56 protein-coding genes are annotated in these 55,273 nt (G+C 58.3%); 22 read left to right on the plus strand and 34 right to left on the minus strand.

Features of this window, described 5'->3' with window-relative positions:
- Positions 1–114 precede the first annotated feature (114 nt).
- From F0155_RS19710 to F0155_RS19735, 6 genes are all read right to left on the minus strand, one after another.
- Positions 115–1,305: a thiolase family protein gene (locus tag F0155_RS19710; protein ID WP_150526283.1), complete on the minus strand. Its 1,191-nt coding sequence runs from the start codon at positions 1,303–1,305 to the stop codon at positions 115–117.
- Entirely contained in the window at positions 1,302–2,723 is a 1,422-nt protein-coding gene (locus F0155_RS19715) for an AMP-binding protein (protein ID WP_150526284.1), read from the minus strand. The genes F0155_RS19710 and F0155_RS19715 overlap by 4 nt, the downstream gene beginning before the upstream one ends.
- 7 nt (positions 2,724–2,730) lie before the next feature.
- Complete coding sequence (locus F0155_RS19720) at positions 2,731–3,285, minus strand: biotin transporter BioY (RefSeq protein WP_150526285.1); 555 nt, start codon at positions 3,283–3,285, stop codon at positions 2,731–2,733.
- 53 nt (positions 3,286–3,338) lie between these two features.
- Positions 3,339–3,953, minus strand: coding sequence for an energy-coupling factor transporter transmembrane component T family protein (locus F0155_RS19725; RefSeq protein ID WP_150526286.1), 615 nt, complete (start codon positions 3,951–3,953; stop codon positions 3,339–3,341).
- Positions 3,950–4,729 carry an energy-coupling factor ABC transporter ATP-binding protein gene (locus F0155_RS19730; protein WP_150526287.1) on the minus strand — a complete coding sequence of 260 codons (780 nt, stop codon included), beginning with the start codon at positions 4,727–4,729 and terminating at the stop codon, positions 3,950–3,952. Before F0155_RS19730 ends, F0155_RS19725 begins: the two co-directional genes overlap by 4 nt.
- Before the next feature lie 109 nt (positions 4,730–4,838).
- A complete protein-coding gene (locus F0155_RS19735; protein WP_150526288.1) occupies positions 4,839–6,245 on the minus strand; it encodes an aminotransferase-like domain-containing protein in 1,407 nt (468 codons plus the stop codon).
- An 87-nt stretch (positions 6,246–6,332) separates the two neighbouring features.
- On the opposite strand from F0155_RS19735, the gene F0155_RS19740 reads away from it, so the two are divergent.
- Entirely contained in the window at positions 6,333–6,932 is a 600-nt protein-coding gene (locus F0155_RS19740; protein WP_150526289.1) for a LysE family translocator, read from the plus strand.
- Positions 6,933–6,953: 21 nt separating this feature from the next.
- Here F0155_RS19740 and F0155_RS19745 read toward each other — a convergent pair whose 3' ends face one another.
- Complete coding sequence (locus tag F0155_RS19745; protein WP_150526290.1) at positions 6,954–7,193, minus strand: YjiS-like domain-containing protein; 240 nt, start codon at positions 7,191–7,193, stop codon at positions 6,954–6,956.
- Between the two features lie 92 nt (positions 7,194–7,285).
- Between F0155_RS19745 and F0155_RS19750 the strand changes: the two genes are divergently transcribed.
- Complete coding sequence (locus F0155_RS19750) at positions 7,286–8,215, plus strand: LysR family transcriptional regulator (protein ID WP_150526291.1); 930 nt, start codon at positions 7,286–7,288, stop codon at positions 8,213–8,215.
- 2 nt (positions 8,216–8,217) lie between these two features.
- On the opposite strand, the gene F0155_RS19755 is transcribed toward F0155_RS19750, so the two are convergent.
- From F0155_RS19755 to F0155_RS19770, 4 genes are read right to left on the minus strand one after another with little or no spacing between them, the layout of a single operon-like run.
- Positions 8,218–8,793 carry a sulfite oxidase-like oxidoreductase gene (locus F0155_RS19755; RefSeq protein ID WP_150526292.1) on the minus strand — a complete coding sequence of 192 codons (576 nt, stop codon included), beginning with the start codon at positions 8,791–8,793 and terminating at the stop codon, positions 8,218–8,220.
- A gap of 22 nt (positions 8,794–8,815) precedes the next feature.
- Complete coding sequence (gene purU / locus F0155_RS19760) at positions 8,816–9,670, minus strand: formyltetrahydrofolate deformylase (RefSeq protein ID WP_150526293.1); 855 nt, start codon at positions 9,668–9,670, stop codon at positions 8,816–8,818.
- Positions 9,671–9,686: 16 nt separating this feature from the next.
- Entirely contained in the window at positions 9,687–10,490 is an 804-nt protein-coding gene (locus F0155_RS19765) for a beta-keto acid cleavage family enzyme (protein ID WP_208999382.1), read from the minus strand.
- A gap of 3 nt (positions 10,491–10,493) precedes the next feature.
- Positions 10,494–11,810 (minus strand): aspartate aminotransferase family protein, encoded by a 1,317-nt coding sequence (locus F0155_RS19770; RefSeq protein ID WP_150526294.1) that lies wholly within the window; start codon positions 11,808–11,810, stop codon positions 10,494–10,496.
- A gap of 248 nt (positions 11,811–12,058) precedes the next feature.
- Between F0155_RS19770 and F0155_RS19775 the strand changes: the two genes are divergently transcribed.
- Positions 12,059–12,475, plus strand: coding sequence for a YcbK family protein (locus F0155_RS19775; RefSeq protein ID WP_150526295.1), 417 nt, complete (start codon positions 12,059–12,061; stop codon positions 12,473–12,475).
- Between the two features lie 17 nt (positions 12,476–12,492).
- On the opposite strand, the gene F0155_RS19780 is transcribed toward F0155_RS19775, so the two are convergent.
- On the minus strand, positions 12,493–12,852 hold the full coding sequence (locus tag F0155_RS19780) for an ArsC family reductase (protein ID WP_150526296.1): 360 nt from the start codon (positions 12,850–12,852) through the stop codon (positions 12,493–12,495).
- A gap of 106 nt (positions 12,853–12,958) precedes the next feature.
- Between F0155_RS19780 and F0155_RS19785 the strand changes: the two genes are divergently transcribed.
- From F0155_RS19785 to F0155_RS19810, 6 genes are all read left to right on the plus strand, one after another.
- Positions 12,959–14,758 carry an adenylate/guanylate cyclase domain-containing protein gene (locus F0155_RS19785; RefSeq protein ID WP_208999384.1) on the plus strand — a complete coding sequence of 600 codons (1,800 nt, stop codon included), beginning with the start codon at positions 12,959–12,961 and terminating at the stop codon, positions 14,756–14,758.
- On the plus strand, positions 14,733–15,893 hold the full coding sequence (argE, locus tag F0155_RS19790; protein WP_150526297.1) for an acetylornithine deacetylase: 1,161 nt from the start codon (positions 14,733–14,735) through the stop codon (positions 15,891–15,893). Before F0155_RS19785 ends, argE begins: the two co-directional genes overlap by 26 nt.
- A 142-nt stretch (positions 15,894–16,035) precedes the next feature.
- The gene (locus F0155_RS19795) at positions 16,036–17,619 is read left to right on the plus strand and encodes an ABC transporter substrate-binding protein (RefSeq protein ID WP_150526298.1); all 1,584 of its coding nucleotides are present in this window, start codon (positions 16,036–16,038) and stop codon (positions 17,617–17,619) included.
- Positions 17,620–17,681: 62 nt separating this feature from the next.
- Positions 17,682–18,656: an ABC transporter permease gene (locus F0155_RS19800; protein WP_150526299.1), complete on the plus strand. Its 975-nt coding sequence runs from the start codon at positions 17,682–17,684 to the stop codon at positions 18,654–18,656.
- Between the two features lie 9 nt (positions 18,657–18,665).
- Entirely contained in the window at positions 18,666–19,649 is a 984-nt protein-coding gene (locus tag F0155_RS19805; RefSeq protein WP_150526300.1) for an ABC transporter permease, read from the plus strand.
- 4 nt (positions 19,650–19,653) lie between these two features.
- Complete coding sequence (locus F0155_RS19810; RefSeq protein ID WP_150526301.1) at positions 19,654–21,390, plus strand: ABC transporter ATP-binding protein; 1,737 nt, start codon at positions 19,654–19,656, stop codon at positions 21,388–21,390.
- 158 nt (positions 21,391–21,548) lie between these two features.
- On the opposite strand, the gene galE is transcribed toward F0155_RS19810, so the two are convergent.
- A complete protein-coding gene (galE, locus tag F0155_RS19815) occupies positions 21,549–22,571 on the minus strand; it encodes a UDP-glucose 4-epimerase GalE (protein WP_150526302.1) in 1,023 nt (340 codons plus the stop codon).
- Between the two features lie 228 nt (positions 22,572–22,799).
- Here galE and F0155_RS19820 point away from each other — a divergent pair, with 228 nt between their 5' ends.
- Together F0155_RS19820 and F0155_RS19825 are read left to right on the plus strand one after the other, a co-directional pair.
- Positions 22,800–24,599: an IlvD/Edd family dehydratase gene (locus F0155_RS19820; protein ID WP_150526303.1), complete on the plus strand. Its 1,800-nt coding sequence runs from the start codon at positions 22,800–22,802 to the stop codon at positions 24,597–24,599.
- A 108-nt stretch (positions 24,600–24,707) separates the two neighbouring features.
- Positions 24,708–24,989 (plus strand): SCP2 sterol-binding domain-containing protein, encoded by a 282-nt coding sequence (locus F0155_RS19825; protein WP_150526304.1) that lies wholly within the window; start codon positions 24,708–24,710, stop codon positions 24,987–24,989.
- A gap of 99 nt (positions 24,990–25,088) precedes the next feature.
- On the opposite strand, the gene F0155_RS19830 is transcribed toward F0155_RS19825, so the two are convergent.
- On the minus strand, positions 25,089–25,574 hold the full coding sequence (locus tag F0155_RS19830; RefSeq protein WP_150526305.1) for an ester cyclase: 486 nt from the start codon (positions 25,572–25,574) through the stop codon (positions 25,089–25,091).
- Positions 25,575–25,694: 120 nt separating this feature from the next.
- On the opposite strand from F0155_RS19830, the gene F0155_RS19835 reads away from it, so the two are divergent.
- Positions 25,695–26,612: a LysR family transcriptional regulator gene (locus F0155_RS19835; RefSeq protein WP_150526306.1), complete on the plus strand. Its 918-nt coding sequence runs from the start codon at positions 25,695–25,697 to the stop codon at positions 26,610–26,612.
- Between the two features lie 71 nt (positions 26,613–26,683).
- Here the strand turns inward: F0155_RS19835 and gfa are convergent, their stop codons facing one another.
- Positions 26,684–27,313 (minus strand): S-(hydroxymethyl)glutathione synthase, encoded by a 630-nt coding sequence (gfa, locus tag F0155_RS19840; protein WP_150526307.1) that lies wholly within the window; start codon positions 27,311–27,313, stop codon positions 26,684–26,686.
- A gap of 324 nt (positions 27,314–27,637) precedes the next feature.
- On the opposite strand from gfa, the gene F0155_RS19845 reads away from it, so the two are divergent.
- Together F0155_RS19845 and denD are read left to right on the plus strand one after the other, a co-directional pair.
- Positions 27,638–28,489, plus strand: coding sequence for an isocitrate lyase/PEP mutase family protein (locus tag F0155_RS19845; RefSeq protein WP_150526308.1), 852 nt, complete (start codon positions 27,638–27,640; stop codon positions 28,487–28,489).
- A gap of 93 nt (positions 28,490–28,582) precedes the next feature.
- Entirely contained in the window at positions 28,583–29,554 is a 972-nt protein-coding gene (denD, locus tag F0155_RS19850) for a D-erythronate dehydrogenase (protein WP_150526309.1), read from the plus strand.
- Between the two features lie 36 nt (positions 29,555–29,590).
- Here the strand turns inward: denD and F0155_RS19855 are convergent, their stop codons facing one another.
- Positions 29,591–30,766: a citrate/2-methylcitrate synthase gene (locus F0155_RS19855; protein WP_150526310.1), complete on the minus strand. Its 1,176-nt coding sequence runs from the start codon at positions 30,764–30,766 to the stop codon at positions 29,591–29,593.
- Between the two features lie 74 nt (positions 30,767–30,840).
- Here F0155_RS19855 and F0155_RS19860 point away from each other — a divergent pair, with 74 nt between their 5' ends.
- On the plus strand, positions 30,841–31,953 hold the full coding sequence (locus F0155_RS19860; RefSeq protein WP_150526311.1) for a citrate synthase/methylcitrate synthase: 1,113 nt from the start codon (positions 30,841–30,843) through the stop codon (positions 31,951–31,953).
- A 22-nt stretch (positions 31,954–31,975) separates the two neighbouring features.
- Here F0155_RS19860 and F0155_RS19865 read toward each other — a convergent pair whose 3' ends face one another.
- The 12 genes from F0155_RS19865 to F0155_RS19920 form a co-directional block, all read right to left on the minus strand.
- Positions 31,976–32,386 carry a GNAT family N-acetyltransferase gene (locus F0155_RS19865; RefSeq protein ID WP_244303553.1) on the minus strand — a complete coding sequence of 137 codons (411 nt, stop codon included), beginning with the start codon at positions 32,384–32,386 and terminating at the stop codon, positions 31,976–31,978.
- 168 nt (positions 32,387–32,554) lie between these two features.
- On the minus strand, positions 32,555–33,955 hold the full coding sequence (locus F0155_RS19870; RefSeq protein ID WP_150526312.1) for a TRAP transporter large permease: 1,401 nt from the start codon (positions 33,953–33,955) through the stop codon (positions 32,555–32,557).
- Positions 33,956–33,965: 10 nt separating this feature from the next.
- Positions 33,966–34,586 carry a TRAP transporter small permease gene (locus F0155_RS19875; protein ID WP_150526313.1) on the minus strand — a complete coding sequence of 207 codons (621 nt, stop codon included), beginning with the start codon at positions 34,584–34,586 and terminating at the stop codon, positions 33,966–33,968.
- A 229-nt stretch (positions 34,587–34,815) separates the two neighbouring features.
- A complete protein-coding gene (locus F0155_RS19880) occupies positions 34,816–35,823 on the minus strand; it encodes a DctP family TRAP transporter solute-binding subunit (protein WP_150526314.1) in 1,008 nt (335 codons plus the stop codon).
- Positions 35,824–36,062: 239 nt separating this feature from the next.
- The gene (gene sigJ, locus F0155_RS19885; protein WP_150526315.1) at positions 36,063–36,971 is read right to left on the minus strand and encodes an RNA polymerase sigma factor SigJ; all 909 of its coding nucleotides are present in this window, start codon (positions 36,969–36,971) and stop codon (positions 36,063–36,065) included.
- A gap of 9 nt (positions 36,972–36,980) precedes the next feature.
- Complete coding sequence (locus F0155_RS19890; RefSeq protein WP_150526316.1) at positions 36,981–37,409, minus strand: carboxymuconolactone decarboxylase family protein; 429 nt, start codon at positions 37,407–37,409, stop codon at positions 36,981–36,983.
- 95 nt (positions 37,410–37,504) lie between these two features.
- Complete coding sequence (locus F0155_RS19895; protein ID WP_150526317.1) at positions 37,505–38,830, minus strand: sigma-54-dependent transcriptional regulator; 1,326 nt, start codon at positions 38,828–38,830, stop codon at positions 37,505–37,507.
- A gap of 7 nt (positions 38,831–38,837) precedes the next feature.
- Positions 38,838–40,580 (minus strand): sensor histidine kinase, encoded by a 1,743-nt coding sequence (locus F0155_RS19900; RefSeq protein WP_150526318.1) that lies wholly within the window; start codon positions 40,578–40,580, stop codon positions 38,838–38,840.
- Between the two features lie 68 nt (positions 40,581–40,648).
- Complete coding sequence (locus F0155_RS19905) at positions 40,649–42,268, minus strand: GMC family oxidoreductase (protein ID WP_150526319.1); 1,620 nt, start codon at positions 42,266–42,268, stop codon at positions 40,649–40,651.
- Positions 42,269–42,358: 90 nt separating this feature from the next.
- Positions 42,359–42,820 (minus strand): DUF1203 domain-containing protein, encoded by a 462-nt coding sequence (locus tag F0155_RS19910; protein WP_150526320.1) that lies wholly within the window; start codon positions 42,818–42,820, stop codon positions 42,359–42,361.
- Positions 42,821–42,896: 76 nt separating this feature from the next.
- Positions 42,897–43,625, minus strand: coding sequence for a tellurite resistance TerB family protein (locus F0155_RS19915; RefSeq protein ID WP_150526321.1), 729 nt, complete (start codon positions 43,623–43,625; stop codon positions 42,897–42,899).
- Positions 43,626–43,727: 102 nt separating this feature from the next.
- Positions 43,728–44,201, minus strand: a complete 474-nt coding sequence (locus F0155_RS19920; RefSeq protein ID WP_150526322.1) for an Lrp/AsnC family transcriptional regulator — start codon at positions 44,199–44,201, stop codon at positions 43,728–43,730.
- Between the two features lie 122 nt (positions 44,202–44,323).
- Here F0155_RS19920 and hppD point away from each other — a divergent pair, with 122 nt between their 5' ends.
- A complete protein-coding gene (gene hppD / locus F0155_RS19925) occupies positions 44,324–45,436 on the plus strand; it encodes a 4-hydroxyphenylpyruvate dioxygenase (protein ID WP_150526323.1) in 1,113 nt (370 codons plus the stop codon).
- Between the two features lie 119 nt (positions 45,437–45,555).
- On the opposite strand, the gene F0155_RS19930 is transcribed toward hppD, so the two are convergent.
- The 4 genes from F0155_RS19930 to rsmI all read right to left on the minus strand — a co-directional run bounded on the left by F0155_RS19930 (position 45,556) and on the right by rsmI (position 49,025).
- Positions 45,556–46,473 (minus strand): YeeE/YedE thiosulfate transporter family protein, encoded by a 918-nt coding sequence (locus F0155_RS19930; RefSeq protein ID WP_161599848.1) that lies wholly within the window; start codon positions 46,471–46,473, stop codon positions 45,556–45,558.
- 180 nt (positions 46,474–46,653) lie between these two features.
- Entirely contained in the window at positions 46,654–47,604 is a 951-nt protein-coding gene (gene gshB / locus F0155_RS19935; protein ID WP_150526325.1) for a glutathione synthase, read from the minus strand.
- Between the two features lie 109 nt (positions 47,605–47,713).
- Positions 47,714–48,115, minus strand: a complete 402-nt coding sequence (locus F0155_RS19940) for a YraN family protein (RefSeq protein ID WP_150526326.1) — start codon at positions 48,113–48,115, stop codon at positions 47,714–47,716.
- A gap of 1 nt (position 48,116) precedes the next feature.
- Positions 48,117–49,025 (minus strand): 16S rRNA (cytidine(1402)-2'-O)-methyltransferase, encoded by a 909-nt coding sequence (gene rsmI, locus F0155_RS19945; RefSeq protein ID WP_150526327.1) that lies wholly within the window; start codon positions 49,023–49,025, stop codon positions 48,117–48,119.
- 209 nt (positions 49,026–49,234) lie between these two features.
- On the opposite strand from rsmI, the gene F0155_RS19950 reads away from it, so the two are divergent.
- Together F0155_RS19950 and coaBC are read left to right on the plus strand one after the other, a co-directional pair.
- Complete coding sequence (locus F0155_RS19950) at positions 49,235–50,437, plus strand: penicillin-binding protein activator (RefSeq protein WP_192913854.1); 1,203 nt, start codon at positions 49,235–49,237, stop codon at positions 50,435–50,437.
- A 37-nt stretch (positions 50,438–50,474) separates the two neighbouring features.
- On the plus strand, positions 50,475–51,710 hold the full coding sequence (gene coaBC, locus F0155_RS19955) for a bifunctional phosphopantothenoylcysteine decarboxylase/phosphopantothenate--cysteine ligase CoaBC (protein ID WP_150526329.1): 1,236 nt from the start codon (positions 50,475–50,477) through the stop codon (positions 51,708–51,710).
- A gap of 56 nt (positions 51,711–51,766) precedes the next feature.
- Here the strand turns inward: coaBC and F0155_RS19960 are convergent, their stop codons facing one another.
- Positions 51,767–52,345, minus strand: a complete 579-nt coding sequence (locus F0155_RS19960) for an OmpA family protein (protein ID WP_150526330.1) — start codon at positions 52,343–52,345, stop codon at positions 51,767–51,769.
- Between the two features lie 33 nt (positions 52,346–52,378).
- Positions 52,379–52,798, minus strand: a complete 420-nt coding sequence (locus F0155_RS19965; protein WP_150526331.1) for a hypothetical protein — start codon at positions 52,796–52,798, stop codon at positions 52,379–52,381.
- A gap of 170 nt (positions 52,799–52,968) precedes the next feature.
- On the opposite strand from F0155_RS19965, the gene dut reads away from it, so the two are divergent.
- The 4 genes from dut to cysK all read left to right on the plus strand — a co-directional run bounded on the left by dut (position 52,969) and on the right by cysK (position 55,189).
- Positions 52,969–53,418, plus strand: coding sequence for a dUTP diphosphatase (gene dut, locus F0155_RS19970; protein WP_150526332.1), 450 nt, complete (start codon positions 52,969–52,971; stop codon positions 53,416–53,418).
- Positions 53,411–53,791 carry an HAD family hydrolase gene (locus tag F0155_RS24060; protein WP_208999386.1) on the plus strand — a complete coding sequence of 127 codons (381 nt, stop codon included), beginning with the start codon at positions 53,411–53,413 and terminating at the stop codon, positions 53,789–53,791. Before dut ends, F0155_RS24060 begins: the two co-directional genes overlap by 8 nt.
- Positions 53,782–54,093, plus strand: coding sequence for an HAD-IA family hydrolase (locus F0155_RS24065; RefSeq protein ID WP_208999387.1), 312 nt, complete (start codon positions 53,782–53,784; stop codon positions 54,091–54,093). The genes F0155_RS24060 and F0155_RS24065 overlap by 10 nt, the downstream gene beginning before the upstream one ends.
- Before the next feature lie 136 nt (positions 54,094–54,229).
- Positions 54,230–55,189 (plus strand): cysteine synthase A, encoded by a 960-nt coding sequence (cysK, locus tag F0155_RS19980; protein ID WP_150526333.1) that lies wholly within the window; start codon positions 54,230–54,232, stop codon positions 55,187–55,189.
- Positions 55,190–55,273 lie beyond the last annotated feature (84 nt).

Here is a 55,273-nt window from a genome sequence, read left to right on the forward strand (position 1 = left end):
ATCAAACTTTCTCAAAAACAAACAAAAATACCCTGTGAACAACACGGGACAAAAGTAGGAAACACCCATGATAACAATGGGATAACAAGGGAAATGAGGACTTTTGACCCTCACCTAGGCAAGGTTGACAGGGGCGAAAACGGCCGCAGTCCCCAATCCCCCTGCGGCAGCAATCAGGGCCAACCCCCGTCGTTTCAAGCCAGCCCGATCAGTCCTCTTTGCGGTCGGCTCTCGGACGAGGTCGGCAAAGAGCCGAACCACGAGAATAGTGCCAGACGCCCCGATCGGATGACCACGAGATAGGGCGCCGCCTCTCGCGTTGACGATCTTCAAGTCGAGGTCGAGGTCATGCACCGTGGCAAGTGCCTGGCTTGCATAGGCTTCCATCACCTCAACGTTGGTAAGACCCAGTTTCATATCCGGATGGCTTTGAATAAGCCGTCTCGCTGCGCGAATGGGGGCAATTGCCGGGCTTCCGGTTTCGCCACCTACCGAGAGGGCTGCCTCAAGGGCGAGCACATGCGTATTCTTGTGCGCAATGGCAAAATCGCGCGAAGTGACCAGTACTGCTGCGGCCGCATCGGCTTCCACCGCGGTTGTTGCCGCATTCACGGCATAGGGCTTTTCCCCCGCAACGACCGGAGCCCGCAACGCCGTTCGCATGTTCAGTGTACGGGTGAACTCGTCGCGGAAGACAGTTCCCTCGTTCATGGGCACGATTTCCCGTCGGAGGATTTCGAGGTTTGCCTGATCAAGGGCCTTTTCATGGCTCGTCACCGCGAATGCGGCTTGCTGTTCCAGATCAAAGCCTCTTTCGGCTGCCAGCATCGCCGCGGCTTCTGCAAGATCCGGATCCGCATAGGGCGGAGGAGCAAAGGGCGGGCGGGTGTATGCAATCGGTTCCTGCCCCTTCACGTCCGGGCGATGCATCCGCACCGGAGACCGGCTGAAACTTTCCATTCCCCCGGCAAGGACACACTGCGCCGCGCCGCTCTCCACCAATCGCGCTGCGTGGATGATCGCATCCAGACCGGAACAGCATTGGGTGTCGATCGTCATTGCCGGAACCGAGACAGGCAGGCCTGCCCTCAGAGCCGCCAATCGGGCCGGATTGCCGCCGCCATAGAGCGCGTTGCCCATGACAACAGTATCGACCGCTTCTGAAGAGACGCCAGCATCTTCAAGAACCGAAGTGAACACGGGCGCTGCAAGTTCATCAGCCTGAAATCTGGAAAGAGCTCCCCCGCGAGGGGCAACCGCGGTCCTGCGGGCTGCGCATATGACTGCCTGTTGGCTGCTGGTCACTGTCGCTCTTCTCCCTTGCTCCCCTCAAGCAGACTTTGCCTGATCTTCACCAGATCGGTTTTGCCGCCTGCTGTCAAAGGCCAGGCCCGCCAGACATGAATGTCACGCGGGGAATAGGCGCGCCCAAGCCGGGCGACACAGGTCTGATAAAGCTGCTCCGGCGACGGATGCATGCCCGCTGCCGGATGAACCACCGCAACGAGTCGCTCTCCACGGGCCGCGTCGGGCAAGCCGAAGACGGCCGCATTTGCAACATCCGGCACCTCTTCCAGAACACGCTCAACTTCTTCGGGATAGATATTCAGACCACCCGAGATGATCATTCGATTTTCTCTTCCAGTCAGAAACAGAAAACCACGCTCATCCAGATAGCCGTGGTCGCCGACCGTCAACCAGCCGTCTCTCCTCCTTGTATCCGGGCCTTCACCACAGACATAGCCCTTGAAGTGAAGCGGGCTCTTCGCCCAGATGCGCCCCGTCTTTCCTGCAGGCAGCGGCGGCCCATCCGGGTCACCAATGCGCAACTGCACCCCTGCAACAGGCCGTCCGACCGAGCCGTCCGGCGGCGTCTCATGAGGATGCAGAACGGTCAGGAAACTCGTTTCGGAAGCTCCATAGAATTCGGCGAGGTTTGCCTGCGGGAAAATGGCGGACATCCTGCGGCGCTCTTCAGCAGGCCATTTGGCGCCGCTGGCCATGACGAGACGCAAACTGGAAACTGGTTGCCGTCTTTCCAGAACAGACGACACATAATGCAGCTGGGTCGGGGTTGCATAAAGCGCGGTTATGGCACCGGAGGCCAAGCTGCTTGCGACGACCTTGGGATCAAATCCATCCAGCACCGTTACACGAGCGCCGACATGAAGCGCATGCACCGCCCCGTATAAATGCAGTGAGTGCTGCAGGCTTCCCACGATCAGCACGTGATCACCCGCGCCAATGCCGAACTCCGCCTCGGTGACATCGAAGCTTTTCAGCCAAGACCCATGCGTGCGCTCAAAGCCCTTCGGCATCCCGGTAGAGCCGGAAGTAAAGCCGATATAGAAGGGTGTATCTTCTGTTGGCCGGGACGGAGTCCGCGCGGGACCACTCTTGACCGTCGTGTTCGATGACAGAATTCGAGCCGGGCAGGTTCGCTCCTCGATGGCCCATCTGCGCTCGGCGGGCCAACCGGGGTCATACACCATTGCCACATGACCGATTCGGGCAACGGCGAGGAAGTCGATCAGGAGGTTCGCGGGATCTCGGCTGCAAAGAGCAATCCGAGACCGCTCGCCCAAGTCCGATACGCATTCTTCCCGCTTCAGAACAGCCGCTTCAAGCTCGCCCCAAGAGATTGTTCGCCCTGAAAACGTCAACGCCGACCCAAAAGGTCGGCGTTGTGCGTGTTGGTTCAGTGTATCACCAACAAATGCCATGGTGGCTTCACGCTCGGGAAAGCAGGGCCTGAGGCAAGCCGCGGGCAACCGTTTGCGCGACGACTGCCGCAATGATGACTTTCACAAAGTCACCCGGCAGATAAACAGCAGTGCCCATCGCAGCCTTGTCGAAGGTCAGGTCCGTCATAGCCACGAGACCGGGGATGCCAAAGCCGTAGATCACGCCGATACCGCCAACGACGGCAGCAATGACAGCCGCTATCAGCACATTCAGCTGACGAGTTTTCTGCATGATCAGGCCTGCAACAAAGGCACCGACCGGCCAGCCGATCAGAAAGCCGACAGACGGTGACGCGAAAACGGCAAGGCCGCCACGACCACCGGCCAGAAGCGGGGCGCCCAACGCGACAAGGAAGAGGAACAGCAGAACAGCAAGGGCTCCACGAACCGGGCCGAGCATGATGCCGGCGAGCATGACGCCGAGAGACTGGGCGGTAATCGGTACGCCGCCGAGAAAAGGGATCGCGATTGGCGGCAAAAGGCCCAAGGCAGCAATCAAAGCTGCATAGAATGCGACCTGTACCAGGGAACGATCAGACATATTCATATTCCTTTTTTGACCACACCGGGCGGGCGCAAGCACCCGCAGGCTGGTCAATCGTTGTTTGACAAACCTTTGCTCCCCCCACGTGCAGTCAGGGCTTCGGCGACATTCTCGGACATCTTCAATGCCTGAAGTGCCAGCGGTGCGATCAACCGCCAGCTTGAATGCCGACCCGTGCGCGCCCTGAACGCATCTTGCAAGCATCCATATACGTTCAGAAGAACGGGTGCAAATCGAATGACGAGGGTGACGGCCAATGCCGGTTTGCGCGGCGATCCTCCAATCCATTTCAGCGGCAGGAAGATGGGATAAACCGCGTCGAGCATGTCATCCATACGGGTGGTGACGGACACAAGATTTGCCATCAGCACCATTGCCGTCAGCCGCAGGACAACGCTTACCCCAGTTTCGACGGTCCCGGAAATGGCGTGAAGACCCAAAATGAAGACCATCATAAAGCCGAACGGGCGCAGGAGCCGCAGCTGGACCAACCCTTTCGAGCCAAGGCTGGCGTAAAGGCCGATCACCAGACCCACACAGGTTGCCAGGATCAAAATATCATCGACCGGAAATAGAACTGCACCGCTGACAAGCAGTACCAACAGCTTGAACCGGGTCGGCAGGGAATGGAGCCAGCTTGGCCCCGGAATCTGGGCGGCAATCACAGCGCATGGGCTCCGGTCTCGGCCTTTGCAGCCCGCCGATCAAGGTCCGCGGCATAGGCAGGCAACACATCGCCCGGCACGCTGTCCATCCTGATCTTGCCATCCTCCAGCCAGAGAACCCTATCAAAATCGGCGAGCGTAGACAGGTCATGGGAGATCATGACCAGCCTCTGCTCAACGCTCTTGAGCTTCTTCAGGATCAGGCGAGACGCCAAACCGTCCAGACTGGTCAGGGGCTCATCAAGCACGAGGATCTGCGGCTCCATGACCAGAATTGCCAGAATGCAGATGAGCTGTTTCTGGCCTTCCGACAGAGAGGCGAACGGCAATTCCGCAAGTCGATCGCAATCGTGCAGTTTCAAAAAGGCGCGCGCTCCCTTTCGGGCGTCCTTTTTGTCAAAGCCGATCTGGGTAAGGCCAAAGGCGATCTCTTCCTCGACAGTCGGGAAAATGGCCTGATGATCCGGATTTTGGAAAACAAAACCGACATGCCTCGGCAGATCGGGGGCGACCTCGGTCGTGGCGGCACCAAAAATGCGAACCGTGCCGCTGTCGGGGAAGCGCAACCCGTTCAACAGGCGAACCAGACTGCTTTTGCCCGATCCGTTCAACCCGATGAGTCCAACCCGGCGCTCCTGCAGTTCAACAGACACATCGTCCAGAACCGTCCGATCGCCCAGTTTCAAGCTGACATTTTCCAAAGACGCGTAGGTCGCGGCGGACAGGTCAAACCTGTGTTCAGGACGAGATGCGTGCTTTTTTGACCAAAATGCCATTCCGCCAGCCTGCTGCTGCCAACCCAAGCCACTTTCCACCCGAAGGCACAAGGGCAGGTGCTTATCACCGGCTTTGGTGCAGCTGTCAAAGGAAAGACCCAAATCCTGCCTAGCCGACGGGATCCCGCCTAAGGGGCTGACTGTCGACAGGGGCTAGCGCTCTGGCAACAATCCCGAGGGCATCCGCGAAGGCTGCATCGCCTGCTATCGAACCAAGTGTGAGGCGCAGATAGGGAGCCCCACCAAGCTGGTTCGGCTGGAAATGCCTTGCGGACAAGATTTTCACGCCCTGTGCATCCAGCCCTGTTTCCAGCATGACCGCGTCGAGGCCTTCGGGAACCTTCAGCCAGACAAACACCTTTTCCGGCCCACCGGTGACAGCTTCTTCGCCGAGCATGTCCAAGACCAGCTGGTAACGGTTTGCATTGGCCCGTTTCTTTGCGGTTATGGTCTTTTCCAATGACCCGTCACGCACCCATCCGGAAATCAGCTCGGCAGTGATGGGTGATGCCATCCAGGTGCTTTCCCCGATCAGGTTGCGTACGTCGCCGGCATATTTGTCCGGCACATGCACAAAGCCGATCCGGCTACCGGGAGAGATCACCTTCGAAATACTGGCAATTGACGCCGTTCTTTCTGGTGCCAACTCGCCAAAGGCTGCGCCCCTTTCCGCAACAAACGGGGTGTAGGGATCATCCTCGATGATCTTCAACCCATGAAGGCGCGCGACCTCCACCAATGACAACCGCTCTTCCAGGCTCATCGTGTGGGTCGTCGGGTTCTGCATGTTCGGCATCACGAACACGCCCTTGACACCATGTTGGCGGGACGCAGCTGCGAGCGCATCCGCGTCCATTGCTCCCATTTGACCGTTATCCCGCCGTGCTGGAACGGGCACCAGTCGGAGGCCGAGATTGGGCGCAGAATGAATGATCGAGGGATAGGTGAACGCATCGACCGCAACCGCATCCCCTGGCCGAAACAAGGCCTGAAGCAGGATCTGGATTCCGTGCTGCGCCCCGCAGGTCAGCGCCACACGGGCCGGATCGGCCTTGAGCCCGTAATAGGAAAAGAGAAGCGCTCCAGTTTCACGATGTGACCGCAATCCCTCAGATGGGACAAACCCGTTCAAACGCTCGATACCCGGCGTTCGTGACAGGCGAACCAGTCCGCTGGACAGGTTGGGATTGAGGTGCGGATAGGCAAAATTGCGAGCAAGATCGAATGCCTCGGCTTCCCCTTCTTTGGGAACCAAGGGCGAAATTGGGGTGCCGACCGGCGCTACAAAGGTTCCGCGGCCGGTTTCACCCCGCAGCAAGCGCCGTCTTTCCGCCTCCGTATAGGCCCGGGTGACCGTGCCCAAGGTTACGCCAAGCTGATAGGCCAGTTCCCGCTGGGGCGGCAACCGGTCGCCAACTGCCAAAACGCCCGCCTTAATGTCTGCCTCGATCGCATCCGCAATGGCGAGGTAGATTGGGCTGTTCGAGGTTTCGAGTGTGGGAACCCATATTGTCATGGGAACAATGTTATCATTGACGGATACAATTTTGCAATTCTATCGTGACTTCACGAAATTGTATCGATTGTATCACGAGCTTATCTCATGGATCTGTCTACCCTTGCTGCATTTGCGCTGTTCGTCGCCATCATGACCGGCACTCCGGGACCGGGAAACCTGACTTTCATGGCGATTGGTGCCGCATCGGGCTATCGGACTGCCTTTCCGGTGATCGTCGCCTCCCAGATCGGCTCCATCGTCTTGAACATGAGTGTGGCCTATGGTCTGGGCGGCCTGATGGCCGGAGGGGGCCCGATTGTCACCGCCTTCAAGGCCCTGAGCCTTGCCTATATGGCCTATCTGGCCTGGCGAATTGTCTCCATGAGCGTGAAGCCGAAGGGTGACGTGACACCACCGACTTTCTGGGAAGGTCTGCTGATCCATCCCCTGAGCCCGAAGACCTGGGCCATGAGCCTGACCGCCTACACCACTTTCTTTGCCGGGAACGGGCTCGGTCTCACAGAGAACGCATTGCTTCTGACCAGTGGATTTGTCTTTGGCGGCATGATCTCCCACTCCCTGTGGGCCTTGATCGGCGTGTCCATCCTGGGGTTGATCGGTGACGGCCCGGCCATGCGGGTCATCACCGTCCTGATGGCCGCTGCCATGCTGGCGGCGACCCTTTGGGCGATGGTGCTGTCTTGAACCTGCCCAAAGCACAATGCGTCACTTGTTGATCAGGTCGATTTCACGGCGCCACCTGGCCTCAAAACTGTCGCTTTGCTCGCGCACAGAACCACAGCCAATATCCTCGAGCAGATGAGTGTCCAGATGCGAAAGGCTGATGCGGGTCCGTTTGGCTTGAGCGCGCGATCTGAAGTGCAGTCGGGCTGCTGACCACAAGGCCTGCAGGAACATGGATAAGCGAGATTGTTGCCTTGCTTCACAGCGATTTCTTGCGGACATGTTCGATCTCCTTTTTTCAAAAGAGATATTTCCGCTGACGAGCTTGTTTTACCAACGAAATCTCAGCTATCATGCATAAGGGAGACTTATGCATGAGTTATGATCCACTGCCGCCGGTGCTTGCGGTTCGCGCTTTTGAATCTGTCAGTCGCCACCTTAGCTTCACCAAAGCCGGGGACGAGCTTGGCAAGACGCAGGCAGCCGTCAGCTACCAGATCAAGGTTCTGGAGGATCGACTTGGTTTTCCTGTCTTTGTGCGCAAGGCGCGGAAGATTGAACTTACCGACAAGGGCATGAACCTCGCATCGAAGGTGATTGGGGCCTTCAGCGACCTGCGCTCGGCCTTTGCCGAGATCCGCGAAGAAAACGACACTCAACTGGTGATCGGCTGCAATGCGACCTTTGCCTCCCGATGGCTTGCCGCGCGGCTGTTCGATTTTCAGATCGCCAACCCGGACCTCGCCATACGGATCATACCGACGGACAACAAAGATCAATACAGCCGGGGTGACCGGGATATCACTATTTCCGGCTGCTATGATCCGCCGTCCGACAATGTGCTGCACAGCCTCATTCCGGCAGATTTTACGCCAATGCTCCACCCGTCACTGGCGGAAAGCATTGGAGGCATCAACGAACCGGCGGATCTCCTGAAGCTTCCGATCATTGATCCGGCAGACCATTGGTGGCCGCTCTGGTTTGCAAAGGCAGGTCTTCCGGATCCGGACTTTGCCAACTGGCCCTCGTCGCGGATGGGGTCACAGGGACTGGAGGCAAGCCGCGCTATTGCCGGCAAGGGCGTTGCCATCCTCACCCCATTCTTCTACCGGACAGAACTGGAAAGCGGCCAGCTGATCCAGCCATTCGACATCGTGGAAAACGATCCCGGGATGGCATGGCACCTGAGCTACCCGCCTGAAAACCGCAGCAGCCGCAAGGTTCGCCTGTTTCGCGACTGGATTTTTGCCGAACTTCGCAAGGATGGGCTGGACCTGCCTCAAGTCGGCGACAAGGCAGCCTGAGGCTAACCGCGGTATCTTTGCTCTTTCCAGGGATCGCCGTAATTGTGATAGCCGAGCTTTTCCCAAAAGCCCTTGTAGTCGTATTCACTTAAGGTGAGACGACGCAGCCATTTGGCGCTCTTCCAGAAATAGAGCCCCGGCACGACAAGGCGGGCCGGGCCACCATGCTCTTCGCTCAAGGGTTGACCATCAAAATGGGTTGCGACAAACGCCTTGCCGCCAACAAGGTCTTCCGTTCTCAGGTTCGCGGAATAATCTCCATCGGATACCGCACTGACATAGCGGGCTTCCGGCAGCGGTTTTGCCAGATCAAGCAGAACGTCCAGCGACACACCGCGCCAGACTGTGTCCAGCTTTGACCATTTGGTGACGCAATGAATGTCGACGGTGAATTCCTGAGTTGGCAGTTTCGAAAAATCGGACCATGTCAGCTGCAGCGGCGTTTCCACCTTGCCATCGACCGTCAAAGTCCATTTTTCCTGCGGCGCGACCTTTGGCGTGCCTGCCGTCATGACCGGAAACTTGCGCGTCACCACCTGTCCGGGCGGGATGCGTGGTCTTTCGTCCTGTTCCGACACCTGACTGCCCTCGCCTGCGATCTCAGGGTGTGAAGACGATCGTCTTGTTGCCGACGATCATCACCCGGTTTTCAAGATGGTATTTGACGGCACGCGCCAGAACGCGGGATTCAATATCACGGCCACGCGCCACAAAGTCATCTGCAGACAAGGCATGGCTGACGCGTTCTGCGTCCTGCTCGATGATTGGCCCCTCATCCAGGTCGGGCGTCACATAATGGGCGGTTGCCCCGATCATCTTCACGCCGCGCTGGTGGGCCTGATGATAGGGTTTTGCGCCCTTGAAGCTCGGAAGGAAGGAGTGGTGAATGTTGATCACCTTGCCGAACAGCCGCTTGGAGATATTGTCGGAGAGAACCTGCATGTAGCGGGCGAGCACCACCAGATCAGCCCCCGTGTCCTTGACCAGTTTCAGGAGCTTTTCCTCCTGCTCTGCCTTGTTATCGCGATTGACCGGCCAATGATGGTAGGGAACGCCCTCGATTTCTGCCGTACGCTTGCTGTCAGCGTGGTTCGACACGATGGCGACCACTTCCGCATCCATCCAGCCCACCCGGATCTGGTAGAGGAGATGCAGCATGGCATGATCGAACTTGGAGACCATGATGATGATCTTGGGCCGCGCCGACCAATCCGCGATCGATGTCTTCATGTCGAAGCGCGAGATGACCGGCTCGATCGCTTTTTGAACCTTGTCCTTGCCGATGCCGTCGGGTGCGCGGATGGCAATACGCATGAAGAAACGATTGCTCACCTGATCCCAGAACTGATCGCTTTCGGCGATATTGGCCCCAAGATCGGCCAGTTCGGTGGTGACTGCAGCCACGATGCCCGGCTTGTCCTCACAGGACAGGGTCAAAACAAACCTGTTCGCCATTCCTTGTCTTCCACTTTTACTGATCGGCCAGAGCCGCCATCAAATCCTTGACCCGGTCGGCATTGTCACGCGCGAGCGCGCCGTCCCGATTCCACAAGCCGTTTTCAAATCCGATGCGGGCCTTGCCGCCCAACCGGATTGCATGTGCAAGACAGTCCGTCTCCCGATGTCCGAATGCACAAACCGCCCAATCAAGGTTGTGCCCGCTATTTTCCGCAGCGGCAACCGATAAAAAGGGATCAAGGTCCTCAGGCGCGCTTTCCTGATTTTCCGCATACCGACCAAGGACATAGAGCACCTGGTGGGAGGTACCCGGAATAACGCCCTGACGAAGAAGTCGGAAGAACCGCGAGACATCCTCAGCACTGTAGAGGATGTGCTGGATGGCGATCCGCTCGCCCAGCGCCCAGTCATAAAACACACGGGCCGCTTCGATTTCTTCTGGCGTCTCACTGTCCGGGATCATTTCCCGAACAGCAATTGAAACCGCAAATGGCCGCACTTCACGCACCAGTTGGCGCTGTTGATCGGGCGTGTAGTGGCCGACCGCCTCGGTGGTGATCTGGACCATCATGCCCGGCACGGCTTCGCCAAGCCCTGCGATGAGCTCGCGATAAAGACCAGCATCCAGCACATGCTTGCCAGCCTCGTCCCGAACATGGGCATGGATCGCACCGGCCCCTGCTTCATACGCAGCGCTTGCCGCCTCGATTGTCTCGGCAACCGTCATCGGCAAAGCCGGATGATCCGCCTTCGTTCGGCGCGCGCCATTCGGCGCGACCATGATCTTCGGCAAATCGGCCGGGAACCGGTCGGTCATAGATCAGAACACCGCCTTGAAGGCCGTGACCAGCTTGTCGGTCACTTCGCCAATCTGCGCCTCGCTCATGATGAACGGCGGGGCAAGCAGAACGTGGTCCCCGCGCACACCGTCAATCGTTCCGCCCATCGGATAACAGGCGAGACCGGCCTCGAAGGCCGCCTTCTTCAGCGCCTTGTTGATGCCACGCTTGGGATCAAACGGGTCCCTGGTTTCCCGGTTTTCCACGATCTCGATGCCCCGAAAGAGGCCGCGACCGCGAATGTCGCCCACATGCGGATGCTGGCCCAGTGCATCTTCCAGCGACGCCTGAAGCTGATTGCCCAGCGGGTGAACACGCTGCACCAGTCCGCCGGTGAGTTTCTTCAAAACGGCTAGAGACGCCGCGCAGGCCGTCGGGTGTCCGATATATGTGTGGCCGTGCTGGAAGAAGCCGGAACCGTTTTCGATCGCCTGATAGATTTCAGCCGAGCACAACATGGCGCCGATCGGCTGATAACCTGCTCCCAGTCCCTTGGCGATGCACAGGATATCGGCGGAAATGCCGTCCTGCTCGCAGGCAAAGAGGGAGCCTGTGCGGCCCATGCCGCACATCACCTCATCGAGAATGAGCAGGATGCCATGCTGGTCGCAAATCTCGCGAATGCGTTTGAAATAACCTTCAACCGGCGGAACTGCGCCCGCTGTCGCACCCACAACAGGCTCGGCGACAAAGGCCATGACATTTTCGGCCCCCAAGCGCTGGATTTCCGTTTCCAGCTCGTTTGCAACACGTTGACCGTAGTCGAATGCAGTCTCGTCTTCCCGCCGGCCGCGATACTCATAACAAGGTGAGATGTGAGAGGTTTCAATCATCAACGGTGCAAAAGGCTCGCGGCGCCATTGGTTGCCGCCGGTTGCCAGCGCACCAAGTGTGTTGCCGTGATAGCTTTGGCGACGGGCGATAACCCGGTGACGGCTGGTTTCCCCCTTCTCCAGAAAATACTGACGCGCCAGCTTGAGGGCCGCTTCCATCGCCTCCGATCCGCCGGAGACAAAGTAGACACGGTCCAGCCCCTTTGGAGCATGAGCAATGAGAAGGTCCGCCAGGTCTTCTGCGGGGCGGGAGGTGAAGAACCCGGTATGCGCAAAGGCAATCTGGTCCACCTGCGCCTTGATGGCGGCAATCACGTCCGGGTCACTGTGCCCGAGACAGGAAACAGCAGCGCCGCCAGACCCATCAAAATAGCGCTTGCCGTTTTGATCAATGACATAGCATCCGTCACCACCCACGGCGACTGGAGGATTGGCTTTTGTATGGCGGGGAAATACGTGGGACATCGCTCTTGCCTGTCAGGCTCCTGGCTGATCGTTGACTGCTGAATTGCACCAAGGTCAAAACGCCTAACCCAACACATACGTTGCCGCCATAGCTTTCCGCTGCGAAATCGTTCGACCCCGTTCAAATTGTATTAACGGGCGCAATGGAAAGCCCGAGCCAAACCCTGACAGTTAACCTTGTTTTTCATGACAATTTTAACGGATGTCCCTCACTGTTCCCCGCGGGGGACAGAGACAGGGATAGGATCATGCGTACCCGTCGTTTCACCATTTTCGTCTTGCTGGCCATGCTTCCGGTCTTGTCCGGATGCGGAACCGTTGCCGGTGTGACCGGGCTCGGCTGGATCACCAACACCAGCAGCAAGGTGAAATACAACGACACCGCCTGGTGCGTCCCGCGCAAGCTGAAAAAGGTATTGAACCGTGTGGCCGCCCGTTATGGCGCAGTCACGGTGCACTCCACAAAACGCTGGTGGCTGGAAAACTGGTGGAAGGGCGGCGCCAGCGACAGCTATCACCTGAATTGCCGCGCCGTGGACTTCACAGTGGGCGGCAACCCGTCATCGGTGATCGCGTTCCTGAAGGCACAGCCGGAGGTCGGCGGCTACAAGCATTATAGCTCGGGCCACTATCACATCGACACCGGCCCGCGCAGAACCTGGTGATCGACCGGGATTGCTGGCTACTTCAGCTCGGCCATTTCCAGCGCAGCTTCCCACGCAACGGGGTCGAACCCGAGAAAATTCTTAGCTTTGGCCTCGACAATCGGGCGCTTGATGGCGGACGGCTGTTCCTGCAACAGGGCCAGTGCTGATGCATTATCCCGCACGGCGTCCTTTACCTCGTCATCCAGCTTACGCCACGTCGTGCCCTTGCGGTTCACGATCACTTCCCAGCCGAATTCCTCGATGAACCCGGCCAGCTTGCCAGCATCGACGCCATCTTTCTTGTAGTCATGGAAATCGTAGTCCAGCCCGGCCTCTTCCAGAAACTTGCGGGCCTTCTTGACCGTGTCGCAATTCTTGATGCCATAAACCTTCATCACTACCTCCATGCCATTCGTTGCGGCAGTAATGGACTGGTTCCCCTTTTTCATGCAAGGGATAGGGCGAGACCTTCTTTGGAAAAGAAGCGGATGGGAGAGCGTTTTGGCGACAGGGCAACAAGGGAGAACCGGAGGCGAGCCACCTGCCAAGCCTGCCAGAAACGCAAAGGACACCGCGCAAAAATCGGTCAGCTCGGGCAATTGGCGACAGCGGCTGCGGCTCTGGAGCGGGCTGGTGCTTTTCGCCTTTTGCCTGACCCATTTTGCCAATCATGCGCTCGGCATCATCTCACTTGAGGCCATGGAAGCCGGAGAGGACTGGCTAGGGGGACTGTGGGACAATCCTGTCGGCGGCCCGCTTCTGCTGCTTGCAGCCCTCACCCACACGCTGCTTGCTCTCTGGAGAACCATGCGTCGGCGGACCTTGCGAATGCCGACATGGGAATTCGTGCAACTTGTTCTCGGCCTCTACATTCCCTGGACGCTGATCCCGCATGTGGCAGCCACCATGGGTCTCGACAATGCGCATGGCGTGGACGTCGAATACCCCCTGATCCTGACCCTTCTTTGGCCGCAAGGCGCGGTCATGCAGTCGATCCTGCTTCTTGTCGTCTGGGTCCATTCCATGGTGGGGCTGCATTTCTGGCTGCGCCTTTATCCGTGGTATCAAAGGAGCCTGCCGTTTCTTTCAGTGGCAGCCATACTCTTTCCGTTGCTTGCCCTGTGGGGCTGGATCGAGGGCGCCCGTCGACAGGCGCTGAATACGGCCTATGTGCCGGACGTCACGCCCGCCCAGATTGATTGGGTCTATGCACAAACAGATCAGTTCCGGGCACTCATATTCGGACTGATTGCAATCAGCCTGCTTGTTGTCATCATCCGCGTCTCCACCCGCAGGTTTCGGCAGACCGTCACCGTGAATTATCCCGGAGAGGTGAAGGTGCGCGCCTATCCGGGCGCTTCGCTGCTGGAAATCAGCCGCATGAATGGCATCCCGCACACCGCGGTCTGCGGTGGCCGGGCCAGATGCTCCACGTGCCGGGTCAAGATCATCGAGAGTGCTGGAGAGCTACCGGCCGCCGAGACTGCCGAGTGCGAAGTTCTCAAACGTATCAACGCGGACGAAAGCGTGCGCCTTGCCTGCCAGCTGCGTCCGAATGCAGACCTGACCATTCGCCCCCTTGTTCCGGTTCAGCAGGCAGCGGTGCGATCCAGACAGACCGCCGACGCCTATTACTGGGGCGTGGAACGGAAAGTCGCCATCATGTTCATTGACCTGCGCAACTTCACCGGGCTGACCGAGCAGAACCTTTCCTATGATGTCGTCTACATGCTGAACCGCTATCTGGACACCGTGTCCTCGGCAATCCGGCAGGAGGGCGGGCATATCGACAAGTTCATCGGCGACGGCATCATGGCCATCTTCGGCATGAATGTTTCCTTTGAAACAGCCTGCCAGCAAGCCCTCGCCGCCTGCCCGCGGATCGAGGACGCGATGGTGGGTCTGAACAAGGATCGTGGGCCCCAGTTCCCGGACCCCTTGCGGATCGGCATAGGCCTGCATGGCGGCTCTGCCATTTTGGGGCGCATTGGATCCGCAGGCGCTGAATCGGCTCACGCGCCGATCACCGCCCTTGGTGATGTGGTGAACACCGCCAGCCGGCTGGAAAGTGAGAACAAGGCCCTCGGCAGTGTTCTGGCCGTCTCCAGCGATGTTTTGAAGGCGGCTGGCATAGAACTGCCTGATGCCGCCGTTTCGGAAATCCTGTTGCGCGGAAAAACCGAGCCGTTACAAATACATGCTTTACGGGACATGGATCAATTATCCCTTGCCCTATCGTCAGGAACGCCGCTCGACCGCAATGCAGGAGACAGGCTTGCCCCACACCCACATCACAGCTGAGGAGATGCTGGCCAAGCTCGTCTCCTTTCCGACCGTATCGGACCAGACCAACCTGCCCCTGATCGACTTTGTCGAGGATTATCTGCGCGGCTTTGGCGTCTCGTCCGTCAAGACCTTCAATGCGGAAGGCAGCAAGGCGTCCCTGCACGCAGTTGTCGGCCCCAACGTGGATGGCGGAGTGGTCCTGTCAGCCCACACCGATGTGGTGCCAGTGGAAGGCCAGACCTGGTCAAGCGACCCTTTTACCCTGACCGAGCGGGTCGGCAGGCTTTATGGGCGCGGCACGGCAGACATGAAGGGCTTTGCCGCTTGCGCCCTTGCTCACGTTCCAAAGTTTCTGGAAGCCGACTTGAAGGCCCCCATCCACATTGCCTTGTCTTATGACGAGGAAGTCGGTTGTTTCGGAGCCCCGCCCATGATCGCGCGCATGGTGGCAGAAGGGCCTCGACCCATGGCGGTCATCGTCGGCGAACCGACCAGCATGAAGGTGGTCACCGGCCACAAGGGTATCATGGTCTTCAAGACCACGATTACCGGCCATTCCGTTCATGCCAGTCAGCTGGACCGGGGTGTTTCGGCGGTTTCAGCTGCCGCTCGTCTCGTTGGCTGGCTGGATGAGCAGACCGCGCGCAACCGCGCCAACGCTGATCCCGACTGCCTCTATGATCCTCCCTACACCACCCTACACAGCGGCGTCATACGGGGCGGCACCGCCCACAACATCACGGCGTCGACCTGCGAACTTACGTCAGATATCCGCTTCCTGCCGGAAGAAGGAGCGGAACGATGGGAAACCACATTCCGCGCCTTTGCGGAACAAGAGGTTCTGCCGGACATGAAAGCGGTCCACCCGGAGTGCGCGATCAAGATCGAACGCCTTGCCTCCGTGCCCGGATTGGTGAGGGAGACGGATGGCGCTGCCGAAGGTCTGGCGCGCCGCCTGACCGGCGACAACAGCGAGAATGTGGTGGTCTATGCAACCGAAGGCGGGCAGTTTCAGGAACATGCGCTTTCGACTGTTGTCTGCGGGCCCGGCTCAATCGACCAGGCGCACCAGCCGAATGAATTTATTGAATCCTCTCAACTCATTAAGTGCGCTGCGTTTTTGGACGCTCTGTATAAAACGCTAAAATAATACCACTCCAAAACCACTTGGAAGGCGGGCTATTGGGTTGTATTGCTAAGTAGTTTCCGTCACCGCAAGACGGGATCAATAAAAGAGACACGCCTTTGCGGACCTCAATAAGGGCGTGCTTTTGAAGAATTGAGAGGGGAAGATGATTAAAAAATCACTGGCTGTATCTGCGCTGTTTCTTGGTTGCTTGGGGGCTTCCACGGCAGGCGCAGAAACTCTGAAATTCGCGTTTCAGGGCACGCTGAACCAGCTTGATCCGTACAGCCTGAACGAGACCTTCACGCTCGGCGCACTCAGCAATGCCTATGAAGGCCTGACCCGCCGCGATGAAAATCTCCAGATCCAGCCGGCCCTTGCCGAAAGCTGGGAGGTTGTCGAGCCGAACCGCTGGCGCTTTCACCTTCGCAAGGGCGTGAAGTTCCACAATGGTAACGACTTCACGGCCGCTGACGTTGCTTTCTCTGCGGATCGCGTCCGCTCTGAAGGCTCCGACCTTGGCACGCGCATCAATGCGGAAGTAAAGGTTGAAATCGTCGACGATTACACCGTTGATTTCGTTCTGCCCGGTCCGAACCCGATCCTGCACTATGAGTGGGACACATGGTACATCATGGACAAGGAGTGGACCGAGGCGAACAACGCCGTGAAGGTGACCTCCGCGTCTGACACCACACCGAATTTTGCCGCTCTGAATGTCAACGGCACAGGCCCGTTCAAGGTTGCGAGCCATGAGCCGGGCGTCAAGACCGTCTATGAGAAGAACGAAGGCTGGTGGGACACGCCGACCCACAACCTGACCACGGTCGAATTCACCCCGATCGGTTCGGATGCAACCCGCGTTGCAGCGCTCCTGTCCGGTGAATTGGACATGGTGTACCCGATCCCGGTTCAGGACGTGAAGCGCGTCAATGACAACGCAGGCACAATGGCCCTGACCGGTCCGGAACTGCGCACCATCTTCCTCGGCATGGACCAGATGCGTGACGAGCTGCTCTATTCCGATGTGAAGGGCAAGAACCCGTTCAAGGACGCCCGCGTCCGCAAGGCGTTCTATCAGGCCATTGACATCGAGGGCATCAAGCGCAAGGTGATGCGTGACCTGTCCACGCCGTCCGCGATCATGATCTCGCCGTTCCTGTTCTCCCGCTCGGGCGAATTCGAACGCTATCCTTATGATCCGGAAGCAGCCAAGGCCCTTCTGGCCGAAGCTGGCTATGCAGACGGCTTCACCGTCTCCATGGATTGTCCGAACGATCGTTACGTCAATGACGAAGCCATCTGTCAGGCAACAGCTGCCATGCTTGCGCGCATTGGCGTCAAGGTCGACCTGATCGCCCAGCCGAAGGCAAAGTACTTTGCCAAGGTTCTGGCATCGGGTGGGTATGACACCTCGTTCTACCTGCTTGGCTGGACCCCGGGTTCCTTCGACAGCTGGAACATCCTTGAAAACCTGACCCAGTGCCGCGACGAAGCCGGCAAGGGCGGTGCGTTCAACCTCGGTGGCTACTGCAACAAGGAAGTTGACGCTCTCAAGGATCAGATCCTGGTCGAAAACGATCCGGAAAAGCGCGACGACCTGATCGCTCAGGCCTTCACCATCCTGCACAATGACGTTTCCCACATCCCGCTGCACCAGCAGGGACTGGCATGGGGCGTTTCCGATGGTGTGACCCTTGCTCAGCGGGCTGACAACCAGTTCCAGTTCCGCTTTGTGACCAAGAACTAATCCCAAAAACCAGCAGGCGTCCGGCAATGCCGGGCGTCTGCCCATAAATATAAAGAGCCGATATGCTTGGTTTCGCAATACGTCGCCTTGCCCAGGCGATTATTGTCATGATCGTGGTGGCCCTTCTTGCCTTCACGCTGTTCCGCTTCGTTGGAGATCCGGTCAACCAGATGGTCGGCATCGAGACATCCATCGAGGAGCGTGAGGCACTGCGTGAACGCCTTGGCCTGAACGATCCAATCCCTGTGCAATTTGCCCGTTTCATCAAGAGCGCGGCCCAGTTTGACTTTGGAACGTCCTATCAGTTCCGCCAACCGGTTTCCGACCTGTTCCTGAAGCGGATACCGGCAACTCTAGAACTCAGTTTCATGTCCGCCCTCTTTGCGCTTGCAGTTGGCATCCCCATGGGGATTTACGCTGGCCTTAACCGCGAATCCTGGGTTTCGAAGCTGTTCCTGTCCGTTTCCCTGATCGGAATATCCTTGCCGACATTCTTTATCGGCATCCTGCTGATCTTCCTGTTCTCCGTCACGCTGCAATGGCTTCCAAGCTTCGGGCGCGGCGAAGTTGTTCAGGTGGGTTCATGGTGGACAACCGGCCTCTTGACCGTTTCAGGCATCAAGGCCCTGATCCTGCCGTCGATCACGCTCGGCCTGTACCAGATGACGCTGATCATGCGTCTGATCCGGGCAGAAATGCTTGAAGTTATCCGGACTGACTACATCAAGTTTGCCCGCGCGCGCGGATTGCCGAACCGTCTGGTTCACTTCCGCCATGCGCTGAAGAACACCCTGGTTCCGGTCATCACCATCACCGGTTTGCAGCTTGGCTCCATCATCGCCTTTGCGACGATCACCGAGACCGTATTCCAGTGGCCGGGCATGGGCCTCATGTTCCTGCAGGCAGTACAGAACGTCGATATTCCGATCATGTCGGCCTATCTGCTGCTGACCGCTTTCCTGTTTGTCAGCATCAACTTCATCGTCGACATCCTGTACTACCTGATTGACCCGCGCCTGCGCGTGGAACGAGCCTGAGGACCCAACATGCCAAACGTTACCAACGAAGAGGCCAAGGCTGAGGTTCCCGTCTTTGCAAACCCGGCCGATACGCCGTCCAAGGGCGCGCTTGCCCGCGCGCTCGACAGCGACATCTTTCATTCCTTCCTGAAGTCAAAGGTCACGGTGGTCGCCGCACTCGGCACGATCATCCTGTTCCTGCTGGCGTTCCTGGCACCCTGGATTGCCCCGCATGACCCGTTTGACCTGTCCACCATCTCGATCATGGACGCCCGCGTTCCACCGGTCTGGATGGAATATGCCGATCCACGCTTCCTGCTTGGAACGGATGATCAGGGTCGCGACCTTCTGTCCGGCATATTCTACGGCATGCGCATCTCGCTGATCGTCGGCTTCTGCTCGGTCATTGCCGCAGCGATTCTGGGTATCACGCTCGGGCTCGTGGCCGGCTATGTGGGCGGGCGGACGGATGCGATCATCATGCGTATTGCAGACATCCAGCTGACCTTCCCGGCGATCCTCATTGCCCTTCTCATCGATGGGGCGACACGCGGCATCTTTGGCGCACTCGACCGGGAGGTGTTCTCCTTCTACATCCTGATCTTCTCGCTGGCCCTCTCCTTCTGGGTTCAGTATGCCCGAACCGTTCGCGGCTCGACCATGGTGGAGAAGAACAAGGAATACGTTCAGGCAGCCCGGGTCATCGGCATTCCTGCGCCGATCATCATGCTGCGCCACATCCTGCCGAACGTGACCGGCCCGGTGCTAGTCATCGCGACTATCAATCTGGCTCTGGCCATCGTGACCGAAGCGACCCTGTCGTTCCTCGGTGTCGGCATGCCCCCCACCCAGCCGTCTCTCGGGACACTGATCGCCATCGGAAACGACTTCCTTTATTCCGGCGAGTGGTGGATTGCGATCTTCCCGGGTCTCGCACTGGCGCTGCTGGTTCTCAACGTCAACCTTCTGGGCGACTGGCTTCGCGACGCCCTCAATCCGAAGCTGCGGTGATCCCATGAGCGTTCTAGACATTCAAAACCTGAAGGTTGAATTTCCGGGCCGCAAGTCCACTTTTGTGGCGGTTCAAGGGGTCAACCTGCAAGTCGAGGCAGGCAAGATCCTTGGCGTCGTCGGTGAAAGTGGTGCGGGCAAATCAACTGTCGGCAATGCCGTGATCGGCCTGCTGCAGGAGCCGGGCCGCATTGCCGAAGGCGAAGTCCGTCTCCATGGCGAGCGGATTGACGGCCTGTCCGAAAAGAAGATGCGCGCGTTGCGCGGCCGCAGGGTTGGCATGATCTTTCAGGATCCGCTGACCTCGCTAGATCCGCTCCAGACCATTGAAAGCCAACTGGTCGAGACCATCCGCACCCACTTGCCGATGTCCGCATCGCAGGCAACAGCACGTGCCATTGAGCTGCTCGACTCCGTTGGCATTCCTGACCCGGCAGAGCGGATCAAGCAGTATCCGCACCAGTTTTCGGGCGGCATGCGTCAGCGCGTGGTCATCGCGCTTGCGCTGTGCGCCGAGCCGGAAGTGGTGATTGCCGACGAACCCACGACCGCGCTGGACGTCTCCATTCAGGCGCAGATCCTGGAGCTGATGAAGAAGCTCTGCGTGGAACGAAACGTCTCCATGCTGGTCATCACCCACGACATGGGTGTGATTGCCGACATCACCGACCATGTGGCGGTGATGTATCGCGGCAAGCTGGTTGAATATGGCGAAACCGATCAGGTACTGGGCCGTCCCCAGCACCCCTATACCCAGAGCCTGATTTCAGCCGTGCCGCGTCCTGATATCCGGGTGAAACGGTTCCCGGTGGTCAACTACATCGAGGAAGCCGGCACTCCCACCCGCCATATCGATATTTCGACCCACTGGCTGGGCAAGGCGCGAGACTACGCCAAGCCGGACGGGGCATTGGTCAAGATCCGCGACCTCGACATGCGGTTTGAGACCAAGGGCTCTATCTTCCCGTCCCGCCGGAAATACTTCAGCGCGGTCAAGAAGGTCAGTTTCGATATTCACGAGGGTGAAACACTCGGGATCGTGGGCGAGAGCGGATCGGGCAAGTCGACGATTGCCCGCGTCATTACGGGGCTCTACCACCCTTCCGGCGGTTCGATCGACTTTGCCGGAACGGAACTGACGTCCCTGAAGGATCCGAAGAAGGTTCTGGCCATGCGGCGCCAGATGCAGATGATCTTCCAGGATCCCTATTCGTCGCTCAATGCCCGCATGCGGGTGCGCACGATCATTGCCGAGCCGATCAAGTTCCACAAACTGGCGTCCTCCAATTCGGAAGTGCGCCAGATTGTCGACGACCTACTCGACCATGTCGGCCTTGGTGTCGCCGCCGGTGACAAGTTCCCGCATGAGTTCTCCGGCGGCCAGCGCCAGCGTATCTCGATTGCCCGCGCGCTTGCGACCCGTCCGCGCTTCCTGATCTGCGATGAGCCGACATCGGCGCTGGATGTGTCCATTCAGGCGCAGATCCTGAACCTTTTGAAGGACCTTCAGGAAGAACTGGGCCTGACCATGCTGTTCATCAGTCACGATCTGGCCGTCATCCGGCAGATGTGTAACCGCATCGGCGTGATGAGGAACGGGGAACTGTGCGAGGTGGCAGACTGCGATGCGCTGTTCGAAAACCCGCAGCACCCGTACACAAAGCAGCTCCTGAACCTGATGCCTTCGATGGAGCTTCTGTCACGCGCAAACCTGCAGGACAGTGTCGAAACGCCAGCTTGAGTTCATCATGTTGGAAGAAATCGACAAACCCGGGGCTTTGCTCCGGGTTTTTTCTTTCGAGCACGTCACGCATTCACTCAATCGCCCGACATGCTCCAGATAGTTGGCTTGTCGCGTTTGCTGACGGCGAACCGGTATCCACTACGCCTGAAAACGCTCTACGCTGCAAAGCCTTTCGGGTTCTTGCAAACCCAGTTCCAGGTATCGTGGCACATGGCTGTCAGATCGCGCTGCGCCGACCAGCCGAGCACTTGCCGGGCATATGTCGGGTCAGCATAGGAAATCTCGATATCGCCTGCCCGCCGCGGGGCCATTTCCAGCGGTATGGACCGATTGGAGACATGCTCGAAGGCGCGAACCAGTTCCAGCACGCTATAGCCGCGCCCGGTTCCCAAATTGGCGATGACCAGACCTTCGCCCTCTTCTCGCGAAACCAGATGGCGGTAGGCCGCCAGATGTCCCTCGGCCAGATCCATGACGTGGATGAAATCGCGAATGCCGGTGCCATCCGGCGTATCATAATCCGATCCAAAGACCTGCAGAGCCGGGCGAACACCGGTGGCAACCTGTGTGATGATCGGCATCAGATTGGTTGGCGTTCCGAGCGGGTTTTCCCCGATCATGCCTGTCTCGTGGGCCCCGACCGGATTGAAATATCTAAGTGCGGCCACCTGCCAGCGAGGATCGCTGACAACCAGATCCCCGAGGATCTGTTCGACGACATGTTTCGTTTCGCCATAGGGGCTCATCGGCGCGATCCTGTGGCTTTCCTTCAAAGGCAGCTCTTCCGGATTGCCATAGACATTTGCAGATGATGAGAAAATCAGAGTGTGGACATCGCAGGCCTTCATGGCGGCCACGAGCGCAAGTGTCCCGGTTACATTGACGTCGTAGTAGCCAAGCGGATCATTCAGCGAATCACCGACGACCTTCAACCCGGCGAAATGGACGACGGCTGTGCAGCCATGCGCCTTCAATGCATCCGCAACGCGGCTTCCGTCCCGAATATCACCCTCGACAAAGGATACTTTGGCGCCGGTAATCCGGGAGACGCGATCAAGGCTTTCCGGGCTCGCATTGGACAGGTTGTCCAGAACAACCACATCATGCCCGGCTTCCAGAAACGTGACACAGCAATGCGAACCGATATAACCGGCACCGCCGGTTATCATGATGGACATGTGGCAGACTTTCTCCTGGTGCGTCCCGCCGGTCGCGTTTGTGATCCCTGACTGATCAACTTCATCCTATCTGCACTTGCAGAAATGACTTTGATCAAATTAACTCCGTCGAACCAACATACCGTAACGAAAGCAACCAGATCGTAAAGGCGCCCTTCACGATCTGTAACAAGGCCGATCATCGTTTCCAAAACATATCGGCGTGGGATCGCCCGAGGGAGAACTTTCATGGCTTCGAAAAAGGTGCCGCAACTTCGTTCCACTGCATGGTTCAACAATCCGGACGACCCCGGCATGACGGCGCTTTACATCGAACGCTATCTGAATTTCGGGCTGACCCGCGAAGAATTGCAGTCCGGGAAGCCGATCATCGGTATTGCCCAAACCGGCTCCGACCTGTCTCCCTGCAACCGCCACCATATCGAACTGGCCAAGCGGGTTCGCGAGGGTATCCGTGAAGCAGGTGGCATTTGTTTCGAGTTTCCTGTCCACCCGATTCAGGAAACCGGCAAACGCCCAACGGCTGCCCTTGACCGGAACCTTGCTTATCTGGGCCTCGTTGAGCTGCTTTTCGGCTACCCGCTCGACGGGGTGGTACTGACCATTGGCTGTGACAAGACGACACCAGCGTGCCTGATGGCGGCGGCAACCGTGAACATTCCGGCGATTGCGCTTTCTGTCGGCCCCATGCTGAACGGTTGGCACAAGGGTGAGCGCACCGGCTCGGGCACGATCGTCTGGAAGGCCCGCCAGATGATGGCGGCCGGGGAAATCGACTATACAGGCTTCATGGACATGGTGGCCTCGGCCGCCCCGTCGGTCGGCTATTGCAACACGATGGGAACGGCGACGACCATGAATTCCCTCGCCGAAGCACTTGGAATGCAGCTGCCCGGCGCCGCTGCCATTCCCGCGCCCTATCGCGAGCGCAGCCAGGTGGCCTATGAGACCGGCAAGCGGATTGTCGAACTGGCGCTGGAGGACATCAAGCCAAGCGACATCATGACCCGCGAGGCCTTCGAAAACGCCATTGTGGTGAATTCCGCAATCGGGGGATCGACCAATGCTCCAATCCATCTGAACGGCATCGCTCGCCATCTTGGAATTGAACTGACCAATGATGACTGGCAGGCGGTCGGCCACGAGATCCCGCTTCTGGTCAATCTTCAGCCAGCTGGCGAATATCTCGGCGAGGACTATTTCCACGCTGGCGGTGTTCCCGCCGTTGCCGGCGAGCTGATCCGCAATGGCAAACTGCCACATCCCGGTGCGCTGACCGTCAATGGCAAGTCCATTGGCGAGAACTGCCAGTCCGTCACAACGGACCTGCCGGAAGTGATCAAGCCGTTTGCTCACCCCATGAAACAGAACGCCGGGTTCATCAATCTGAAGGGCAATCTCTTCTACAGTGCGATCATGAAGACCAGCGTGATCTCGGAGAGCTTCCGCAAGCGCTACCTCTCCAATCCGGACGATCCGGAAGCGTTTGAAGGCCGTGCAATCGTGTTTGAGGGGCCGGAAGACTATCACCACCGAATCGATGATCCGGCATTGCAGATCGACGAAAACTGCATGCTCTTCATCCGCGGAACCGGCCCGATCGGCTATCCCGGCGGCGCAGAGGTGGTGAACATGCAACCGCCTGCTGCGCTCATCAAGAAGGGCATTACCGAACTGCCCTGCATTGGCGACGGACGGCAATCGGGAACGTCTGGCTCTCCCTCGATCCTGAACGCAGCCCCGGAAGCTGCGGCGATGGGCGGACTGGCGCTGATCCAGACCGGTGACCGTGTGCGTATCGACCTGCGCAAGGGATCTGCCAATATCCTGATTTCCGATGAGGAGCTTTCCGCGCGCCGGGCCAAGCTGGAAGCGGAAGGCGGCTTCGCCTACGCTCCGCACCAGACCCCCTGGCAGGAAATCCAGCGCTCCATGGTCGATCAGTTCGACAAGGGCATGGTGCTGAAACCGGCCGTCAAGTATCAGGATATTGCCCACACGAAGGGCCTGCCGCGCAACAATCACTAAGGCAGGCACGAACGCGGAAAGGCCACCGTTTTTCCTTGACGGTTACGTAAACGGCATGCTTCATGGTGCCAACATGAAGCGTCCACGTTAGAGATGGAGAGATTGAAGATGTCCCTTGAGCAACTCACTGAGACCATTCGCGGTAAGGTATCAGGCGGCGGGATCGATGAAAGCGTCAAGTTTGACCTTGGCGACGTTGGCCAGATCTTCATTCAGGGCGCCAGCGTTTCGAACGAAAACAATGATGCCGATTGCACCATCACCATGTCTGCCGACGACCTTGGCGACATGCTCAATGGCGACCTCAACCCGACCGCAGCCTTCATGGGCGGCAAGCTGAAGGTTGACGGTGACATGAGCGTTGCCATGAAGCTCGGCAGCATCGTCTGATCCAGTATCGCTCCCGCTCTGCAGACATAAAAGGCACCGGAAATCCTCCGGTGCCTTTTTTCATTTGGGGTCGAGGCGCAGCTGATATATCCGCCGCAGTTACTTGCCTGCACCGCCCAATTGGCGAAGTGCGGTCGCCCAGTCTTCGACATGGTACGTTTTGACAATCGCGCCGTCTTTCAACTCGTGGATATCGATCGACATGATGTCGAAGCTTCGTCCTTCGCCATCGACTCCAAAAAGCGGACCGACCGGCGTTCCCGTAGCCCGACCACGTACGACAATCGTATTGCCGTCCTGATACATGTCCTGAACTTCCCATTTCAGGTCCGGGATCAGCTTCGCGAATCCCGAAAGCTGACCAACCAGCTTTTCCTTCGACTTTGTTTGTCCGGAATAGTCGCCAATGCTCTGCCAGTCCGCAGTTGTGACTTTCAGGAATGCATCTGCATGGGCTTTGGACCCGGGGTTGCTGAGGTAGTCATAAAACACCTGAACCGTGTCACGGTCATCGGCAAGGGCGTTTCCGGAAAGCGCAGCAAATGTAAGCGCGCTTGCAGCAAGCATGATTTTGAGTCTGGTCATGTTCCATCCAATCCGTCGGTTTTTGAGCGCCCTGTCATTGGGGCCTCTCCGAATATGGATGACCTTCCAAAATTCGAGTATATCGTCTAAATAGATTTGACTATTCGATGAGGTCGAACATTGTTTGATGAGTTGCGCCAGATTGCCATATTTGCAAAGGCCGTCGATCACGGCTCCTTTCGGGCTGCCGCGACAGAACTCCGCCTGTCTCCATCGGTGATTAGCCATCACGTCTCTCAACTTGAAGAAAAGCTCGGTGTTGCGCTCATTTACCGGTCGACGCGGAGGCTGACGCTGACCCGGGACGGCGAAAGACTGCTTGCTTCCGCCCATGAGATGCTTTCAGCCGTGGAAGCCGGATTGGACGACATTCGCGGGCAATCTGTTACCCCTTCGGGTCGACTGCGCATCACGTTGCCGTCCCTGTTGTCCCAGTCGCGTGTGATCGAGATGCTGGTCTCGTTCAGGGCCCGTTACCCCAAGGTCCATATCGAACTGAATTTCTCGGATGAAAGGTTCAACCTGATCGAGAAAGGCTATGATCTGGCCATCCGGATGAGCCCCAATCGCAAACGTGCACCGAACCGGCAGGTCCTCTTCACCACCAATCGCAGTCTGATCGCTTCGCGCCAATATCTTTCTGATATTGACCCGATCCTGCACCCGCATGATCTGAATTCCACAAACTGGATCGAACTGATACCGGTGCAATCCGTCAAAACCGTGCTGAGAAAACAAGGGGAACCTGACATCCTCGTCCAGCCGGGAAATCGCCTTGCCGTCAATGACGCCTTTGCGCTCTATCGCCTTGCTCAGGCCGGGGCTGGCATAGCATTTGTTCCGGATTTTCTCGCGGCTGCCGATATCGCCGCTGGTCGGATGGTCGTCGTGCTGCCGGACTGGCAGGTCGACAGACTCGAAGCCTATGTCGAGTGGCCATCGAATGCGCCCAAGGGTGGTCTCGCGCGGCTTCTGGTTTCGGAACTGGCTCTTGCCTGTAAGGAGCAGTCCCTGTGTACCGGAACGGATCCGCGCTGACCAAATGACCGATTGGAAGGCGCACCGGCAACCTGCCGGTGCATCCGATTCGCCATGGAGATTGCCCGCCCTCAGGCAGCCAAAACACCCGACTTCTTTGCGGTATGGGTCGCAATCAGGTCCATGATGGGCGGAGACAGCGCATCATAAGGCTCCAGACCCAGTTCCCGCAGACGGCCACGAATTCCATCCATGCCTGACGGCGGATACCCCGATTCAATGATCGACGAGACAAAGGCGGCGAATTCCGGTGGAGACCACCCGGCATCCGAAGACAGTTCCGTATGGATGAAATCGAGACCGAACAGAGGATGCTCGGTGTTTTCGATCCGGCCATACATGTGAACGCCGCAGTCTTTGCATGCATAGCGCTGGATGGGTGCTGCCGGGTTCACGATCTCCAGCTTGTCCGCGTTTTCCAGAACGGATACGGCTTCCTTGGAAACAACTGCGATCTGGCTGAAAACAGCGCCATTGGGCTTCCAGCACTTGGTGCAACCGCACACATGATTGTGGGCGCTTTGCGCAGCGACCCGGACTTTTACGGGATTGGAGCTGCAATGACAGGTCAGCGTCCCCCCATTGAAGCCAGGCTGAGCTGCAGGAAAACCGTTATCGACCTGCGGGTGAATTTTCACGCCGCCATACTTGGCACCGGCCGAATCCGACCCGCCACCGAACAATCCCGAAAGAAATGACATTACGCACCTCCCCTGCGTTTGACAGGGTCCGATTGGACCCGGGCTGATCGAAGCGCGGAAATCCCTTGTTGTTGATTAGTATTTCACCCAAAGAACGCAGTTGCTATCCGCACGACAGGCCCAGTCAAAAAAATAAATAACCCTAGTGACTTTACTCAAGACAGACCTAGGTGGGAGTTCTGCTTCCGTGAAAGCAGTTGTTAAAAGGCGGAATATTCATTCTAACAAGGATTTACGTTTAATTGTTACGATGCCAATTTTAAGGAAGCAGATTCGGTTTGACCCGGCCTGAGTGCTACAAACCATGATGAGCAGGAGCAATCCATGTCTACGATTGAACAGCGACGTGCCCGGTTTCGCGAAATGCACAACGATGCGAACGCATTCCTGATGCCCAATCCCTTTGGCATCGGCACCGCCCAGATTCTCGAAGGCCTAGGCTTCGACTGCCTTGCAACAACAAGTGCAGGCCATGCCTTTTCACTCGGTTACCGGGATGCAGAAGGCTTCATCACCCGTGAGATGGCTCTCTTGCATGCAGCGGAAATCGTCAATGCAACGACGCTTCCAGTGAACGGGGATCTGGAAAACGGCTTCGGGGATTCCCCGAATGATGTTGCAGATACAATTGAGGGGGCCATTGAGGCCGGCCTTGCCGGCTGCTCTATCGAGGACTACTCGCAGGATCCCGACAATCCCTATTATTCGCTGGAACACTCGGTGGAACGGATTGCAGCGGCGGTTGAAACGAAGAACCGGATCGCGCCGGACTTCGTTCTGACCGCACGCAGTGAAGCACCTATCCAGACACCGGAAGATCTTGCGGAAGCAATCAAGCGCCTTCAGGCCTATTCGGCAGTCGGGGCAGATTGCCTTTATGCCCCGGACCTTCTGCGGATAGATGATATCAAGACTGTCCTTGGCGAGATCGACAAACCGCTGAACCTTCTCGCCGGTCGGCGCCATTTCAATTACACGCGCAAGGAACTGGCGGAACTCGGTGTTGCCCGGATATCCATTGGCGCAGGCCTCGCCCGCGTGGCCTATGGGGCCTTTGTAGCTGCGGCCGAGAGCATCGTGGATGGCGGGACATTCGCCGCCTTCGGCGAGGCTGTCGGCTTCAAGGAGTTCGACTCCTATCTCAAAGGTCGCAAATCCGGTCAGCTGGAAGGCTGAGCACTTCTTCTTGCCGCCTGAATGCCCTTGTGGGACATCCGATTTTCCCCATACGCTCCGAAACGAGCATTTTTCGGGAAAATCGGTGTCTCCATGAACGTTCTCATTATCGGCGCTGGCGGCATGATCGGTCGCAAGCTGGCAACGAAACTGGCTTCCAGCCCTGTCCTGAACGGACAGGAAGTTCGCCACTTGCATCTGGTCGATGTTTTCGAACCGTCCGCACCGTTGGATACGCCCTGCCGTGTCCTGACTGAAGCAGCAGATGTTTCTGCCCCCGGTGAAGCTGCCCGGCTTCTTGCCAATCGACCAGACATCATCTTTCATCTGGCCGCCATCGTCTCGGGCGAAGCAGAAACCGACTTCGAAAAGGGCTATCGTATCAACCTTGATGGCACCTTGAACCTTCTGGAAGCCATTCGGCAGGACGCGAGCTACTGCCCCAAGCTCATCTTTGCCTCATCGATCGCAGTATTCGGCGCTCCGCTTCCCGCCCCGATCCCGGATACGTTCCACCTGACACCGCAAACCTCCTATGGCACGCAGAAGGCCATCTGCGAATTGCTGCTGAGCGACTACAGCCGAAAGGGCTTTGTCGATGGCATTGCCCTGCGCCTTCCGACCATCGTGGTGCGTCCCGGCAAACCGAACAAGGCCGCGTCCGGTTTCTTCTCCGGCATCATTCGGGAACCTTTGAATGGTCAGGAGGCCGTGCTGCCCGTAGCCGATGACACCCTGCACTGGATGGCCAGCCCGCGCGCGGCGGTTAGCTTTTTCCTGCATGCAGCGAGCCTCGATACGGCCGATATGACAGGCGGGCGGGCTGTGACCTTGCCCGGCCTTGCGGTCTCTGTCGCCGAAGAACTCGACATCTTGCGTAAAATCGGCGGCGAAGCCCGCATCAAACTGATCAAGCGCGTCGCGGACCCGTTGGTGGAACAGATCGTTGCTGCCTGGCCCCGGCAATTTGACGCCAGCCGCGCCCTTTCCCTTGGCTTTGCCCCTGATGAGAGTTTTGAGGCCATTGTGCGCAGCTATATCGAGGACGAGGGCATCTCCATCTGATCCATCTGATCCATCTGATCCATCTGATCCACCAGATCAGCCTGGGCGTTCTCCGACATAGGTGGCGCGCGGGCGGATCTGGTCGGGCGCCGCATATTGCTCCAGCGCATGGGCGATCCATCCGACGATCCGACCCGTGCAAAACAGGATTTTTGCCGCGTGCCGTGGCAGGCCAAGAGCGAGTTGGGTCGCAGACAGAGCAAAATCAATGTTTGGCGGATCGCCGTAAAGGCTTTCGGCAGTGGAAATGATCTCGGGCAGCATGGTCACCAAAGCATTTTGCGGCGCGCTGTCGCTGAGGACACCCAAGAGGCAATCCGCCCTCGGATCCCGCCCCTTGTAGATCCTGTGACCAAATCCCGGCAACGCCTCCCCGCGGGCAAGGCGGGCGGAAAGCTTCGGTTCGATATCGTCAGGTCCCGTGATTTCCGACATCCAGGAAATCACCCGGTCCGAAGATGCTCCATGACGGGGGCCTGAAAAGGCGCCGAGCCCTGTCAGAAGAGCGGCGTAGAGCGGTGCCCGGGTCGAGGCGGCGCATCGAACGGAAAAGGTACTGGTGTTCAGTTCATGATCGGCGGAGAGGATCAGTGCAGCCCTGAGCACTGCCGTCTGCTGGCCGCTCACGCCCCAATGGCGAGCCAGCTGGCTGTGGATCGGCGCTGTATCCGGTGCTTCGGCCAAGAGCACAGATGTCGCGTAGCGCAGCAGAGCCGCGCCTTTTTTGGGGAGCAGGTTGGGAGACAAGGTATAGGCCGCACGGTCCTGCAGCGGCCAGGCGCCCAGCGCCATGATCAACCGGTTGAGCGGATCCAGACCTTCCGGCAGTTCAGGGGCGGGTCCCGGAGCAGGCTCCTGAAACGGATCGCTGGAACAGTCCCATAGAAGGGTCGCGACGGTTTCAAGCGAGGACGACCGGGCAAGGTTGGTTGCCAGCTGGCCGCGATAAACCGGTCCGGCCTCGTCCGAAATCATTGTGAGCCGTGTGCTCAACACCGCTTCGCCTGTAAGACCCCGCCCGCTTTCAGATGGCCCATCATCCGCCTTGCGCAGCAAGAGCTGGCGCACATCCGATGCATCATAGCGCTTCTGCTTGCCCGGACCGGGAACGGAACGGATCAAGCCGCGGCTAACATAGGCATAGAGCGTTGCTGGCTGCACACCCAACTCGGCAGCCGCTTCTCTGGCAGACAGATAGACAGGTTCAGACATGCATTGATGATATCAATCAATATTGATTATGTAAATTGCACATGAAGTGATGGGGCCAAAGGAAAGGACTAATCATGACCCATGCCCCAAAGCCTTCGTCGCTCGCCCCGGATCAAACAGATGGTCTGGAGGGAATTGTTGTGGCGCATACGCAGCTCAGCCATATAGACGGCACGAAAGGTAGGCTCATCGTCAAAGGAGTGCCTGTTGAAGACCTTGCTGGCGAAATGTGCTTTGAAGATGCAGTTGCGCATTTGTGGGCAGGCCAAGTCGATGAAGACCGCGCGGAACCATCACTCCAGCCGGTATTCGGGAAGGCGCGTCAAAGCGCCTTTTCCGTTGTCCCGACACTGTTGTCGTGTCGGCAGGAACCGCTGTCCCGGATGGACCGACTAGCTCTTGGCCTGGCAGCGCTGCCGATAACTCCTGACATGCCGGAAAGCATTCAAATCACGGGCGCATTTCCCGTTCTGGTTTCCGCTGCAGCACGGATAGCCAGCGGCCAGGACCCGGTGAAACCAGATCCTTCACTCTCTACCGCAGCTGACTTTTTGCGCATGATGACCGGTGCGAAGCCCGAGCAATGGGCGATTGACGGACTGAACCGGTATCTGGTGACGATCCTGGATCACGGGTTGAACGCCTCCACATTTACCGCACGGGTCGTCGCCTCCACACGCGCCGATGTTAAATATGCAGTCTTGGCGGCTTTGGGGGCCTTGTCCGGTCCGCTTCATGGCGGCGCCCCGGGACCGGTACTGGACATGCTGGATGCGGTCGGATCTCCGGACAACGCAGAAAAATGGATCAGCGAAAGATTATCCGGGGGGCACCGGTTGATGGGCTTCGGGCACAGGATCTATCGAACCCGGGACCCGCGTGCAGATGTCTTGAAATCCGGGCTCAGAGCACTCGCGAAAACCGAGCGGCTCATACTTGCGGAAGCCGTGGAAGAGGCGGCCTTGCGTGGACTTAAAGCCGCCAAGCCAAACAGGCAAATTGACACGAATGTAGAATTCTACACTGCCGTTCTTCTGGATGCGCTCGGAATAGATCGAACCCTGTTTACACCGCTCTTTGCAATGGGCCGGGTCGCTGGCTGGTGCGCCCATACCGCCGAACAAAAGCGCACGGGCAAACTCATTCGCCCGTCATCGGTTTATGTTGGGCCAATGCCGGACCTTTGAGGCTACGTTTTGGATTCCACCCCTATGAGCCGTTGCGTTTTGCCATGCCGACGGTTTTGGGGGCTGTTTCCCGGAAGCCGAATTTCTCATAGATCCTGTTGGCGGGAACATCGGCCAACAAGTTCACATAGGCCGTATCAGGCACGTTTTTCTCTATCCAACCCATCAGGTCTTCCAGGATCATGCGTGCATATCCCCTGCCCTGACATTCCGGCCGAACAACGATGTCCGTTACCTGCACAAAACAACCTCCATCCCCCACAAGTCGGCCCATGCCAACGGGTCTGCCCCCTTCTTTCAGAACAACCGAATAGAGCGAGTTGGGCAATCCGACGCGGGCTGCCTCTGCAGAGTAAGACCCCATTCCCCCTGCTTTGCGCAGGTCCAGATAGGTGTCGACACTCGGTATCTCGGCATGGATCGAAACGCTCACATCAAACTCCTGATTTTCAAAATGCCTTTTTGAATCAATTGGTTTTCCGGCGCAATAGAAAAGGCCGGGGTAAAGACCCCGACCTGTTGTTGTGTGGTTTGTGCTCTAAATTTCTGTCTTGGCGCATTTCCTGACGGCGAACCGGTATCCACTTCGCCTGGAAATGCTTTAGCGCGTGACGATTTCCGGCCCCATGAGCGAATAGGGAAGCCATGTGGAGAGTGCCGGAACATAGGTTACGAGGATCAGGAAGAGGAACAGGATCAGCACGAACGGCGCCGCCGCTCGCACCACCTGAACCAGACTCATGCCCGTGATCCCCGATGTCACGAAGAGGTTCAACCCGATTGGCGGCGTGATCATGCCGATTTCCATGTTCACCACCATGATGATGCCGAGATGGATCGGGTCGACGCCAAGCTCCATTGCGATCGGAAAGACAACAGGAGCCACAATCAGGAGAAGACCGGACGGTTCCATGAACTGGCCGCCAAGCAGAAGCAGCAGGTTGACCGCGATCAGGAAGGTGAACCAGTTGAACCCAGCTCCAAGCATCCAGTCGGTGATAGCCTGCGGAATGCGCTCGGATGTCAGGACGTGAGCGAAGAGCAGCGCGTTCACGATGATGAACATCAGCATGATCGTGGTCTTCGCAGCATCCGTCAGCACCTTCTTCGTCTCGGCATGGAAACAGGCCGGGAAGAAGTAGACGATGGTGAGCCAGATGTTCCGGAAGATGGCCGCCGGGAGGTTTTCGCCTTCCTTGCGCATCGGCACACCCTTGAGCGGGCCCATGTCGCGGTAGATGAAAATCGCGATCAGGAACGAGTAGACCGCAGCGACAGCTGCCGCTTCCGTCGGCGTGAAGATGCCGCCGTAGATACCACCCAGAATGATCACGATGAGGAGCAGCCCGAAACCTGCCTCACCCGCTGCACCCAAGATTTCCGCAACACCGGCAAAGGGCTGGCGGGGCATGTTCTTGATGCGGGCATTCACATATATGGCGATCATCAGCATCAATCCGGCCACAAGGCCCGGAATGACACCGGCGAGGAACATGCGTCCGACTGAAACGTCCGTTGCCGCCGAATACACCACCATCACGATGGAGGGCGGGATCAGGATGCCCAGTGTACCCGCATTGGCGATGACACCAGCAGCGAATTCCTTGGTGTAGCCCACCTGACGCATGCCGGCGATCGCGATGGTGCCGATGGCGACAACCGTTGCCGGGGATGAACCGGAGAGAGCCGCAAAGAGCATGCAGGAAAACACCGCCGCAATGGCGAGCCCGCCGCGAAAGTGGCCAACGCAGGCAATGGCAAAACGGATGATGCGCCGGGCGACCCCACCGGTCGACATGAAGGCGGATGCCAGAATGAAGAACGGGATCGCAAGCAGCGTATAGTTTTGCGACGCCGTGAACAGCTGGAGAGCGACCGAGGAAATCGAGTCATTGGAGAAGATGGCGATGGCCAGGACACTGGAAAGGCCCAGCGCGATGGCAATCGGGACGCCCAGGAACAGAAATCCGAGGACGAGGATGAAGAGAATTGCAGCTTCCATTTGCCCCGCCTCAATCTTTCAGGATGTCTTTGTTTTCGGCGACGAGTTCTTCCGCCTCGTGTGCCGCGATCATCATTTCGCGTTCGCCGGTGATGATCTGCCAGCAGGCCTGGACGCATCGGAACAGGAACAACGCCAAGCCGATCGGCAGGATCAGATACGCGATCCAGCGCTGGACCCGCTCCTTGGTGCCAAATGTCTCGATGACGATGTCCGGGTAGCGAAGGTCATCAAGACCGATGCCGATCTTGTACATCTTCATCCAGTAGTCGATTGCCCCGCCCCTCGTGTTCAGGCCGAAAATGTGGAGCCACTCCGACCAAAGAAGCGTAAGCGCATAGACAACGCCGCATAGGGCGCCAAAAACGGCAACAGCGCGGAAGAGCGGTTTCGGGAACAGGCGAATGACAGCGTCAACGCCAAGGTGTGATCCCATTTTCACGCCGTAGCTCATCCCGAAGAGGATCAGCCAGGCAAACAGGATGCGGGTGAATTCAAGGGCGCCGGTCCAGCCGGAATTGAAGCCGTATCTGGCAACCACCTGAGTAAAGGATACGATGGTCATCGCCGCCAGGAGCAAGGCAAGGACGCCTTCCTCAAAGCGCGTGACCCAATTGTCTACGCGTTGCATGCGTTTCCCCCGAAACTGGAGCTTCTCGTGCGGAGCTGGCTTCGCAGAGCGTGCTCCATCCCCATGTCTGCGACAGGTCCGGGCAAGCAGATGCCAACGCCCGGCTTTGGAAGTTGGAGGGCAGGGTCAATGGGCAGTGTGTGCCGAACCGCCGTGCCTGTTCCAATTCAGAAAGAGGAAGAGCCTGAGCCGTAACCCAGGCTCTTCCGGTCAACCCTTTGCGGATTGATCAGTTTGTGGCGTTGGAAGCAACGGCTGCCTCAATGAGGTCCTTGCCGATATCGCCTTCAAACTTTTCCCAAACCGGCTTCATTGCCCCGATCCATGCTGCACGCTGTTCTGCGTTCAGCTCGCGGATGGTGGCACCTGCATCCAGAATGTTCTGGCGGTTCTTGGCTTCCTGAGCGGCAACATTGCCGTTTGCAGTCGCGGTGACTTCCTCGACAATGGTCAGGAACTGGTCACGCACATCTGCATCGAGGCTGTTCAGCCACTCGTCGGAAGTCACGAGCAGATAGGCCAGGAGCTGGTGGTTGGTTTCAGAGATGCCGTCCTGAACTTCAAAGAACTTCTGGGTGTAGATGTTGGACCAGGAGTTTTCCTGACCATCCACAACGCCGGTCTGCAGGGCGCCATACACTTCCTTGAAGGCAAGCTTTTGAGCATTGCCGCCCATGGCTTCGATCATGGCAACCGCAACGTCAGAGGTCTGTACGCGGAACTTCAGGCCATTTGCATCGCTCGGTACGAGAAGCGGCTTGTTGGCAGAGAACTGCTTCAGGCCGGAGCTCCAGTAGCCGAGACCCTGGAAACCGTATTCGGTCATGGAGCCGAGAAGCGCCTTGCCGTCTGCACCCGTGGTGAAGCGCTCAACCGCGTTCAGGTCCTGGAACAGGAACGGCAGATCGAACAGGCGGAACTTGAGGGTGTAGGCTTCGAACTTGGAAAGGGACGGAGCAGCAAGCTGAACGTCGCCGAGAAGCAGAGCTTCCATCACCTTGTCGTCGTCAAACAGCTGAGAGTTCGGGAACACCTGCATGCAGGCCTTGCCGTCCATCTCCTTGTTGACGCGCTCGGACAGCAGCGTGGCAGCATCGCCTTTCGGGTGACCCGTTGCCGCAACAACGTGGCTGAACTTGATGACGATTTCGCCGTCATCACAGGCTTCAGTTGCGTTGGCAGAGCCGGCGAACACGAGGGATGCTGCAGTTGCTGCAGCCATTACAAACTTTTTCATGGATGTCCTCCCAGACATATGACACGCGGCTGATTTGCCAGCCGGACAGCAAAGTTGCTCTCGCGCCCTTTATCGCAAGCCTTGTGCCAATTTGAATCACTCGTTGATTCTTAACGAAAAATAACTCCGGGAGATCAAAGGACCAAAACCTCCATGGTCGATTTCGCCAATATGTGTGTCGGACTCCACCCAGAAATTCCCTGAAATGGGTCGAAACCGACACATCACACTTGCAACCCTCAGCAGGTCAGCGACCCGTCGATCGGGCTGTGGGCGAATGCCGAGGCAATGTGGCCCAGCTTGTCCGGATTTCGGATCAGGTATACGGCATCCGCCTTGCCCGCTTCATCGAAACCGAAAGATACAGTCGTTTCGATCCGCCCGTTCTCGGCCACAGCGAACCCGCGGATGCCGTTCAGCTCCAGAATTTCGGTCTCCCTGTCCTGCCACAGACGGCCCATGATGTTGACGAGGTATCTGGCGACCTGATCCCGCCCTTCCAGAACCCTCTTCAGGGCCGTCGCCTTGCCTCCGCCGTCAGAAACATACCTGACCGAGCTGGACAGGAGATGTTCCATGCGGGCGACCGAACCGGTTTCAAGCGCCGTGCGGAAGGCATCCAGAAATTGGGATTGCTCCTGCCGGCTGGGTATATTTCTGGCCCCGCCGTTTTGGACATGCTGTTTTGCACGCGCAACAAGTTGACGGCAGGACTCCTGACTGAGGCCAAGGGCCAGCGCGATATCGCCATAGGAGTTGCCGAAAATCTCCCGCAGTAGAAATGCCGCGCGCTCCTTTGGGGTCAGGCGCTCAAGCACCAGCAAGAAGGCCGTTGTCAGGGACTGCGACCTCTCAAGGTCGCTTTCCGGAGTGTCTGCGGTGATTGTTTGCAGGGGTTCCGGGATCCATTGGCCGACATAGTCCACCCGCTTCTTGTGGCTGGCCTTCAAGAGATCCAGACAGCGATTTGTGCAGACCCTGGTCAGCCACGCCTCAGGCTTGTCGAGATGGGCGATTTCCGCCCCCGCCCATCTCACATATGTGTCCTGCACGGCGTCTTCGGCATCTGCCACACTACCCAGCATTCGATAGGCCAAACCCATCAGTCCTGGCCGTGCCTTTTCGAAGATGCTTTGCTTTGTTGGCATGCGGCGCTCTCAGTGATTGGAAACCTGCATGCGGTTCCACAAATTGATCATGGAAACGGCTGCCGTTATGGATGCGATTTCGCTGTCGGAATAATGCTCGCGCAGATCCTGTCTGAGATCATCATAATCGGTTGCAGTCTCCAGAACCGTCAATGCCTCGACCCATGCCAGAGCCGCCTTTTCAGCTGCCGAAAAATCATCAACCTGCCGCCAAACAACAAGGCGGTTCAAGCGGGACTGTTGTTCCCCGTCCTTGAGGGCAGCATTAATATGCATGTCCACGCAAAAGGCGCAGCGATTGATCTGGGAGGCGCGCAGCTCGATGAGATGTCTCAATGTCGGCGCCAGATCAGCTGAACAGATCTTGCCATGCGCTGCCATAAAGGACTGAAGCACGGCTGGAATGGCCTTGTCGTATGCAATCGTCGAAATCGTCATGAATTGTCTCTCGTTCCTGTTTGCAGCATCTGCTGTCAAATGGTTGACGAGTGAGCTGTTTCCCGTGTGACATCGGTTCTGGATTTTTCGGGCGCTCAGATGATTTCCTTGCCCAGACCGTATTTCCGCATCTTCTCGTAAAGCGCCTTTCTCGACAGGCCGAGTGTCTCATAGGTCTGCTTGATGGAGCCGTTGTTCCTTTTCAGCTCCGCGTCGATCAGCGTGCGCTCATAGGCTGCCACCTGCTGAAACAGGCTGGATCCGGCATCCGGATCTTCCTGAGGCGTGGTCTCCAACCCCAGCACGAAGCGGTCAGCGACATTGCGCAACTCACGCACATTGCCGGGCCAGGACCGGGTCATCAGATCGGCGAGATAGGCATTGCTGATATCCGGAATTTCCCGCCGGTAGCGGGCGCGTGCCTCCACGGCCAGATGCTGGAACAGGAGCGGAATGTCCTCCAGACGTTCGCGCAATGGCGGAATTTCAACGGTGATCACGTTCAGCCGGTAAAACAGGTCAAGCCGGAACCGACCCTCCTTGCCGGCCTGTTCCAGATCCTCCTTGGTGGCCGCGATAAAACGGACATCCAGATCGATCTGCTTGTTGGACCCCAGACGCTCGATCATCCGCATTTCGATGACCCGCAGGAGCTTGACCTGCAGCTCGAGCGGCATGGACTCGATTTCATCCAGGAAAACCGTGCCGCCATGAGCGTGTTCAAGCTTGCCGATTCGCTGCCCGCTCGCCCCGGTGAAGGCCCCCTTTTCATGGCCGAACAGCTCGGATTCAATGATTTCTGCCGGGAGTGCGCCGCAATTGAGCGCAACGAACGGTTTGTCGCGGCGTGGGCCTTCGTCATGCAGCGCGCGGGCGACCACCTCCTTGCCAGACCCTGTTTCACCGAGGATCAGGACATCTGCATCGGTGGAGGCGAGCGCAGTCACGATACGGCGAAGCTGTTCCATCGCGGGTGTGCGCCCCACGAGACGGCCTTCCAGTCCCGTGCGATCTGCAAGTTCCTCGCGCAGCTTCCGGTTTTCCAGAACGAGACGCCGCTTTTCGAGCGCGCGCTCGATGACAGACGCAAGGCTTGCAACGGAGAAGGGCTTTTCCAGAAAGTCATAGGCCCCCGCCCGCATGGCTTCCACAGCAAGCGGCACGTCCCCATGACCGGTTATCAGGACCACGGGAAGAGCCGGATCGATCTCGAAGGCCTTGCGCATCACCGCAAACCCGTCCTGCCCCGGCATGCGGATATCGGTGACCAGAACGCCGTAGAACTGACGCGTGATCTGTTCCAGGGCATAGGCCGAATCCGCCGTTTCGATGACGTCCTGACCCGTCAGTTCAAGTCCCTGCTTGAGGGATTGCCTGAGGTCCTCCTCATCGTCGACGAGCAAAACGCATGCCTGATCCATGGGTCGATTATTCCGCTGCCAGTGTTTCGCTATCGGCCAGCGGGAGCTGGATGACAAACTCCGCCCCGCCGGTTTCCCGGTTTCGAACGGTAATGGACCCGCCGAAATCGTGGATGATCTTATAGGTGATCGACAGGCCCAGCCCCAACCCCTCCCCGACGTCTTTTGTCGTGAAGAACGGATCAAAGATGTGCGGCAGCACTTCCGGATCAAGCCCCGACCCGTTGTCGGCGACCGTCAGGATCGCCATGCCCTCGTGGCGGGACAGACCGAGATCAATCTTCGGCTTGCCGACATCCATCAAGGCATCGGATGCATTCGACAACAGGTTGACCAGAACCTGTTCAAGACGAATGCGCCCGCCTTTGACAATAACCGCTCCCTCTGGAAGGTCCGTTTCCAGAAGAATATCGCGCTGCTTGAGCTGCGGGCGGACCATCAGCAGCGCCTCGTCGATCACCTGATTGAGGGACACAGGGTTGACGCCGGTGCCTGATTTTCGGGTGAAGCCTTTGAGGGTTCGGGCGATTTCCGCCATCCGGGCGACCATCTTCTGGATTTTAGACAGGTTGGACCGGGCTTCCTCGGCACGTCCCCGTTCGATCAGCATATCGGCGATCTCGGCGTCGGATCGGATGGCCGCAAGCGGCTGATTGTATTCGTGACTGAGGGCTGCGGACATTTGACCAAGCGTTGCGAGCTTGGCCGCCTGAACGAGCTCGGCCTGCGTCCGCCGCAAATCCTCTTCGGCCTGCAGACGATCACGAACCTCCTGCTCCAAAAGGGTGTTTGCCTTGCGCAATTCCGCCGTGCGCGAGCGAACCCTGCGCTCCAGTCGCACTGCCTCGATCCGGTCCCGGCGGAACCGGCGGGACAGTTCATCGCGCCGGTAAATGGCAATCCCCAACAGCCCCCAGAGGATCACGCAAAGAAGCAGCGCAATGATCATGGCCCTGCCGGATTGCTGCCGTGCTTCCCCGATATCAGCAAGCACGTGCACATCCCAGCCCAGCGCCTGCAACCGGCTCGGGAGGTCGAGATATTTCGGCGCTCCCGTCACACCGGGAAGTGCGGCGGTCAACCCAAGCAATCCGGGGTCAGACGTCAGCACCTTCTCGTTCTGAACGGATGAATAGACGAGGCCGCGCCAGTCACGGACGTTGGTAACGGCAACGCGCCCGCCCTCCTCCATGGCGACGATCGGATCCTTGGACAGGGCCCAGGCCTGCTCCACATCCTGCAGGTCGACCTTGATGGCGAGCGCCCCGGCAAACCTGTTGCCACTTCGAACGCCCGACGCAAAGACATAGCTGGACGTATTTACAGGTGAACCGATCAACAGCTCGCGCCCCAGCTGCCCCTGAACGGCCTGCCGAAACGCTGTTGGCACCGCATGCAGGTCCGGCTCGGTTCTTTCCTTGGCATTTTCCAGGCTGGAGGCGACGAGTTTTCCCGCATCATCCAGAAACCAGACTTCCTGCGCACCGCCCATGCCCGCCGCGATAGCAGCCACCTGTCGTCCCAATATCGGGTCCTTGGTGACCAACGTTTGATAGACATCAGGACTGCGCGCCATCAACGGCGCCATCAGGCGAAACTTGTCGAGCAGCTTTTCCAGAACGGCTGACTGGACCTCGAGGGTCGCAAGGCTGCGGGTTTCGACCTCGTTCAGGAAAAAACGGAGACTGACCACACCGGTCAGCCAGATCACGGCAAGGCTCAGGCACATCGCAAGCGATGCCAGCCCCATTCTCGCCCGCGATCTGATCCGGTGTCTCACCAGCCCAACCCTTACTGCAGTTTCCACCTCTGCCGCACTCAGGCGGCGCTCCGAGCCTTCCTGTCGGCACGGATCATGTCCGCCCCCTTCTCCCCGATCATGATCGCCGGAGCGTTCGTGTTGCCGGACGTGATGGTCGGCATGATCGAGGCATCGGCGATGCGGATGCCTGCAACGCTGCGCAGGCGCAATCTTTCATCGACCACGGAATCGGGATCAGAGCCCATCCGGCAGGTGCCCACGGGATGGAAAATCGTTGTTCCGATGGTCCCCGCAGCCTGTGCCAGTTCCTCATCGGACACCAGATTGGCTCCCGGCAGATATTCTTCAGGCGTATGCCCGGCCAAGGGGCTCGCCGCCATGATCCGTCTTGTCAGACGGATGGAATCGGCTGCGACCTTCCGGTCTCCCTCGGTGGACAGGTAGTTCGCGAGGATTTCCGGCTGCACCGCCTTGTCGGGCGATGTGATGTGGCAGTGGCCTCGACTTTCCGGCCGCAGATTGCAGATGCTGGCCGTGATTGCCGGAAAATCGTGCAAGGGATCGCCAAACTTGTCCAGCGACAGGGGCTGCACGTGGAATTCGACATTCGCTGTTTCGAAGGATGGATCGCTCTTGGCAAATACGCCTAGCTGGCTTGGCGCCATGGACATCGGGCCGGACCTTGTGAGCATGTATACTAGACCGATTTTCGCCTTGCCGATCCAGCTGTTTGCCATCTGGTTCAAAGTCTTGGCACCAGACACCTTGAAGATGGTGCGCAATTGCAGGTGATCCTGCAGATTGGCACCGACTTGCCGGGCCTCCCTGACGACATCGACACCTGCAGCGCTCAAAACTTCGGGATCGCCGATGCCGGAAAGCTCCAAAAGTTGCGGCGAGCCAATGGCACCGGCAGCAAGCACCAGCTCCCCATCAATCGCCACCCGTGACGGCACGCCCTTCACGTCCAGCTCGAGAGCCGTGGCCCGACCTTCGTTCACCACAATCCGCGAGGCATGCGCCTCTGTGATCACCTTCAGGTTCGGGCGCTTCATGGCCGGGCGCAGAAACGCCTTGGCCGCATTGACCCGGACACCGGAGCGCTGGGTTACCTGAAAATAGGACGAGCCGAGATTGTCACCGCTGTTGAAATCCTTGACCTTCGGGATACCCACTTCGGCGCAGGCCTCGCGGAAGGCATCGAGAATATCCCAGGAAAGTCGCTGTTCCTCCACCCTCAGGCCACCGCCCTGCCCGTGCAGCTCATCGTTCCAGGCGTAGTGATCTTCGGATTTTCTGAAATAGGGCAACACATCGTCCCAGCCCCATCCGGGCAGGCCCATCTGTCGCCAGCCGTCATAGTCGCGGGCCTGACCACGCATGTAGATCATACCGTTGATGGATGAGCATCCACCCAGGACCTTGCCGCGCGGATACATGAGGGAGCGACCATTGAGGCCCGGATCAGGTGCGGTCTTGAACCCCCAATCGGTTCGCGGATTACCCATGCAATAGAGATAACCGACGGGAATATGGACCCAGATGTAATTGTCGTCCTTGCCCGCCTCCAGGAGCAGGACCTTCACGTCCGGGTCTTCCGACAGCCGGTTGGCCAGCACACATCCGGCAGACCCTGCGCCAACAATCACATAATCCCAGGTTCCGAGATCCTGCATGGTTCCTCCAATGTCATTTTGGCTGATGGAGGCATGCGGCGGGCAAACGGTCAAGTCCGGCATATTACCCGCAAGGTCACTTGCAAGGTGTCAGCTTCGCTCCACCCGGGCTGCAAAACATCCCGGACGGGCGAAATGAACATGGAGATAGTCAGCATCCGGATTGGCGAACTGACGGATAATTTCAGCATCCACGACGCTGCCATCCACAACATCCGCCTCCACAATGCGTCCCTGCGTGTTGAAGGCACGCACCGAGAGAAGGCGCTCGGCAATCATCGCCGGAACAACGCCCGGTGCCACAGTTGCCTCTTGCGCGTTTTCGCGGACATAGATCGCATGGCGGGAACGGTAGGGAGAGTGCGCCGATTGATGCTCATGATTGACGAGAAACACCCGCTCACCGGCAGGCGCGTCTTGCAGGCTTACTCGGCAGGGGCATTTACCGTCGGAAATGTGAATGTCGACGGCACGGGCGGCAAGTTCGGCGAATGACAAACCATTCAGATAGCTGAAATCCGCAGCGGCGAGCGGGATAAACCGAAAGGACATGTGTCTGGTCTCCTGTTGGTGGAGACCAGACCTAAGCTTGAGGGCGTACGAGCGACACCCGATTTGCGAGCGTCGTTTATCCGGCGAGTTCCGCCTCGCGTACGGCCATTTCAATCTCATCCACGAGCGCCGGATCGAGCTGCAAGCGGGCTGCCAGCATCTGCAGATAGGCCTTTTCCGCCGGGTGATCCGGATCAATTGCCAATCGGGAGGCCGCGTAGATTTCGGCGGCTGTTTCCGGGCAGGAGGCACTGGCCACAACCTTGTCCAGATCAAGCGGTGCGCGCAGTTCATCCATTAGGAAAGCCTTGGCTTCGCTGTCGAGTCCGGCTTCGCCGATCTTGTCAAAGATGCGGCCTTGTTCCTCGGCATCGATATGACCGTCTGCCTTGGCAGCGGAAATCATTGCGACAAGCAGGTTGATGGCAAACTGGTTTTCGCCGCCCGGCTGACGGGCCGGGTCAAACGCCGTATCGCGCGGGGCCTCGATCGGGATCGGCTCATTTGACGGATAGGACGGACGCGGCTGTCCCTGCTGATTGGCCTGATACCCCTGATAGGCCTTGTAAGCGAGACCCGCGACAAGGGCCAGACCACCATAGGTAACCGCCTTGGAGCCGATCTTGCGACCGGTTTTGGTGCCGAGCATCAGGCCCGCGAGACTGCCCAGAGCCAATCCGCCCTTTTGGGACGACAGAAAATCCTTGCCTTGCGCAAGAAGGTCGCCGGATTGCCCGCGCCCGCCAGAGCGGCCACCGCCCTGGCTTCCCAAAAACTGATCCAGCAAGGATTTTGCATCAAACATTCTGCTCTGGCTCCCGATATGCCCTTTTTCAGGGTCAAGCTTCGTTCCGGCTCTACACATGGGGGATCAGGGCAGGGACCGCAAGTTTTCAGCAGGTCCGGGTTACAAATTATCGCCGAGAGGCAGAAAATTGTCGTCCTTCAGCGTTTCCATGGCGATGGAAGAGCGCACATTCTGTACCGCCTCTTGCGGCAGGAGTTCATCGTTGATGATGCGGGACAGCGCCTTCAGATCCCGGACGACGATTTTCAGCAGATAATCAACGTCACCGGTCAAGGTATGGGCTTCCTGCACTTCCGGCATCGCGGTCACCATGTTGCGGAACTTGCGTGCATTTTCGCGGCTATGAGCACCCAGCGTAACGCCGACGAACGCCGTTACCGTCAGGCCCAGCGCTTCCGGGTCAAGGGCGGCCCTGTATCTGCGGATGACGCCGTCATTTTCCAGCTTTTGCCGCCGTCTGGAAATCTGGCTTGCGGACAAGCCGATCCGCTCGGACACTTCCTGATTGGTGAGCGCAGCATTTTCCTGCAAGGCGCCCAGGATCTTCATGTCAAAGCCATCCAGCGCAATCATTGTGCATCAATCTCGCAATATTATTCATTTCAGTGCATCAATATACGGGATTTCCCATGCTTTGCACACACATTGCGCCCGATTGGTTTCATTCTTGACCAAATTCTTTCAGGAGGAAGTTCATGGGTCCGTTTCCGCACGATGCGCCACCGGCGCAAATCTCCGACGAAAACCCGGCTGGCACCGACGGCTTCGAGTTTGTCGAGTTCTCTCACCCGGAACCGGAGAAGCTGGACACCCTGTTCCGTAAGATGGGCTTTGTTCCCGTCGCAAAGCACAAGACCAAGGAAATCACCCTCTATCGTCAGGGCGATGTGACTTATGTGCTGAATGCTGAACCCAGCTCCTTTGGCATGAAATTCGTCGACCAGCACGGCCCGTGCGCCCCGTCCATGGCCTGGCGCGTTGTCGATGCAAAGCACGCCTTCGACCACGCCGTTGCCAAGGGCGCAACGCCCTATGAAGGCACTGACAAGACACTGGAGGTACCGGCCATTGTCGGTATCGGCGGATCGCTGCTCTATTTCATCGACACCTACGGCGCAAAGGGCTCTGCCTATGAGGCCGAATTCAACTGGCTGGAGGCGGTCAACCCGCAGCCGGAAGGTGTTGGCTTCTACTATCTCGACCACCTGACCCACAATGTCTATCGCGGCAACATGGACAAGTGGTGGGACTTCTACCGCGACCTGTTCGGCTTTTCCCAGATCCACTTCTTCGACATTGATGGCCGGATTACGGGCCTTGTCAGCCGCGCGATCACGTCCCCCTGTGGCAAGATCCGCATTCCGCTGAACGAGTCGAAGGACGACACCAGCCAGATCGAGGAATATCTTCGCAAATACAAGGGCGAAGGCATCCAGCACATCGCGGTCGGTTGCGACAATATCTACGACTGCACGGACAAGCTGGCGGCGAATGAGCTGAAATTCATGCCGGGCCCGCCGGACACTTACTACGAGATGTCAAAGGAGCGCGTACACGGCCATGACGAGCCGCTCGACCGGATGCGCAAGCACGGCATCCTGATCGACGGGGAAGGGGTGGTGAATGGCGGCATGACAAAGATCCTGCTGCAGATCTTCTCCAAGACGGTCATCGGGCCGATCTTCTTCGAGTTCATCCAGCGCAAGGGCGACGAGGGCTTTGGTGAAGGCAACTTCCGCGCCCTGTTTGAGTCCATTGAAGAAGACCAGATCCGCCGCGGCGTGATCAAGGTGGACGCAGCCGAGTAAGAGCTGCCTCTTTTGAAAAACTGAACCCCGTCTGGCACCCCACCGCCGAACGGGGTTTTTCTTCTGGGTCTGACCAGACAGGCGACTGGCGTCAGCACGGTTTGGCACTCAAGGGTTCGTCAGGCCGCAGCTCTCCTGAGCTTTGACTTCGCCAAAACGAGCACCGCTACCGTCCCGACCATAACAGCGTAGGCGACGAGGCCATGCAGGACGAAGTTCGGGATGGTCCAAAGCAGCAACGTGTCGTTGCCGCCGCCGGTAAAGATTGCCCCCAACCCCATCAAAATTCCGCCCAGAAAGCATAGAACCGCGCGTTGCAGGTGAGGGGCTTGCAGGGAAAATCTGGAATTCAGGATTGACCCGATGGTTGCGCCCGCAAAAAGCGCCAGGATCGTCAGCTCGATTTCGAGGGTCTGCGACAGTCCCTTGCCGGAGAGAATGCGCCCGACCCACGCCTCATAGCTCCAGTCAGGATTGCTCGCAAAGGTGAGGGCAGCGGCAAGTCCCATGACGCACAGTGCGAATATCGCCTGTTCCCGGTTTTTCACGACCCGAAAGAGCCCATAGACAGCGCCTGCGCCCGCGAGCCCGACAGCGCCCCAGAATATCCCCGTGTCTGTGTCCAGCGCCGCCATTTGAAAGTGAAATCCGGGCAGAGCATCCAACTGCCAGTCGGCGCTGATCTTGCGCGCGACCACCAGCCCCGCGAAGGTCATCAGATAGGCGGAATCGCCGGATGTCAGCCGCCCGATGGTTCCGATGAAACAGCCATTGTTCAGCCACGCCCCAATCCCCATGGCAATGGAGGCGGCGATCAAAACCGCATCGATCGGCAGTTCACGGGCAATCGGGAGCTTTTCCGGAAAAAGCATCTTGAGCGCGAGAAGGCTGATTGTCGCAAAACACACCGCAATGCCGATCCCGATCAGCCAATCCGGCTTCCCTCGTGTGACAAGCCGCGTGGTGGCCGCAACCGTGCAGGTGCTCGCTCTCGACAGGGAGAACCCCAGCACAAACGCAAATAACACTATGAACATGCCGAACATGGACGACCCAGACTAACCAAACTCAGAGGGTGGAGCGCTCATCCATGCCCCAAAATTTCACAAATGGAAACGCAAAGAGCCCGCACATGGCGGGCTCCGATGTCAAAGAAACGTGATCGATTGGTCTAAACTGCAGGCCATTTGAAGCGCTTAGGGCTGGCCTTGTCCCGCCTATTCGGTGGCGGAAATCTTGGCTTCCAGCACGTCCCAGACCTTTGCGGCAATGTCGGGACCGCCAAGTCTTTTCACGGCCCGAATGCCGGTCGGGGCCGTGACGTTGATCTCCGTCAGCATGCCGTCAATCACATCTATGCCGACCAGGATCAGTCCCTTTTCACGCAGCGCGGGACCAAGACGCAGGCAGATTTCCAGTTCGCGGTCGGTCAGTTCGCTATCGGTCGGTGATCCGCCACGCACCATGTTGGAGCGAAGGTCACCGGCTGCCGGGACACGGTTGACCGCTCCGGCAAACTCACCGTCCACCAGCAGGATACGCTTGTCGCCATGTTTCACATTGGGCAGGAATTGCTGGATGACCCAGGGCTCGCGGAATGTCGCGGCGAAAAAGTCATAGAGCGAGCCGTAGTTGAGGTCGTCATTGGTGATGCGGAAGACGGCAGCGCCGCCATGACCGAACAGCGGCTTCATGACGATGTCGCCATATTCGGCCCGGAAGAGGTCGATTTCCGCCCGGTCGCGGGTGATCAGCGTCGGCGGCATCAGGTCGGCAAATTCGGTGACGAACAGCTTTTCCGGGGCATTGCGCACTTCGGTCGGGTTGTTGACCACCAGCGTGTTGGGATGGATCTTGTCGAGGATGTGGGTTGCCGCAATATAGGCCAGATCAAAGGGCGGGTCCTGACGCATCAAGACCACATCCATGTCCAGCATGTTGCTGCGCTGACGTTCACCCAGCGTGAAGTGGTTTCCCTTTTCGTCCCGCACTTCCACCGGCTCGAGCGCGCAGAACACATCGTCGCCGATCATCGCAAGCCGATCAGGCGTATAGTGGTAAAGCTCGTGACCGCGCGCCTGCGCTTCCAGCATCAGCGCAAAGGCACTGTCCCCGGTAATGTTAATCGAGGAAATATGGTCCATCTGGACGGCGACCTTCAGGGCCATCGGATTACTCCCGTGCGAACGCAAGGACGACCTTGCGCAATTGGGTGATCATGTTGTCCAGATATGCGGATCGCACCAGGCTTTGTCCAGTAGGCGCAAGGTGTTGATTTCATTCCGCCGCCTGAAACGCACTCACAATGCGCTCCGGCCAGCGCCATGGCCGGACAATCACGACATCGAAACGCAGGGTGAAAAACCCGGCTTTCGGATGTTCTGCGATGAAGATTTTTGCGGCCCGGACGATACGCCTTTGGCTTGCAGGGGTGACAGCCTCCATGGCGGCTGCCCGGGTTCGGCGCGCCTTGACCTCGATGAAGGCTACCGTCTTGCCTCTCTTTGCAATGAGGTCGATTTCTCCTGCCTTGGTCTTGTAGCGATGCTTCAGGATACGCCAACCGGTCAGGCGGAGGGACCATGCTGCAAAGGTTTCGGCGGAAAGCCCAAGGCCATGAGCCTTGCGGCGTTTGCCGGTTTCAGCTTCGCCCTTTATTGGCCCGCCCTTTGCTGCCATGTCAGGCGGCTCCGTCCTTCAGCTCCAGCGCTCGCTTGTAAAGATCACCGCGATCAAGACCCGTCGCCTTTGCGACTTTTTTGGCAGCTGCACTGACCGGCATGTCTGCAAGGGCTTCGCGCAACAGCTCGTCCGCATCAGCACCTTCAGCTTCCGGCCGGTCTTCGGGCGGGCCGACAAGAATGACGATCTCGCCTTTCACCTGCTCTCCGTCAAACCGGGTCGCCAAATCCTCCAGAGACCCACGCTCGAAGGTTTCAAAGCGTTTGGTCAGTTCTCGGGCGACAATCGCCTCACGCTCGCCCCCCAACATCTCGGCCATCAATTTGAGCGTTGCTCCCACCCGGTGAGGCGATTCAAAAAACGCCAGTGTTGCCTTGATGCCGGCCAGCTCGTTCAAGCGGCTTGTTTTCGGCCCGCCTTTTTGCGGCAGGAAGCCCGCAAATACCAGCGTGTCACTTGGAAGGCCGGACGCCACGAGAGCCGCAAGCGGCGCAGATGCGCCGGGGATCGGAATAACCTTGTGTCCTTCCGCCAGAACATCTCGCACAAGCCGATAGCCGGGATCGGAGACAAGCGGTGTGCCTGCATCACTGACCAGAGCAATGGCCTCACCGCGTTCCAGGGCGGCCAGCAGACGCGGGCGCTGCTTTTCCGCGTTATGCTCGTGATAGGGCAACAGCTGTGCCTTCAGGCCGAACCGGTGCGTGAGGGTGGACGTCACCCTTGTATCCTCGCAGGCTATGAGTGTGGCTGCGGCCAGCGTTTCCAGCGCCCGGACCGTTATGTCTCCAAGATTTCCGATCGGGGTGGAGACGATATAAAGGCCCGGTTCGAGAGGAGGGGCCTGAAAAGCATGCGCCGACAGGCTGTAGCGCCGATCTCCTGCGACCTTGTCGACAGTTTCCATGGAGTGCTCCCGTGCTGTCCGCCTGGCTGGTCGCAAAAATGCCCATTTTGGGCGTTGTTTTCAGCGCTACAAGGCATTTTACTGATATTCAAGTTAAAATCTGACGCCAAATCAGGTGTTGCACCTTGATCTCGCGACGAAACTGGACACACCCTTCGTGAAACCGTAAGTGTCTCGTGAAGTTTACCAAGGAGGCTGGGGTGCAGCGTATGCAACTGGGAAGAAAAGCCACACACTGGGCGCGGTCAATCGTTGTCGGCGCAGCAGCTCTTGCGCTGGCCGCGTGTCAGGGATCGTCCCTCGGCTCACTTCCCGGAACCTCGATTTCAACGGACCTTGCGCCGCAAACCACCGGCGATGTGATCGGCACCGGTTCGGTACGTGTCGGCCTTCTGCTTCCGCTGAGCGGCAGCAATGGTGCGACATCCATCGGGACTGTCTTCCGCAACTCTGCAGAGCTTGCCCTTTCCAACTTTCCCAATGCTGATATCCAGCTCCTGATCAAGGACACGGGCGGCACGGTGGAAGGCGGACGGGCAGCGGCCCAGTCTGCCATCGCCGAAGGCGCTGAATTTATTCTGGGCCCGGTCTTCTCCAACGCCGTTTCGGGCGCTGCAACGATTGCGCGCTCGTCGGGCGTCCCGGTTGTTGCCTTCTCAACCGACACAGCCGTTGCATCGACTGGCGTCTATCTCCTCAGCTTCCTGCCTGCCGGAGACGTGAAACGCATCATCGGTTATGCCGCGAGCCAGCAGAAGAAGTCCTTCGCCGCACTCATTCCGGACAATTCGTATGGAGCAGTTGTTGAAGCCGCGTTCCGTCAGGAAGTCGGACGGGCAGGGGCACGCATTGTCTCGATCCAGCGCTACTCGGCAACCGGAACCGACACTTCGGACCTTGCTGCCAAGGCACAGGCAATTGCTGCCAGTGCCGGGCAGATTGACGCGCTCTTCGTGCCGGACGGGGGAGGCGTACCCGGTCTTGTTGTGCAGACCCTGAGCGCGGCCGGCGCAAATTTCGGGAACCTGAAGGTGCTTGGCAGCGGGCAGTGGGACACGCAGCAGATGAAGTCCAATCCGCTTCTGGCCGGAAGCTGGTATCCCGGTCCGGACGGGGCCGGTTTCCAGTCCTTTGCTGATCGTTACAAGTCGACCTACAATTCAGTCCCTCCGCGCAATGCAACGCTTGCCTATGATGGGGTAACCCTTGCCGCAGGCCTTGTTCGTTCAGCCGGGCAACAGCGCTTCTCGCGCAACGTTCTCACCAATCAGGACGGCTTCATCGGCATTGACGGCCTGTTCCGCTTCCTTGGTAACGGGCAGAACGAACGTGGCCTTGCGGTCTATCAGATGACCGGATCGGGCAGCCAGGTGGTGTCTCCAGCGCCGCGCGATTTCCGCACGGCCCGCTGACAGGTTACGTTTAAAGGCGCCAACCCAGGAGGCCGGAGTGCTGAACGGCAAGCGGATTGTTCTGATCATCAGTGGCGGCATCGCGGCCTACAAGGCTCTCGACCTGATCCGGCGTCTCAAGGAACGCGGCGCGCGGGTCATCCCGGTCATGACGCGCGGCGCACAACAGTTCATCACGCCGCTTGCAGTCGGGTCCCTGTCTGCGGAAAAGGTCTACACCGAACTGTTTGACCGGGAGGCCGAACAGGATGTCGGGCACATTCGTCTTGCCCGTGACAATGATCTCATCCTCATCGCACCGGCAACTGCCGATCTGATGGCCAAGATGGCCCACGGGATTGCAGATGACCTGGCAACAGCGGTCCTTCTGGCAACGGACAAGCCCGTGCTCGTTGCGCCCGCGATGAACCCGAAAATGTGGGCAAACCCTGCAACGGCAAGGAACGTCGAAACGCTGACGCAGGACGGAAAGGTCTTCATCGGTCCCGAGCGCGGAGAAATGGCGGAAAGCGGCGAGGCCGGGCTTGGCCGGATGTCCGAACCGCTTGAGATCGTAGCGGCAGCCGAAGCCCTCTTTTCACGTGAAACGGTTTCTGACCCAGCGGCAAAGGCGGACCTCCCGCTTTACGGGAAGCACATTGTCATCACCTCCGGTCCGACGCACGAGCCTATCGATCCGGTGCGCTATATTGCCAACCGCTCGTCAGGCAAACAGGGCCATGCAATTGCAGCCGCAGCAGCGCGCGCAGGGGCAAAGGTGACTCTGATTTCAGGCCCGGTGACCGTGCCGGATCCGGCAGGCGTCACCGTGGTCAAGGTCGAAACAGCCAGACAAATGCTGGAGGCCGTTCAGGCCGCTCTTCCTGCTGATGTTGCCATCATGGCCGCTGCGGTGGCCGACTGGCGCGCGGCCACGGATTTTGACCAGAAGATAAAGAAGGACGGCAGCGGAAAGGTGCCGGCTCTCTCGCTGACCGAAAACCCGGATATTCTGGCCACGATAGGCCACCATGCCACGCTTCGGCCCGGCCTTCTGATCGGCTTTGCTGCCGAAACACAGAACCTGATTGCGAACGCGCAGTCCAAGCTTGCCCGAAAAAAGGCCGACTGGATCGTTGCCAATGATGTAAGCCCGGAAGGCGGCGTGATGGGCGGCGACAACAATACGGTGCGGATTGTTTCTGCCAAGGGTGTTGAGGACTGGCCGCAGATGGGCAAGGACGACGTGGCCGCACGCCTTGTCGCACGAATTGCCGATTTCCTGAACGCATAGAAAAGGGCGACCAAACGGCCGCCCGATTCCCGTTCGTTTTATCGTTTCAGGTAGCGTCAGTAGCCGACATTGATCAGCTGAACACGGCGGTTGATCGCCCCGTCCGGATCTGCAGGATCACGCAGTTGCTCTTCACCAAGGCCAACTGCCTCCAGACGATCTGCAGGCACCCGGAATGTGGTGACCAGTGCGTCACGAACCGCTTCAGCCCGCTTTTGCGACAGGTTGAGATTGTACTCACGGTCGCCCTTTGCATCCGTATGCCCGACCACAAAGAACTTTGCGCCCCAGAGATACGGGGTGTGCAGGGCGTCTGCGATGACGCCGATCGTCTCGTAGGATTCAGGACGAATGCGCGCGGAATCGAAGTCGAAGGTGACCTCTACATTGAACTGCCGCAGCTGGTTCAGTTTCGCCGCCAGCGGCAGGACTTCTGTGGCGTTGTCGCCCGGAAAGCGCTTGATATGTTCAAAGGCCTGCTTGCGCAGGTCGTCTGCGCTGAACTCGACCTTTTCCTGCGCTCCTTGCAGGGAGTTGACGATTTCATTGCGGGACAGCTTGGTCTGGGCAAATGCGCCGGTAACTGACAGGGCAGATGCAACCACCGCACCGAGAAGAATGTTTGAGATTTTCATGAAAGGCTCCGAAACAATATCCAAAATGCAGGCTTAGCGGTAACCGGCCCAGTCGATGGCCTGGTTACAGTCCTTGCCGACCACCTTTTCGGCCTTCAGCAGACACTTGAGGATATGCCCGGAACCCGGTTTCATGCCCTTGCAATACTGACGCGAATCCCGCTCACAGACTTTCGGTACAGCCGCCTGTGCCGCAAAGCGTGCTTCCAGAAGTGCGGAAACACGCGCCCGATCCACATTGCATTGGTCAGAGACCTTGGACTTGTTGTTTTCGAGGCAACTTCCGATCTCGTTGTTGCCCAGATTGGCTGATTTGCAGTAGGTCTCAATATCCTTGCCACAGCTTGAGCTCAGTATCTTGATGGCCTCTGCAAAACCCACTGTCTGAGCGTTGGCAGCTGGCGCAAACCCAGCCCAGACCAAGGCCGACAGGAGACAGAAAATACGAACCATGACGCAATAACCCCCATAAACGGTATCAAATACGGAACGCACCTTTTCAGGTTGCATGCAGTCTCGCAAGACGACTCTCGGATAAATTGCACTGCACAATCCAAAAGATCGCCTCCACGCCCATTTGCCCTCGTAAATTGCACCAATCCCCAATGCCTAAGGACCCCGCCATGTCTCAAAAACTGGAACTTTGTCGTCTCCCCCATGCGGAAGGACTTCCTCTACCGGCCTACCAGACACGTGATGCCGCCGGGTTTGACCTCGTAGCAGCCGTGAGCGAGCCGATGACCTTGTCTCCCGGAGAAAGGGCGCTTGTTCCCACCGGCCTCACCATGGCCCTGCCGGTTGGCCATGAGGGACAGGTGCGCCCACGCTCGGGACTGGCTGCCAAGCATGGCATCACCGTTCTCAACACTCCCGGCACAGTGGATGCCGACTACCGGGGAGAAGTGAAGGTTATCCTTATCAATCTCGGCGCTGAGCCTTTCGTGATCGAACGTGGTATGCGGATTGCGCAGATGGTCATCGCCCCAGTGGTCCAGGTTGAATTTGCGGAGGTTTACGCCCTGTCAGACACCACTCGCGGGGCGGGCGGCTTTGGATCAACCGGACGTGCGTGAGGTGTCGATGGGGCGTGGTTCTTCGCCGAAACTCGTTATCTTTGATTGTGATGGCGTGCTCGTGGACACCGAACGCCAGACAAATCAAACTCTTGCAGACATGATCACGGAGCTGGGCACTCCCATGACCGGCCCGGAAAGCCAGCGGCTTTTCATGGGCCGCACGTTAGAGAATGTTCAGCGAATGGTGGAGGACCTGACCGGCAAAACCCTGCCCTCCAGCTGGCCGGACGAGATTAGAAAGCGCGACCTTGAAGCATTTGCTGCAGGTGTTGATCCGATTTCTGGGGTATTCGATGTGCTCGATGATCTCGACCGCCGAAGCATCCCCTATTGTGTCGCGTCTTCGGGAAATACGCCAAGATGCATGTGACGCTGGGCAGCTCTGGCCTGCTGCACCGATTGCAGGACCGGCTTTTTTCCGCTCAGGATTGCGAACGAGGCAAACCTGCACCCGACGTCTTTCTGCTGGCCGCCCGCACGATGGGATATGATCCGGCAAATTGTGTCGTCATCGAGGATAGTTTGCCGGGTGTGCGTGCAGGCATCGCCGCTGGCATGCGTGTGCTTGCCTTTGTCGAGGACCCTGCCTGCGACCGCACTGCCATGGAAGCTGAAGGGGCAGAGCTGTTTGAAGACATGAAGCATCTGCCGGATCTTCTTTTTCCATCCTGAGAGGATTTGTCGGAAAACAATTTCGCAGTGTCTCCGGCGGACGCACAATCAGCCCCTTAAATCTCGGCCAAAGCCGTACTACGTTACCACCCAACAAATTCAAGGCGGTCAACACCGCCCAATCCGGGAGCAAGACATGAGCAGTGAAACGCGCGGACGCGGCAAGATCTATTCCTCCATCATCGACACCATTGGCGACACTCCGATCGTGCGGCTGGACAAGTTGGCAAAGGCCCATGGGGTGAAGGCCAACCTGATGGGCAAGCTGGAGTTCTTCAATCCGATCGCCAGCGTGAAAGATCGTATCGGCGTTGCCATGATCGAGGCGCTGGAAAAGGACGGCAAGATCGAGCCGGGCAAGTCCGTTCTTGTTGAACCGACCTCTGGCAACACAGGCATCGCGCTTGCCTTTGCAGCCGCTGCCAAAGGCTACCGTCTCATTCTGGTGATGCCGGAAACCATGTCTGTCGAGCGCCGCAAGATGTTCAAGATCCTCGGGGCCGAGCTGGAGCTGACCGAAGGCCCGAAGGGCATGAAGGGTGCAATTGCGCGTGCGGAAGAACTGGCAGCAGAGATCGAAAACGCGGTCATTCCGCAGCAGTTCCAGAACCCGGCCAACCCGGAAATCCACCGCAACACAACGGCAGAGGAAATCTGGAACGACACCAACGGCGAAATCGACGTTTTCGTGTCCGGCATCGGCACCGGTGGCACGATCACCGGCGTTTCGCAGGTTCTCAAGAGCCGCAAGCCGAACCTTCACGTTGTTGCAGTCGAGCCGGAAGACAGCCCGATCCTGTCGGGCGGCAATCCCGGCCCGCACAAGATCCAGGGCATTGGTGCAGGCTTCGTACCGGGCGTCCTGGACACAAGCGTCTACAATGAAGTCCAGACGATCTCCAACGACGATGCCTTTGCAACGGCCCGTGAAGTTGCGCGCACCGAAGGCGTGCCCGTCGGCATTTCCTCCGGCGCGGCCCTGACTGCCGCTATCCGCGTTGGCCAGCGAGATGACATGGCTGGCAAGAACATCGTGGTGATCATTCCGTCCTTTGCAGAGCGTTATCTCTCCACGGCCCTGTTCGAAGGCCTTTAACAGGCTGCTGAACAACGCCTTGCGTTTGCGCAATCTCAGTCCTGCGGTTTGATTTTGGACGGTTTGAGCAGCCGCGGGCGCCGG

It is taken from the genome of Roseibium sediminis (assembly GCF_008711325.1).
GTDB classification, from domain to species: Bacteria; Pseudomonadota; Alphaproteobacteria; order Rhizobiales; family Stappiaceae; genus Roseibium; species Roseibium sediminis.

What these genes read in the sequence shown, in the direction of transcription:
- F0155_RS19920 (WP_150526322.1), bottom strand. Translation starts at nt 44,201, where the DNA reads ATGATTGCGCTGGATGGCTTTGACATGAAGATCCTGGGCGCCTTGCAG.
- F0155_RS19870 (WP_150526312.1), bottom strand. Translation starts at nt 33,955, where the DNA reads ATGGAAGCTGCAATTCTCTTCATCCTCGTCCTCGGATTTCTGTTCCTG.
- F0155_RS19905 (WP_150526319.1), bottom strand. Translation starts at nt 42,268, where the DNA reads ATGCAGGATCTCGGAACCTGGGATTATGTGATTGTTGGCGCAGGGTCT.
- F0155_RS19895 (WP_150526317.1), bottom strand. Translation starts at nt 38,830, where the DNA reads ATGGATCAGGCATGCGTTTTGCTCGTCGACGATGAGGAGGACCTCAGG.
- denD (WP_150526309.1), top strand. Translation starts at nt 28,583, where the DNA reads ATGAACGTTCTCATTATCGGCGCTGGCGGCATGATCGGTCGCAAGCTG.
- F0155_RS19855 (WP_150526310.1), bottom strand. Translation starts at nt 30,766, where the DNA reads ATGTCTGAACCTGTCTATCTGTCTGCCAGAGAAGCGGCTGCCGAGTTG.
- F0155_RS19910 (WP_150526320.1), bottom strand. Translation starts at nt 42,820, where the DNA reads ATGTCCTTTCGGTTTATCCCGCTCGCCGCTGCGGATTTCAGCTATCTG.
- F0155_RS19775 (WP_150526295.1), top strand. Translation starts at nt 12,059, where the DNA reads ATGCGTACCCGTCGTTTCACCATTTTCGTCTTGCTGGCCATGCTTCCG.
- F0155_RS19730 (WP_150526287.1), bottom strand. Translation starts at nt 4,729, where the DNA reads ATGGCATTTTGGTCAAAAAAGCACGCATCTCGTCCTGAACACAGGTTT.
- F0155_RS19950 (WP_192913854.1), top strand. Translation starts at nt 49,235, where the DNA reads ATGCAACTGGGAAGAAAAGCCACACACTGGGCGCGGTCAATCGTTGTC.
- F0155_RS19715 (WP_150526284.1), bottom strand. Translation starts at nt 2,723, where the DNA reads ATGGCATTTGTTGGTGATACACTGAACCAACACGCACAACGCCGACCT.
- F0155_RS24065 (WP_208999387.1), top strand. Translation starts at nt 53,782, where the DNA reads ATGCATGTGACGCTGGGCAGCTCTGGCCTGCTGCACCGATTGCAGGAC.
- F0155_RS19750 (WP_150526291.1), top strand. Translation starts at nt 7,286, where the DNA reads ATGAGTTATGATCCACTGCCGCCGGTGCTTGCGGTTCGCGCTTTTGAA.
- F0155_RS19915 (WP_150526321.1), bottom strand. Translation starts at nt 43,625, where the DNA reads ATGTTTGATGCAAAATCCTTGCTGGATCAGTTTTTGGGAAGCCAGGGC.
- F0155_RS19890 (WP_150526316.1), bottom strand. Translation starts at nt 37,409, where the DNA reads ATGACGATTTCGACGATTGCATACGACAAGGCCATTCCAGCCGTGCTT.
- F0155_RS19940 (WP_150526326.1), bottom strand. Translation starts at nt 48,115, where the DNA reads ATGGCAGCAAAGGGCGGGCCAATAAAGGGCGAAGCTGAAACCGGCAAA.
- rsmI (WP_150526327.1), bottom strand. Translation starts at nt 49,025, where the DNA reads ATGGAAACTGTCGACAAGGTCGCAGGAGATCGGCGCTACAGCCTGTCG.
- F0155_RS19720 (WP_150526285.1), bottom strand. Translation starts at nt 3,285, where the DNA reads ATGTCTGATCGTTCCCTGGTACAGGTCGCATTCTATGCAGCTTTGATT.
- F0155_RS19735 (WP_150526288.1), bottom strand. Translation starts at nt 6,245, where the DNA reads ATGACAATATGGGTTCCCACACTCGAAACCTCGAACAGCCCAATCTAC.
- hppD (WP_150526323.1), top strand. Translation starts at nt 44,324, where the DNA reads ATGGGTCCGTTTCCGCACGATGCGCCACCGGCGCAAATCTCCGACGAA.
- F0155_RS19965 (WP_150526331.1), bottom strand. Translation starts at nt 52,798, where the DNA reads ATGGTTCGTATTTTCTGTCTCCTGTCGGCCTTGGTCTGGGCTGGGTTT.
- F0155_RS19930 (WP_161599848.1), bottom strand. Translation starts at nt 46,473, where the DNA reads ATGTTCATAGTGTTATTTGCGTTTGTGCTGGGGTTCTCCCTGTCGAGA.
- F0155_RS19845 (WP_150526308.1), top strand. Translation starts at nt 27,638, where the DNA reads ATGTCTACGATTGAACAGCGACGTGCCCGGTTTCGCGAAATGCACAAC.
- F0155_RS19900 (WP_150526318.1), bottom strand. Translation starts at nt 40,580, where the DNA reads ATGGGGCTGGCATCGCTTGCGATGTGCCTGAGCCTTGCCGTGATCTGG.
- galE (WP_150526302.1), bottom strand. Translation starts at nt 22,571, where the DNA reads ATGTCCATCATGATAACCGGCGGTGCCGGTTATATCGGTTCGCATTGC.
- F0155_RS19810 (WP_150526301.1), top strand. Translation starts at nt 19,654, where the DNA reads ATGAGCGTTCTAGACATTCAAAACCTGAAGGTTGAATTTCCGGGCCGC.
- F0155_RS19860 (WP_150526311.1), top strand. Translation starts at nt 30,841, where the DNA reads ATGACCCATGCCCCAAAGCCTTCGTCGCTCGCCCCGGATCAAACAGAT.
- dut (WP_150526332.1), top strand. Translation starts at nt 52,969, where the DNA reads ATGTCTCAAAAACTGGAACTTTGTCGTCTCCCCCATGCGGAAGGACTT.
- gfa (WP_150526307.1), bottom strand. Translation starts at nt 27,313, where the DNA reads ATGTCATTTCTTTCGGGATTGTTCGGTGGCGGGTCGGATTCGGCCGGT.
- sigJ (WP_150526315.1), bottom strand. Translation starts at nt 36,971, where the DNA reads ATGCCAACAAAGCAAAGCATCTTCGAAAAGGCACGGCCAGGACTGATG.
- F0155_RS19820 (WP_150526303.1), top strand. Translation starts at nt 22,800, where the DNA reads ATGGCTTCGAAAAAGGTGCCGCAACTTCGTTCCACTGCATGGTTCAAC.
- F0155_RS19960 (WP_150526330.1), bottom strand. Translation starts at nt 52,345, where the DNA reads ATGAAAATCTCAAACATTCTTCTCGGTGCGGTGGTTGCATCTGCCCTG.
- F0155_RS19770 (WP_150526294.1), bottom strand. Translation starts at nt 11,810, where the DNA reads ATGTCCCACGTATTTCCCCGCCATACAAAAGCCAATCCTCCAGTCGCC.
- F0155_RS19800 (WP_150526299.1), top strand. Translation starts at nt 17,682, where the DNA reads ATGCTTGGTTTCGCAATACGTCGCCTTGCCCAGGCGATTATTGTCATG.
- cysK (WP_150526333.1), top strand. Translation starts at nt 54,230, where the DNA reads ATGAGCAGTGAAACGCGCGGACGCGGCAAGATCTATTCCTCCATCATC.
- F0155_RS19880 (WP_150526314.1), bottom strand. Translation starts at nt 35,823, where the DNA reads ATGAAAAAGTTTGTAATGGCTGCAGCAACTGCAGCATCCCTCGTGTTC.
- F0155_RS19780 (WP_150526296.1), bottom strand. Translation starts at nt 12,852, where the DNA reads ATGAAGGTTTATGGCATCAAGAATTGCGACACGGTCAAGAAGGCCCGC.
- F0155_RS19875 (WP_150526313.1), bottom strand. Translation starts at nt 34,586, where the DNA reads ATGCAACGCGTAGACAATTGGGTCACGCGCTTTGAGGAAGGCGTCCTT.
- gshB (WP_150526325.1), bottom strand. Translation starts at nt 47,604, where the DNA reads ATGGCCCTGAAGGTCGCCGTCCAGATGGACCATATTTCCTCGATTAAC.
- F0155_RS19745 (WP_150526290.1), bottom strand. Translation starts at nt 7,193, where the DNA reads ATGTCCGCAAGAAATCGCTGTGAAGCAAGGCAACAATCTCGCTTATCC.
- F0155_RS19825 (WP_150526304.1), top strand. Translation starts at nt 24,708, where the DNA reads ATGTCCCTTGAGCAACTCACTGAGACCATTCGCGGTAAGGTATCAGGC.
- F0155_RS19830 (WP_150526305.1), bottom strand. Translation starts at nt 25,574, where the DNA reads ATGACCAGACTCAAAATCATGCTTGCTGCAAGCGCGCTTACATTTGCT.
- F0155_RS19805 (WP_150526300.1), top strand. Translation starts at nt 18,666, where the DNA reads ATGCCAAACGTTACCAACGAAGAGGCCAAGGCTGAGGTTCCCGTCTTT.
- F0155_RS19765 (WP_208999382.1), bottom strand. Translation starts at nt 10,490, where the DNA reads ATGACCGACCGGTTCCCGGCCGATTTGCCGAAGATCATGGTCGCGCCG.
- F0155_RS19740 (WP_150526289.1), top strand. Translation starts at nt 6,333, where the DNA reads ATGGATCTGTCTACCCTTGCTGCATTTGCGCTGTTCGTCGCCATCATG.
- F0155_RS19795 (WP_150526298.1), top strand. Translation starts at nt 16,036, where the DNA reads ATGATTAAAAAATCACTGGCTGTATCTGCGCTGTTTCTTGGTTGCTTG.
- purU (WP_150526293.1), bottom strand. Translation starts at nt 9,670, where the DNA reads ATGGCGAACAGGTTTGTTTTGACCCTGTCCTGTGAGGACAAGCCGGGC.